The sequence below is a fragment of the Rhodobacter capsulatus genome, assembly GCF_052363185.1.
In the GTDB taxonomy this organism is placed as follows: Bacteria; Pseudomonadota; Alphaproteobacteria; order Rhodobacterales; family Rhodobacteraceae; genus Rhodobacter; species Rhodobacter capsulatus_E.
The window spans coordinates 2,536,910-2,592,629 of sequence record NZ_CP198955.1; the positions used below are offsets into that span (position 1 = coordinate 2,536,910).

Annotated in this window: 43 protein-coding genes, 2 tRNA genes, 14 pseudogenes and 1 riboswitch (1 of these 60 only partly in view); of the genes and pseudogenes, 30 read left to right on the forward strand and 29 right to left on the reverse strand. The window is 67.0% G+C overall.

The annotated features are described in order from the left end of the window. The 5 genes and pseudogenes from ACTTAG_RS12485 to hisH form a co-directional block, all read left to right on the forward strand. A pseudogene (locus tag ACTTAG_RS12485) lies at positions 1 to 3,351 on the forward strand (pyruvate carboxylase) (it extends 82 nt beyond the left edge of the window). A 230-nt stretch (positions 3,352 to 3,581) separates the two neighbouring features. Beyond that, positions 3,582 to 3,656: transfer RNA gene (locus tag ACTTAG_RS12490), tRNA-Gly, on the forward strand. 54 nt (positions 3,657 to 3,710) lie between these two features. Then, positions 3,711 to 3,785 (forward strand) — tRNA-Gly (locus ACTTAG_RS12495). Positions 3,786 to 3,901: 116 nt separating this feature from the next. After that, positions 3,902 to 4,489: an imidazoleglycerol-phosphate dehydratase HisB gene (gene hisB / locus ACTTAG_RS12500; RefSeq protein ID WP_444462630.1), complete on the forward strand. Its 588-nt coding sequence runs from the start codon at positions 3,902 to 3,904 to the stop codon at positions 4,487 to 4,489. Then, a complete protein-coding gene (hisH, locus tag ACTTAG_RS12505) occupies positions 4,489 to 5,130 on the forward strand; it encodes an imidazole glycerol phosphate synthase subunit HisH (RefSeq protein ID WP_444462631.1) in 642 nt (213 codons plus the stop codon). The genes hisB and hisH overlap by 1 nt, the downstream gene beginning before the upstream one ends. Before the next feature lie 99 nt (positions 5,131 to 5,229). Here hisH and ACTTAG_RS12510 read toward each other — a convergent pair whose 3' ends face one another. Continuing rightward, positions 5,230 to 5,439, reverse strand: coding sequence for a YgaP family membrane protein (locus ACTTAG_RS12510; protein ID WP_444462632.1), 210 nt, complete (start codon positions 5,437 to 5,439; stop codon positions 5,230 to 5,232). 129 nt (positions 5,440 to 5,568) lie between these two features. On the opposite strand from ACTTAG_RS12510, the gene ACTTAG_RS12515 reads away from it, so the two are divergent. The 3 genes from ACTTAG_RS12515 to ACTTAG_RS12525 all read left to right on the forward strand — a co-directional run bounded on the left by ACTTAG_RS12515 (position 5,569) and on the right by ACTTAG_RS12525 (position 8,562). Then, complete coding sequence (locus ACTTAG_RS12515) at positions 5,569 to 7,089, forward strand: heavy metal translocating P-type ATPase (RefSeq protein WP_444462633.1); 1,521 nt, start codon at positions 5,569 to 5,571, stop codon at positions 7,087 to 7,089. Positions 7,090 to 7,129: 40 nt separating this feature from the next. Beyond that, positions 7,130 to 7,981, forward strand: coding sequence for an HAD-IC family P-type ATPase (locus ACTTAG_RS12520; RefSeq protein WP_444462634.1), 852 nt, complete (start codon positions 7,130 to 7,132; stop codon positions 7,979 to 7,981). Positions 7,982 to 8,091: 110 nt separating this feature from the next. After that, a complete protein-coding gene (locus ACTTAG_RS12525) occupies positions 8,092 to 8,562 on the forward strand; it encodes a transglycosylase SLT domain-containing protein (RefSeq protein ID WP_444462635.1) in 471 nt (156 codons plus the stop codon). A 48-nt stretch (positions 8,563 to 8,610) separates the two neighbouring features. Here the strand turns inward: ACTTAG_RS12525 and ACTTAG_RS12530 are convergent, their stop codons facing one another. Both ACTTAG_RS12530 and ACTTAG_RS12535 read right to left on the reverse strand, forming a co-directional pair. Then, positions 8,611 to 11,118 carry an ABC transporter permease gene (locus ACTTAG_RS12530; RefSeq protein ID WP_444462636.1) on the reverse strand — a complete coding sequence of 836 codons (2,508 nt, stop codon included), beginning with the start codon at positions 11,116 to 11,118 and terminating at the stop codon, positions 8,611 to 8,613. After that, positions 11,115 to 11,783, reverse strand: coding sequence for an ABC transporter ATP-binding protein (locus tag ACTTAG_RS12535; protein ID WP_444462637.1), 669 nt, complete (start codon positions 11,781 to 11,783; stop codon positions 11,115 to 11,117). Before ACTTAG_RS12535 ends, ACTTAG_RS12530 begins: the two co-directional genes overlap by 4 nt. Between ACTTAG_RS12535 and ACTTAG_RS12540 the strand changes: the two genes are divergently transcribed. Continuing rightward, entirely contained in the window at positions 11,782 to 12,480 is a 699-nt protein-coding gene (locus ACTTAG_RS12540; protein ID WP_444465249.1) for an arylesterase, read from the forward strand. The genes ACTTAG_RS12535 and ACTTAG_RS12540 overlap by 2 nt on opposite strands. Before the next feature lie 40 nt (positions 12,481 to 12,520). On the opposite strand, the gene ACTTAG_RS12545 is transcribed toward ACTTAG_RS12540, so the two are convergent. From ACTTAG_RS12545 to hemC, 4 genes are all read right to left on the reverse strand, one after another. Further along, positions 12,521 to 13,108, reverse strand: coding sequence for a hypothetical protein (locus tag ACTTAG_RS12545; RefSeq protein ID WP_444462638.1), 588 nt, complete (start codon positions 13,106 to 13,108; stop codon positions 12,521 to 12,523). Then, the gene (locus ACTTAG_RS12550; RefSeq protein WP_444462639.1) at positions 13,075 to 13,725 is read right to left on the reverse strand and encodes a hypothetical protein; all 651 of its coding nucleotides are present in this window, start codon (positions 13,723 to 13,725) and stop codon (positions 13,075 to 13,077) included. The genes ACTTAG_RS12545 and ACTTAG_RS12550 overlap by 34 nt, the downstream gene beginning before the upstream one ends. A 39-nt stretch (positions 13,726 to 13,764) precedes the next feature. Then, complete coding sequence (locus tag ACTTAG_RS12555; protein ID WP_444462640.1) at positions 13,765 to 15,141, reverse strand: FAD-binding oxidoreductase; 1,377 nt, start codon at positions 15,139 to 15,141, stop codon at positions 13,765 to 13,767. Positions 15,142 to 15,244: 103 nt separating this feature from the next. Continuing rightward, positions 15,245 to 16,189, reverse strand: coding sequence for a hydroxymethylbilane synthase (gene hemC / locus ACTTAG_RS12560; RefSeq protein ID WP_037091270.1), 945 nt, complete (start codon positions 16,187 to 16,189; stop codon positions 15,245 to 15,247). A gap of 118 nt (positions 16,190 to 16,307) precedes the next feature. Here hemC and hemE point away from each other — a divergent pair, with 118 nt between their 5' ends. Further along, the gene (gene hemE / locus ACTTAG_RS12565) at positions 16,308 to 17,342 is read left to right on the forward strand and encodes a uroporphyrinogen decarboxylase (protein WP_444462641.1); all 1,035 of its coding nucleotides are present in this window, start codon (positions 16,308 to 16,310) and stop codon (positions 17,340 to 17,342) included. A 71-nt stretch (positions 17,343 to 17,413) separates the two neighbouring features. Here the strand turns inward: hemE and ACTTAG_RS12570 are convergent, their stop codons facing one another. Continuing rightward, positions 17,414 to 19,381 (reverse strand): DEAD/DEAH box helicase, encoded by a 1,968-nt coding sequence (locus ACTTAG_RS12570; RefSeq protein ID WP_444462642.1) that lies wholly within the window; start codon positions 19,379 to 19,381, stop codon positions 17,414 to 17,416. Positions 19,382 to 19,573: 192 nt separating this feature from the next. Between ACTTAG_RS12570 and ACTTAG_RS12575 the strand changes: the two genes are divergently transcribed. Further along, entirely contained in the window at positions 19,574 to 19,969 is a 396-nt protein-coding gene (locus tag ACTTAG_RS12575; RefSeq protein WP_444462643.1) for a hypothetical protein, read from the forward strand. Between the two features lie 21 nt (positions 19,970 to 19,990). On the opposite strand, the gene ACTTAG_RS12580 is transcribed toward ACTTAG_RS12575, so the two are convergent. Next, entirely contained in the window at positions 19,991 to 21,055 is a 1,065-nt protein-coding gene (locus tag ACTTAG_RS12580; RefSeq protein ID WP_444462644.1) for a class I SAM-dependent methyltransferase, read from the reverse strand. A gap of 21 nt (positions 21,056 to 21,076) precedes the next feature. Further along, positions 21,077 to 21,430, reverse strand: a complete 354-nt coding sequence (clpS, locus tag ACTTAG_RS12585; RefSeq protein ID WP_444462645.1) for an ATP-dependent Clp protease adapter ClpS — start codon at positions 21,428 to 21,430, stop codon at positions 21,077 to 21,079. Between the two features lie 164 nt (positions 21,431 to 21,594). Here clpS and ACTTAG_RS12590 point away from each other — a divergent pair, with 164 nt between their 5' ends. Next, positions 21,595 to 22,305 (forward strand): HAD family hydrolase, encoded by a 711-nt coding sequence (locus tag ACTTAG_RS12590; protein ID WP_444462646.1) that lies wholly within the window; start codon positions 21,595 to 21,597, stop codon positions 22,303 to 22,305. A gap of 256 nt (positions 22,306 to 22,561) precedes the next feature. After that, positions 22,562 to 24,160, forward strand: coding sequence for a serine hydrolase (locus ACTTAG_RS12595; protein WP_444465250.1), 1,599 nt, complete (start codon positions 22,562 to 22,564; stop codon positions 24,158 to 24,160). Between the two features lie 97 nt (positions 24,161 to 24,257). Here ACTTAG_RS12595 and ccoS read toward each other — a convergent pair whose 3' ends face one another. From ccoS to ccoN, 8 genes and pseudogenes are all read right to left on the reverse strand, one after another. After that, a complete protein-coding gene (gene ccoS, locus ACTTAG_RS12600) occupies positions 24,258 to 24,416 on the reverse strand; it encodes a cbb3-type cytochrome oxidase assembly protein CcoS (protein ID WP_444462647.1) in 159 nt (52 codons plus the stop codon). Positions 24,417 to 24,434: 18 nt separating this feature from the next. Further along, positions 24,435 to 26,663 (reverse strand): cation-translocating P-type ATPase, encoded by a 2,229-nt coding sequence (locus ACTTAG_RS12605; RefSeq protein WP_444462648.1) that lies wholly within the window; start codon positions 26,661 to 26,663, stop codon positions 24,435 to 24,437. A 6-nt stretch (positions 26,664 to 26,669) separates the two neighbouring features. Continuing rightward, positions 26,670 to 27,125 carry a FixH family protein gene (locus tag ACTTAG_RS12610; protein ID WP_444462649.1) on the reverse strand — a complete coding sequence of 152 codons (456 nt, stop codon included), beginning with the start codon at positions 27,123 to 27,125 and terminating at the stop codon, positions 26,670 to 26,672. Position 27,126: 1 nt separating this feature from the next. Next, positions 27,127 to 28,585, reverse strand: a pseudogene (ccoG, locus tag ACTTAG_RS12615) (cytochrome c oxidase accessory protein CcoG). Between the two features lie 278 nt (positions 28,586 to 28,863). Then, positions 28,864 to 29,754, reverse strand: coding sequence for a cytochrome-c oxidase, cbb3-type subunit III (gene ccoP / locus ACTTAG_RS12620; RefSeq protein ID WP_444462650.1), 891 nt, complete (start codon positions 29,752 to 29,754; stop codon positions 28,864 to 28,866). Positions 29,755 to 29,799: 45 nt separating this feature from the next. Continuing rightward, positions 29,800 to 29,976, reverse strand: coding sequence for a cbb3-type cytochrome oxidase subunit 3 (locus tag ACTTAG_RS12625; protein WP_444462651.1), 177 nt, complete (start codon positions 29,974 to 29,976; stop codon positions 29,800 to 29,802). Positions 29,977 to 29,987: 11 nt separating this feature from the next. Beyond that, on the reverse strand, positions 29,988 to 30,716 hold the full coding sequence (gene ccoO, locus ACTTAG_RS12630) for a cytochrome-c oxidase, cbb3-type subunit II (RefSeq protein WP_444462652.1): 729 nt from the start codon (positions 30,714 to 30,716) through the stop codon (positions 29,988 to 29,990). Between the two features lie 12 nt (positions 30,717 to 30,728). Continuing rightward, positions 30,729 to 32,326, reverse strand: a pseudogene (gene ccoN / locus ACTTAG_RS12635) (cytochrome-c oxidase, cbb3-type subunit I). Between the two features lie 243 nt (positions 32,327 to 32,569). On the opposite strand from ccoN, the gene ACTTAG_RS12640 reads away from it, so the two are divergent. Beyond that, complete coding sequence (locus ACTTAG_RS12640; RefSeq protein WP_444462653.1) at positions 32,570 to 33,409, forward strand: universal stress protein; 840 nt, start codon at positions 32,570 to 32,572, stop codon at positions 33,407 to 33,409. An 80-nt stretch (positions 33,410 to 33,489) separates the two neighbouring features. On the opposite strand, the gene ACTTAG_RS12645 is transcribed toward ACTTAG_RS12640, so the two are convergent. Then, positions 33,490 to 33,873, reverse strand: a complete 384-nt coding sequence (locus tag ACTTAG_RS12645) for a DUF2147 domain-containing protein (RefSeq protein WP_444462654.1) — start codon at positions 33,871 to 33,873, stop codon at positions 33,490 to 33,492. A 126-nt stretch (positions 33,874 to 33,999) separates the two neighbouring features. Here ACTTAG_RS12645 and hisA point away from each other — a divergent pair, with 126 nt between their 5' ends. The 5 genes and pseudogenes from hisA (at position 34,000) to ACTTAG_RS12670 (ending at position 36,859) form a co-directional block, all read left to right on the forward strand. Further along, positions 34,000 to 34,719: a 1-(5-phosphoribosyl)-5-[(5-phosphoribosylamino)methylideneamino]imidazole-4-carboxamide isomerase gene (hisA, locus tag ACTTAG_RS12650; RefSeq protein WP_444462655.1), complete on the forward strand. Its 720-nt coding sequence runs from the start codon at positions 34,000 to 34,002 to the stop codon at positions 34,717 to 34,719. A gap of 169 nt (positions 34,720 to 34,888) precedes the next feature. Beyond that, a pseudogene (gene hisF, locus ACTTAG_RS12655) lies at positions 34,889 to 35,649 on the forward strand (imidazole glycerol phosphate synthase subunit HisF). After that, positions 35,646 to 36,179 carry a YcxB family protein gene (locus tag ACTTAG_RS12660; protein WP_444462656.1) on the forward strand — a complete coding sequence of 178 codons (534 nt, stop codon included), beginning with the start codon at positions 35,646 to 35,648 and terminating at the stop codon, positions 36,177 to 36,179. Before hisF ends, ACTTAG_RS12660 begins: the two are co-directional and overlap by 4 nt. Then, a pseudogene (locus ACTTAG_RS12665) lies at positions 36,176 to 36,486 on the forward strand (phosphoribosyl-ATP diphosphatase). Before ACTTAG_RS12660 ends, ACTTAG_RS12665 begins: the two are co-directional and overlap by 4 nt. A gap of 70 nt (positions 36,487 to 36,556) precedes the next feature. Then, positions 36,557 to 36,859 carry a DUF1330 domain-containing protein gene (locus ACTTAG_RS12670; RefSeq protein WP_444462657.1) on the forward strand — a complete coding sequence of 101 codons (303 nt, stop codon included), beginning with the start codon at positions 36,557 to 36,559 and terminating at the stop codon, positions 36,857 to 36,859. 3 nt (positions 36,860 to 36,862) lie between these two features. On the opposite strand, the pseudogene aroC reads toward ACTTAG_RS12670, so the two are convergent. Continuing rightward, positions 36,863 to 37,962, reverse strand: a pseudogene (gene aroC / locus ACTTAG_RS12675) (chorismate synthase). A gap of 260 nt (positions 37,963 to 38,222) precedes the next feature. Here aroC and ACTTAG_RS12680 point away from each other — a divergent pair. From ACTTAG_RS12680 to ACTTAG_RS12700, 5 genes and pseudogenes are all read left to right on the forward strand, one after another. Continuing rightward, positions 38,223 to 38,726, forward strand: coding sequence for a YbjN domain-containing protein (locus tag ACTTAG_RS12680; RefSeq protein ID WP_444462658.1), 504 nt, complete (start codon positions 38,223 to 38,225; stop codon positions 38,724 to 38,726). A 25-nt stretch (positions 38,727 to 38,751) separates the two neighbouring features. Continuing rightward, entirely contained in the window at positions 38,752 to 39,564 is an 813-nt protein-coding gene (gene proC, locus ACTTAG_RS12685) for a pyrroline-5-carboxylate reductase (protein WP_444462659.1), read from the forward strand. Further along, complete coding sequence (locus tag ACTTAG_RS12690) at positions 39,561 to 39,899, forward strand: tRNA-binding protein (RefSeq protein ID WP_444462660.1); 339 nt, start codon at positions 39,561 to 39,563, stop codon at positions 39,897 to 39,899. The genes proC and ACTTAG_RS12690 overlap by 4 nt, the downstream gene beginning before the upstream one ends. Further along, positions 39,899 to 40,839 (forward strand): annotated as a pseudogene (locus tag ACTTAG_RS12695) (2-hydroxyacid dehydrogenase). The gene ACTTAG_RS12690 and the pseudogene ACTTAG_RS12695 overlap by 1 nt, the downstream one beginning before the upstream one ends. 57 nt (positions 40,840 to 40,896) lie before the next feature. Further along, positions 40,897 to 42,015, forward strand: a complete 1,119-nt coding sequence (locus ACTTAG_RS12700) for a beta-ketoacyl-ACP synthase III (protein WP_444462661.1) — start codon at positions 40,897 to 40,899, stop codon at positions 42,013 to 42,015. A gap of 228 nt (positions 42,016 to 42,243) precedes the next feature. Here ACTTAG_RS12700 and gcvP read toward each other — a convergent pair. The 4 genes and pseudogenes from gcvP to gltX form a co-directional block, all read right to left on the reverse strand. Continuing rightward, positions 42,244 to 45,073, reverse strand: a pseudogene (gcvP, locus tag ACTTAG_RS12705) (aminomethyl-transferring glycine dehydrogenase). A gap of 13 nt (positions 45,074 to 45,086) precedes the next feature. After that, positions 45,087 to 45,416, reverse strand: a complete 330-nt coding sequence (gcvH, locus tag ACTTAG_RS12710; protein WP_444465251.1) for a glycine cleavage system protein GcvH — start codon at positions 45,414 to 45,416, stop codon at positions 45,087 to 45,089. A 43-nt stretch (positions 45,417 to 45,459) separates the two neighbouring features. Continuing rightward, positions 45,460 to 46,571: pseudogene (gcvT, locus tag ACTTAG_RS12715) on the reverse strand (glycine cleavage system aminomethyltransferase GcvT). A 150-nt stretch (positions 46,572 to 46,721) separates the two neighbouring features. Then, a riboswitch (glycine riboswitch) is annotated at positions 46,722 to 46,812 on the reverse strand. Positions 46,813 to 46,986: 174 nt separating this feature from the next. Beyond that, complete coding sequence (gene gltX / locus ACTTAG_RS12720) at positions 46,987 to 48,315, reverse strand: glutamate--tRNA ligase (RefSeq protein ID WP_444462662.1); 1,329 nt, start codon at positions 48,313 to 48,315, stop codon at positions 46,987 to 46,989. A 100-nt stretch (positions 48,316 to 48,415) separates the two neighbouring features. Between gltX and ACTTAG_RS12725 the strand changes: the two genes are divergently transcribed. Then, entirely contained in the window at positions 48,416 to 48,820 is a 405-nt protein-coding gene (locus ACTTAG_RS12725; RefSeq protein WP_444462663.1) for a metallopeptidase family protein, read from the forward strand. 41 nt (positions 48,821 to 48,861) lie between these two features. On the opposite strand, the gene ACTTAG_RS12730 is transcribed toward ACTTAG_RS12725, so the two are convergent. Next, complete coding sequence (locus ACTTAG_RS12730) at positions 48,862 to 49,848, reverse strand: DUF6976 family protein (protein WP_444462664.1); 987 nt, start codon at positions 49,846 to 49,848, stop codon at positions 48,862 to 48,864. A gap of 13 nt (positions 49,849 to 49,861) precedes the next feature. Then, positions 49,862 to 50,071 carry a hypothetical protein gene (locus tag ACTTAG_RS12735; protein WP_444462665.1) on the reverse strand — a complete coding sequence of 70 codons (210 nt, stop codon included), beginning with the start codon at positions 50,069 to 50,071 and terminating at the stop codon, positions 49,862 to 49,864. A gap of 143 nt (positions 50,072 to 50,214) precedes the next feature. On the opposite strand from ACTTAG_RS12735, the pseudogene ACTTAG_RS12740 reads away from it, so the two are divergent. Beyond that, positions 50,215 to 51,160: pseudogene (locus ACTTAG_RS12740) on the forward strand (1-phosphofructokinase family hexose kinase). 169 nt (positions 51,161 to 51,329) lie between these two features. Here the strand turns inward: ACTTAG_RS12740 and ACTTAG_RS12745 are convergent. The 3 pseudogenes from ACTTAG_RS12745 to ACTTAG_RS12755 all read right to left on the reverse strand — a co-directional run bounded on the left by ACTTAG_RS12745 (position 51,330) and on the right by ACTTAG_RS12755 (position 53,412). Beyond that, a pseudogene (locus tag ACTTAG_RS12745) lies at positions 51,330 to 52,112 on the reverse strand (metal ABC transporter permease). Continuing rightward, positions 52,105 to 52,916, reverse strand: a pseudogene (locus ACTTAG_RS12750) (ATP-binding cassette domain-containing protein). Before ACTTAG_RS12750 ends, ACTTAG_RS12745 begins: the two co-directional pseudogenes overlap by 8 nt. After that, positions 52,913 to 53,412 (reverse strand): annotated as a pseudogene (locus tag ACTTAG_RS12755) (Fur family transcriptional regulator). The pseudogenes ACTTAG_RS12750 and ACTTAG_RS12755 overlap by 4 nt, the downstream one beginning before the upstream one ends. An 84-nt stretch (positions 53,413 to 53,496) precedes the next feature. Between ACTTAG_RS12755 and ACTTAG_RS12760 the strand changes: the two are divergent. The 4 genes and pseudogenes from ACTTAG_RS12760 to ACTTAG_RS12775 all read left to right on the forward strand — a co-directional run. Next, complete coding sequence (locus ACTTAG_RS12760; RefSeq protein WP_444462666.1) at positions 53,497 to 54,363, forward strand: zinc ABC transporter substrate-binding protein; 867 nt, start codon at positions 53,497 to 53,499, stop codon at positions 54,361 to 54,363. Further along, positions 54,320 to 54,457 (forward strand): hypothetical protein, encoded by a 138-nt coding sequence (locus ACTTAG_RS12765; RefSeq protein WP_444462667.1) that lies wholly within the window; start codon positions 54,320 to 54,322, stop codon positions 54,455 to 54,457. The genes ACTTAG_RS12760 and ACTTAG_RS12765 overlap by 44 nt, the downstream gene beginning before the upstream one ends. 54 nt (positions 54,458 to 54,511) lie before the next feature. Beyond that, complete coding sequence (locus ACTTAG_RS12770) at positions 54,512 to 55,510, forward strand: aldose epimerase family protein (protein WP_444462668.1); 999 nt, start codon at positions 54,512 to 54,514, stop codon at positions 55,508 to 55,510. 31 nt (positions 55,511 to 55,541) lie between these two features. Next, positions 55,542 to 55,718: pseudogene (locus ACTTAG_RS12775) on the forward strand (hypothetical protein); the annotation flags it as partial. Between the last annotated feature and the right edge of the window lie 2 nt (positions 55,719 to 55,720).

Sequence of the window (55,720 nt, forward strand, 5' to 3'; positions counted from 1 at the left end):
CGGTCGCCGTCTATGCCGAGGAAGACAAGCTCAGCCTGCACCGGTTCAAATCCGACGAGGCTTACCGCATCGGCGCGGGGCTTTCGCCCGTGGGCGCCTATCTGAGCATCGACGAGATCATCCGCGTGGCGAAAGACTCGGGCGCCGACGCGATCCACCCGGGCTATGGCCTTCTGTCGGAAAACCCTGAATTCGTCGAGGCTTGCGACCGCGAGGATCACCTTCATCGGCCCGAAAGCCGCCACGATGCGGGCTTTGGGCGACAAGGCCTCGGCGCGCAAGGTGGCGATGGCGGCGGGCGTGCCGGTCATTCCGGCCACCGAAGTTCTGGGCGATGACTTCGACGCGATCAAGCGCGAGGCGGCCGAGATCGGCTATCCCTTGATGCTGAAGGCCAGCTGGGGCGGCGGCGGGCGCGGCATGCGGCCGATCCTTGGCCCCGACGAGCTGATTGAAAAGGTCCGCGAGGGCCGCCGCGAGGCCGAAGCCGCCTTTGGCAATGGCGAGGGTTATCTGGAAAAGATGATCCTGCGCGCCCGCCATGTGGAAGTGCAATTGCTCGGCGACAGCCACGGCGGGCTTTATCATCTGTTTGAGCGCGACTGCACCGTGCAGCGGCGCAACCAGAAGGTCGTCGAACGCGCCCCGGCCCCCTATCTGACCGAGGCCCAACGCGCCGAGGTCTGCGCGCTGGCGCTGAAAATCGGCAATGCGGTCGGCTATCAGAACGCGGGCACGGTCGAATTCCTGATGGATATGGACACGAGCAAGTTCTACTTCATCGAGGTGAACCCGCGCGTGCAGGTCGAACATACGGTCACCGAACAGGTCACCGGCATCGACATCGTGCAAAGCCAGATCCGCATCGCCGAGGGCGCGACGCTCGCCGAAGCGACCGGGGTTGCCTCGCAGGCCGATGTGAAGCTGAACGGCCATGCGCTGCAATGCCGGGTGACGACCGAAGACCCGCAGAACAACTTCATCCCCGATTATGGCCGCCTGACCGCCTATCGCTCGGCCACCGGCATGGGCATTCGTCTGGATGGCGGCACGGCCTATGCGGGCGGGGTGATCACCCGTTATTACGACAGCCTTCTGGTGAAGGTCACCGCCTGGGCCCAGACCCCGGAACAGGCGATCAAGCGGATGGACCGGGCGTTGCGCGAATTCCGCATCCGCGGCGTGTCCACCAACATCGACTTCGTCATCAACCTGCTCAAGCATCCGACCTTCGAGAACATGAGCTACACGACGAAGTTCATCGACACGACGCCGGATCTCTTTGCCTTCAAGAAGCGCCGCGACCGGGCGACAAAGATCCTCACCTATATCGCCGACATTTCGGTGAACGGCCACCCCGAGACCGCGGGCCGCCCGAAACCCGCAGCCGAGGCGAAACCGCCCCGCCTGCCCGCCCTGCGCGGCCCGGTCGTGCCCGGCACCCGCGACAGGCTCGACCGCGACGGCCCGAAGGCGGTGGCGGACTGGATGCGCGACCAGAAGAAGTTGCTCATCACCGACACGACGATGCGCGACGGCCATCAGTCGCTTCTGGCCACCCGGATGCGCTCGATCGACATGATCAAGGCGGCGCCGGTCTATGCGGCAAACCTGCCCGGGCTCTTCTCGGTCGAATGCTGGGGCGGGGCGACCTTTGACGTGGCCTATCGCTTCTTGCAGGAATGCCCGTGGCAGCGGCTGCGCGACATCCGCACCCGCATGCCCAACATCCTGACGCAGATGCTGTTGCGCGCCTCGAACGGGGTCGGCTACACCAATTACCCCGACAATGTGGTGCAATTCTTCGTGGCCCAGGCGGCGAAATCGGGCGTTGATGTCTTCCGCGTCTTCGACAGCCTGAACTGGGTCGAGAACATGCGCGTGGCGATGGATGCGGTGGTGGAGGCGAACAAGATCTGCGAAGGCACGATCTGCTACACCGGCGACATCCTGAACCCCGAGCGGGCGAAATACGACCTGAAATACTATGTCGGCATGGCCAAGGAACTGGAGGCCGCGGGCGCCCATGTTCTGGGCCTGAAAGACATGGCCGGGCTGTTGAAACCCGCCGCCGCCCGCGCGCTGGTCAAGGCGCTGAAGGAAGAAGTCGGCCTGCCGATCCACTTCCACACCCATGACACCAGCGGCATCGCGGGCGCCACGGTTCTGGCCGCGGCCGATGCGGGCGTGGATGCCATCGATGCGGCGATGGATGCCTTCAGTGGTGGCACCTCGCAGCCCTGCCTTGGCTCGATCGTGGAAGCCATGGCCCATACCGAGCGCGACACCGGCCTTGATATCGCCGCGATCCGCGAACTTTCGAACTACTGGGAGGGCGTGCGCCATCAATATGCCGCCTTTGAAAGCGGTCTCGAAGCCCCGGCCTCGGAAGTCTATCTGCATGAAATGCCGGGCGGCCAGTTCACCAACCTGAAGGCGCAGGCGCGCAGCCTTGGCCTTGAGGAACGCTGGCACGAGGTGGCCCAGGCCTACGCCGATGCGAACCAGATCTTCGGCGATATCGTCAAGGTCACGCCGTCGTCGAAAGTCGTGGGCGACATGGCGCTGATGATGGTGGCGCAGAACCTGACCCGCGAAGACGTGCTGAACCCGGCCAAGGACATGGCCTTCCCCGACTCGGTGGTGGACATGCTGCGCGGCAACTTGGGCCAACCGCCCGGCGGCTGGCCCGAGGCGATCGTGGCCAAGGTGCTCAAGGGCGAGGCCCCCAGCACGGAACGCCCCGGCAAGCATCTGCCCCCGGTCGATCTGGAAGCGGTGCGCGCGAAGCTCTCGGCCGACATGGAGGGCCGCGCCGTCGATGACGAGGATCTCGCGGGCTATCTGATGTATCCCAAGGTCTTCCTTGATTACATGGGGCGGCATCGGGTCTATGGCCCGGTGCGGACCCTGCCGACGCCGGTCTTCTTCTACGGCATGGCCCCGGGCTCGGAAATCTCGGCCGAGATCGACCCGGGCAAGACGCTGGAAATCCGGCTGCAGACGGTGGGCGAGACCGACGAGACGGGCGACGCCAAGGTGTTCTTCGAACTCAACGGCCAGCCCCGCGCGGTGCGGGTGCCGAACCGTCAGGTCAAGGCCGCGACCAAGGCCAAGCCCAAGGCCGATCCGGCCAATCCGGGCCATGTCGGCGCGCCGATGCCGGGCTCGATCGCCGCGGTGGCGGTGACGGTGGGGCAGAAGCTGCGTCCGGGCGATCTGATGCTGACGATCGAGGCGATGAAGATGGAAACCGGCCTGCATGCCGACCGCGAGGCCACGGTGAAGGCCCTGCATGTCAGCGCGGGCGCGCAGATCGACGCGAAAGACCTGCTGATCGAGTTGGAGTGAAGGAGGGGGGCGCTGCCCCCCTCTTTTCCTTCGGAAAATTCACCCCCCGGGATATTTCGGCCAAGGTGAAACGCAGCCCGGTGCTGTTTTCACCTTGGGGCAAATATCCCGGGGGGCGTCCCGCAGGGACGGGGGGCAGAGCCCCCCTTTCTTTTTTCCGCGCGCGCCGTGCATTTTCCTCTTGCAGGCCCCGGCGCGATTTCATAAATCCCCCCTCACCGAAAGGCAGCGCGGGCGTAGCTCAGGGGTAGAGCATAACCTTGCCAAGGTTAGGGTCGTGAGTTCGAATCTCATCGCCCGCTCCAATCGGAACCCGGTCGCAAGACCACACCTCAGGCCGCAAGGCCATCGCCAAGGATGCGGGCGTAGCTCAGGGGTAGAGCATAACCTTGCCAAGGTTAGGGTCGTGAGTTCGAATCTCATCGCCCGCTCCAGACGAAAAACCCTCCCCTCGGGGAGGGTTTCGTCTTTTCCGGCCATGGCGCAGTCGGGCCGCTTAACATCCGCCCCTGCCCGCCCTATAAGGCGCTGAAACCAGCAGGAGCAGCCGATGCGGACAGCCACGATCCATCGCAAGACCGCCGAGACCGAGATCTCGGTGACGGTGAACCTTGACGGCACCGGGGTTTACACCAACCAAACCGGCGTCGGCTTTTTCGATCACATGCTGGATCAGCTCTCGCGGCATTCGCTGATCGACCTGGAAGTGACGGCCAAGGGCGATCTGCATATCGACGATCACCACACGGTCGAGGATACCGGCATTGCGCTGGGCCAGGCCCTGACCGCGGCCTTGGGCGACAAGCGCGGCATTCGGCGCTACGGGCATTTCGTGCTCGCCATGGACGATGCGCAGGTGGCCTCGGCGCTCGATCTGTCGGCGCGGCCGTTTCTGGTCTGGAACGTCGATTTTCCGACGCAGAAGATCGGCACTTTTGACACGGAGCTGGTGCGGGAATTCTTTCAGGCGCTCTCGACCCATGGCGGGATCACGCTGCATGTCGACCGCGTGCATGGGGTGAACAGCCACCACATCGCCGAGGCGGCCTTCAAGGCGGTCGCGCGCGCGCTGCGCAGCGCGGTCGAGCCCGATGCGCGGATGGCGGGGATCCTGCCCTCGACGAAAGGGGCGCTCTGATGAGCCTGACGGTTCTGGTCGATTACGACTCTGGCAACCTGCATTCGGCGCAAAAGGCCTTCGAGCGGATGGCGCGCGAGGCCGGGCATGGCACGGTCGTCGTGACCTCGGAGCCCGATGTGGTGGCCCGCGCCGACCGGATCGTGCTACCGGGCGACGGGGCCTTTCCGTCCTGTCGCGCGGCGCTCATTCGCCACACCGGGCTGTTCGAGGCGGTGGACGAGGCCGTCACCCGCCGCGCCGTGCCCTTCATGGGGATCTGCATCGGCATGCAGATGCTGGCGACGCGTGGGCTGGAGTTCGAGCCCACCCCCGGCTTTGGCTGGATCGGCGGCGAGGTGGTGCGGATCGCGCCTGCGGATGCGTCTCTCAAGGTGCCGCATATGGGCTGGAACGATCTGGTTCTGGATCACGCCCATCCGGTGCTCGACGGTATCGCGACCGGCGATCACGCCTATTTCGTGCATTCCTATCATTTCGTCGTGGAAAACTCCGCGCACCGGCTGGCGCATGCAGATTATGCGGGGGCGATCACCGCGATTGTCGGGCGCGACAATATCGTCGGCACGCAGTTCCACCCGGAGAAATCGCAGCGCACCGGGCTGCGGATCATCTCGAATTTCCTGAGCTGGAAGCCGTGAGGGATTTCGCCTCGGGCTTTCGCCTGAGGCGACCCGGGCGGGGGCGCTGCCCCCGCACCCCCGGGATATTTGTAGCAAGATAAAAGAAGGGCCCGAGGCTTACTTCGCCTCGAAGGCGCAGCCGGTCTGGAAGCCGAGTTTGCCCAGAACGATGGCGGCGGGGCAGAAGCCGGTGAAGGCCGACTGGATCAGGTTCACGCCGATGAAGACGGTGAACCACAGGAAATAAGCCGACACGGTCCAGGTCAGCACGACGCTGAGCAGGACCATGATCCCGGCAAAGACAAGAACGGCGCGGTCAAGGGTCATCGGGAAACTCCGGTTGGGGATTTCATTCTCCCCCAGATAGCATCGCCGCGCATCAAATTCAAGTTCTCGAATATTTCAGCGCTTGACCTTGCCGCCGCGCGGCGCAACTGAAGGGCAAAGGAGAGCGCCATGGCCAGCACCAGCTTCATCGTCGAGGGGATGCATTGCGGCGCCTGCACCGGGCGGGTGGAACGCGCCTTGCAGGCCGAAGCGGGGGTGACGCTGGCCGCGGCCAATCTGATGGCGCGGTCGGTCCGGGTCGAGTTCGAGGCGCCCGCACGGGCGGAGGCTTTGGCCGAGGCGCTGGCACGGGCGGGCTATCCGATTGCGCAGGCCGAGACCTGTCTGGCGTTCGGGACCGCCGATCCCGGGCAGGTTGCGGCCGCGCTGCAGGCGGCGCCCGGGGTGCTCTCGGTCGCGGTGGCGCCGGAAGGCACCGCCCGCGTCACCTATGCGCAGGGCATGGTGGCGCCTTCGGAACTGCTGCGGCGGCTGGTGGGCATCGACGTGCAGGCCCGGGTGATCAGCGCCACACCCGCCCCCGCCCCGGTGGCCGAGCGGCAGGCGGCAGAGGCCGCGCGGCTGAAACGTCAGGTCCTGCTCTCAGCGCTGCTCACCGCGCCGGTCTTCTTTCTGGCGATGGGGCCGCATCTTTACCCGCCGCTGCATCACAGCCTGGCCCGTCTGATCGGCGAGGACGGGATGCAGACTGTGCAATTCCTCTTCACCACCCTGGTTCTGGCCTTTCCGGGCCGGGTCTTCCTGCGCCTGGGCCTGCCCGCGCTCGCGCGTCTCGCGCCCGAGATGAATTCGCTTGTCGCGCTTGGCGCCTTGGCCGCCTGGGGCTATTCGGCGCTGGTCGTGCTGGTGCCGCAGATCCTGCCGCCCGGCACCTTTGACGTCTATTTCGAGGCGGCGGCGGTGATCGTGACGCTGATCCTGCTCGGCCGCTGGCTGGAGGCCCGGGCCAAGGGGCAGGCGGGCGAAGCGATCTCGCGGCTTGTGGCGCTGCGACCGGCCACGGCGCGGGTGCTCCGACCGGGCGGCACGGTCGAGCTGCCGGTGGAGGAACTCGCCCCCGGCGATCTGGTGGACCTGGCCCCGGGCGGGCGTGTGGCGGTGGACGGGATCGTCACCGAAGGCCATGGATTCATTGACGAAAGCATGCTGACGGGCGAGCCCGTCCCGGTCGAGAAAACCCCGGGCCAGCCCGTGACCGGCGGCACGGTGAACGGCACATCGGCGCTGGTGTTCCGCGTCACCGCGACCGGGGCCGATACGGTTCTGTCGCGCATCATCGCGCTGGTCGAAGCCGCGCAGGGCCAGAAACTGCCGGTGCAGGCGCTGGTGGACCGCGTCACCCGGGTCTTCGTGCCGGTGGTGATGGCGCTCTCCACCCTGACCGTTGCGGTCTGGTTCGCGCTGGGACAGGGGCTGGCGCCATCCCTTGTCGCGGCGATTTCGGTGATGATCATCGCCTGCCCCTGCGCGATGGGGCTGGCCACGCCGGTCTCGATCCTCGTCGGCACCGGGCGGGGGGCGGAGCTGGGCCTTTTGTTCCGCCGCGGCGATGCGCTGCAACGGCTGGCCGCGGTGAAAACGCTCGCCTTCGACAAGACCGGCACGCTGACCGAGGGCGCCCGGCGCTGACCGATCTTTCCTTGTCCCGGGCCAGACCGAAGCGGATCTTTTGCGCCTTGCCGCCGGGGCCGAGGCGCGGTCGGAACACCCTCTTGCCCGTGCCGTCGTGCAGGCGGCCGAGGCCCGCGGGATCATGCCAGCCCGCGCCCGCAAGGTGGTGGCAACGCCCGGCCGCGGTCTTTCGGCCGAGGTCGAGGGGCGGCAGATCCTGCTTGGCAATGGGGCCGCGCTGAGCGAGGCGGGCATCGACCCCGCCCCGCTGCTGGCCGCGGCCGAAGCCTTTGCCCGCGATGGCAAAACCCCGGTTCTTGTGGCGCTCGACGGCACCCCCGCCGCGGTGCTGGCACTCTCTGACCCGCCGAAACCCCATGCCACTGACGCCGTCGCGGCACTGGCGCGCGAAGGCGTCGCCGTCGCGATGATCTCGGGCGATGTGGCGGCCACCGCCGCGGCGGTCGGGCGGCAGTTGGGCATTTCGCGGATCATCGCGGGCGTGCTGCCCGCGGGCAAGGTCGCGGCGCTGGAGGAGATGAAACGCGAGGGCGCCGTGGCCTTCGTCGGCGATGGCATCAACGACGCCCCTGCCCTTGCGGCGGCCGATGTGGGGCTGGCGCTGGGGTCCGGCACCGATGTCGCAATCGAGGCGGCCGAGGTGGTGATCGTCGGCGCCGATCCGCGCGGGGCGGCCCGTGCGGTCACGCTGTCGCGCGCGGTGATGCGCAACATCCGGCAAAACCTGTTCTGGGCCTTTGCCTATAACACCGCGCTGATCCCGGTCGCGATGGGGGTGCTGGTGCCCTTTGGCGGCCCTGGCCTCTCGCCGATGCTGGCCGCGGCGGCGATGTCGCTGTCCTCGGTTTTCGTCGTCACCAACGCGCTGCGCCTGCGCCGCGCGGGCTGAGCATCGGCAAGGCTCCGCCCATTGTCGCCGGGACGTGGAAAATTCCTTTGCCCGATCCCTCACGCGCCAGTATCACCGCTGAAACGAACCCGTGAGCGACTGGAGGCCACATGCTGTCCCGCCGATCCCTGCTTCTGAGTTTTGGTGCCACGCTGGCGCTTTCGGCCTGTGGTGCGGGCCGTCAATCCTCGAAGACCCCGCCCGAGGGGCTGCTGAAACCCGGCGAAAGCCCCGAGATGCGCGCCAAGATCAACCGCTGGGCCGATCATTACGACGTGCCGCGCAGCCTGGTGCACCGCATCGTTCAGCGCGAAAGCGGCTACAATCCGGGCGCGCGCAACGGCCCCTATTACGGGCTGATGCAGATCCATCCGCGGACCGCGGGCACGATGGGCTTTGACGGATCGCCGTCGGACCTGCTCGATGCGGATACGAACCTGAAATATGCGGTGAAATACCTGCGCGGCGCCTGGATGTGCGCCGATGGCAGCGAGGCCCGGGCGGTGTCGTGGTACTCCAAGGGCTATTACTACGAAGCCAAGCGCCGCGGCATTCTGGAAGAAACCGGCCTGCGCGCCTGATCCTGTCCCGACCGAAATGCCCCCGCCGGACCGTTCCGGCGGGGTTTTCTATTCGGCCGCCCGCAGCACCCGGGCGGGCCGCACCGCCAGCGGACGCACCGCAAACAGCGTGCCCGCCGCCAGAACCGCCGCCATCCCCCCCGCGACGATGAGCCCGGCCGAAACCGGATCGAAGCGGAAACCGGTCTCCATCACCAGCGTCAGCACCGCCCAACCGGCCAGCGCCCCCACCGCCACCGCAATCGCCCCCGCCGCCGCGCCCAGGATCAGCGCCCGCAGCGCAAAGGACCGCAGGATCAGCCCGCGCGTCGCGCCCAGCACCTTGAGCAGCGCGGCTTCGCGGGCCCGGGCCTCCTCGCCCGCTGCCGCCGCGCCCAGAAGCACGGTGAAGCCGGTCAGAAGCGTGACCGAGGCCGCCAGCGCCACCGCCTGCGCGATCGAGGCGAGCGCGTCGCTGACCCGCCCCATCGCCTCGCGCACCGGAATGGCGGTGACGGTGGGAAAATCCCTGGACAGCTCGCGCAGAATCCCCGCCTCGTCCGCCGGGGGCGCGTAGATCGTCGCCAGCTCGGTATGGGGCGCCCCGGCCAGCGCATTGGGCGAAAAGGTCAGCACGAAGCCGATCCCCATGGTGGAAAAATCGACCGCGCGGAACGAGGCGATCTCGGCCTCGATATCGCGGCCCAGAATGTTCACCGTCAGCCGGTCGCCCAGTTTCAGCCCCAGCTCCTCGGCCTCCTCGGCCGAGACGCTGACCAGCGGCGGACCGGCGTAATCCTTGGGCCACCATTGCCCCGCGGTCAGCGCCTCGCGCGGGGTTTCGGCAAAGGTCACGCCGCGGTCGCCGCGCAGCACCCAATGTTCGCCCGCGACCTTGCGCGCGTCTTGCCCGTTGATCTTCGTCAGGATGCCGCGCAGCATCGGCACGGTATCGACCCGCGACACGCCCGCGAAATCCTGCATCCGCGCCACCAGCGCCGGGCGCTCAGGCGGGGGAATATCCATCAGGAAAAAGGCCGGTGCCAGTTTCGGCAGGTCTTTCGCGATGGCGCCGCGCAGCCCGCTTTCGACCTGCCCGACCGCCGCCAGAACCGAAAGCCCAAGCCCCAGCGCCAGAATGACCGCCGTGGCCTCGGACCGCGCCGCGCCGATCGCCGCCAGCGCCGCATGCAGCGCCGGAAACCGCGCGCTGCGCGGGCCAAGGCGGCGGGCCAGACGGCGGATACCCGCCGCGGCGAGCGCCAGAAGCGCCAGCGCCGCCGCCACGCCGCCCAAAGTGCCCAGCGTCAGCGCGGGCAGGCCCGAAAAGGCCACCGCCGTCCCGACCAGCGCCGCCGTCAGCGCGCCGATCACCGCCAGCATCCCGCGGCCCGGCAGACCGCTGCGGGGCGATTGCGCCTCGCGGTAAAGCGTGGCGGCGCGCAGCTCGGAGAGCCGCGACAGCGGCCAAAGCGCAAAGATCGCCGCCGTCAGCGCGCCATAGATCGCGGCTTCCAGCAGCGGCCGGGGGGCAAGGGCGACCTCGACCGGCACCGGCATGGCGGCGGCAATCGGCCCGCTTGCCCCCAGCACCAGCGCCGCAGCCAGCGCCAGCCCGGCCAGAACGCCGAAAACCGTCAGCGCGGCGAGCTGGATCAGGAACGCGCCGCGGATCGTCGCGCCCGAAGCCCCGAGCGCCCGAAGCGTGGCGATGGTGCCGGCCTTGCGCGCGATCCAGGCCTGCACCGTGGCAAAGATGCCCACCCCGCCCACGGCCAGCCCCGCCAGCCCCACCAGCACCAGAAAGGAGCCCAGCCGGTCGGTGAACCGCTCGACCGAGGGGGCGGCGCGGCGTTCATCGCTCCAGCGCATCCCGGCGCCCTCGAACCGGGCGAGCGCGGCGGATTTGAGCTGCGGCAGGCTTTGCCCCTCGGGCAGGGTCAGGCGGTATTTCGTTTCGTAAAGCGAGCCGGGGTCCAGAAGCGGCGTGCGCTCCAGCGCCGAAAGCGCCACGACCGAGCGCGCGCCAAAGGCCAGCCCCGCGCTGCCCGCGTCGGGCTCGGTCACAAGCCGCGCCATCAGAACGAAATCCTGCCCGCCCAGCTTGAACCGGTCTCCCGGCTGCAGCCCCAGCCGGTCGGCCAGAACCGGGTCAAGGAAGGCGCCCGGCAGACCGCCCTGCCCCGCCAGCGCCTGCACCCCCACCGGCGGGTCCAGCACCACCTGCCCGACAAGGGGCCAGTTGGCGTCAACCCCCTTGAGCTGGGTCAGCGCGGTTTCGGCGCCGTCGCCCGTGCTCGCCATCGAGCGCAGCTCGACCACCTCCGACACTTTGGCCGCCTGCGCGACGATCCAGTCGCGCTCGGACGGCGTCGCACGGCGATAGGTGAAATCAAGCTGCGCCTGCCCGCCCAGAAGCACCGCACCCTGATCCGACAGCCCCTGCCGGATCGCCTCGCGCACAAGGCCCACCGCAGCAATCGCCGCGACGCCCAGCATCAGGCACAGAAGAAAGATCCGAAACCCCTTGATCCCGCTGCGCAATTCGGCGCGGGCGATGGAAAGCGCAAGCCTCATGCCAGCCGCCCGTCGGCCAGACGCACCAGACGGCTGCAGCGCGCCGCCAGATCGGCAGCATGGGTCACGAACACCAGCGTCGCCCCGGTTTCCGCCTGCAAGGTGAACAGAAGCTCGATGATCGCGGCGCCATTCGCCGCATCCAGATTGCCGGTGGGCTCGTCGGCCAGCAAGATCGCCGGACGCGGGGCGACGGCGCGGGCCAGCGCCACGCGCTGCTGCTCGCCCCCCGACATTTCCGACGGGTAATGGCCGCGCCGATGGCCAAGCCCCACCCGGGCCAGCTCGGCCTCGGCCCGGGCCAGCGCATCCCCCACCCCGGCGATCTGAAGTGGCAGGGCGACGTTTTCCAGCGCCGTCATCGTGGGGACAAGGTGGAAAGACTGGAACACGATCCCCATGTTGCCACGGCGGAAACGGGCCAGATCATCCTCGCCCATCGCGGTCAGATCGCGGCCCAGCGCCATGACCTGCCCTCCGGTGGCGCGTTCCAGCCCGCCCATCAGCATCAGGAGCGACGACTTGCCCGACCCCGATGGCCCCACGAGCCCCACGCTTTCGCCGCGCGCGATCTCTAGCGTGATGCCGCGCAGGATCTCGACGGGGCCTGCGTTTCCGGCCAAAGTCAGTCGCGCGTCGGAAAGGGAGAGAACGATGTCGGTCATGCGGGCCTGTCTGCGTATGTGTTCAAGCGGATATGGGGTGCGGGCGCGTCTGGGCAAGGCGGGGCTTGCGGGGATTTTCGCGCTTGGCATCGGCGGCGCGGCCGCGGCCGAGCCGGTGACGCTTCTGGCGGTGGGCGACAGCCTGACCCAGGGCTACGGGCTGGACCAAGGTCAGGGGCTGGTGCCGCAGCTGGAAAGCTGGTTGCGCGCCAAGGGGGCCGAGGTGACGGTGATCAATGCGGGCGTGTCGGGGGACACCACCTCGGGCGGGCGGGCGCGGCTGGGCTGGTCTTTGACGCCCGAGGTCGATGCGGTGATGATCGCGCTGTCGGGCAATGACATGCTGCGCGGTCAGCCGCCCGCACAGGCCCGGGATAATCTGGACGCGATGCTCGCCGAGGTCACGGCGCGGGGGCTGCCGGTGGCGCTGATCGGGCTGAAGGCGCCCGGCAATTACGGCCCGGATTGGCAGGCCGGTTACGATGCGATCTGGCCCGAGCTGGGGGCGAAATACGGGGCGGTTGTCGTTCCCGATCTGATGGCGCCGATCGCCGCACAGACACCCGAGGCGCGCGCGTCCGAGGGGCTGATGCAGGACGACAACATCCACCCCTCGGCCAGGGGGGTTGGGCTGATTGTCGAAGCGCTCGGACCGAAGGTGCTGGAGGTGCTTGACCTTGTGAGACCTGCGCCCTGAAACTGCGGTCAGCAAAGGGCGTATTTGGACCAAGAAAAAGTCAGCGGTTTCGGTCAAGCGCGATCAGCAGCGCGGCACCGATGAGGGACAGGGCCGCGCCGAGGAAAGCTGCAAGACCATAGCCGCCAAGGCTGGTGCCAAGGGCGAAGCAGGCGGCGGAAAAGGCGTCTCCGGCCAGTTTCTGCAGCGCCATCAGCGAGGCGCCCGCGCCGGGGCGCTCGGCCATCAGCTCCTGCAGATAGGCCATCGGCTGCGTCAGCACGATGGCGCCGCCGATCGCACCGGAAAGGGTCAGCGCCCAGACGGCCGGGGTCTCGGCCAGAAGCGGGATGCCCGCCAGATGGACGGCGTAGAGAAACGTGCCCAGCGCGATCAGCCAGGTCTGGCGGACCCGACCGACAAGGAAGGGCAGCGCCAGCATGAAGGGCACTTCGAGCCCGGCCATGATCCCCGCATAAAGCGCGGTGTCGGCGGCGCCGCGAAAGGGAATGGCGGCGAAAACCAGCCCGACGACGACCATGTAAAGCATCACCGCGCCGTTGATCGTGCCCAGCGCCAAAACCCGGATCAGCACCTGCGGATGGCCGATTTCGGTCAGCGCCTCGCGGAACGAGAGGCCGGAGGGCACGTCTTCCCAATGGGTTGCGCCGTCGCGCGGCCCAAAGCTTCGCGGTCAGCGCCAGCATGGCAAGCGCCAGCACAAGGCAGACCGGATAGACCGCGGTGAGCGGCGTCGCGCCCTGAAACACCACCGACCAGATCGGCAGCACGACGACCCAGGGCAGCGCGAAAAAGCGCGCGCAAGGTGGAAAGCACGGCGGGCCGGTCGGCCTCGGGCTGGGTGGTGGCGGCCAGACGGGCCAGCGCGAAGATCTGCCCGAAGATCGCGCTGGAGATCGGCAGCAAAAGCGCATGGGCCAGCACGAAGGCGGGGGTGGCGGGGGCAAGCGCCATCAGCGCCGTGCCCAGCGTCAGCGCCGTGACCGTCATCAGCGCGATGGCGCGGCGGTTGGCGCGTTGATCGGCCAGAATGCCGAAGCCGACCGAGGTGGCGACGGCGACGAGCGAGGCCGCGATCAGCAGCGCCGAAAAGGCATGATCCGAGAGGCCGAAGACCTTGACCGCAAGCGAGGACACATAGGGCGCGATCGTCGCGGCATGGGCGCCGAAGAGGACCAAGAGACAGGCGGCCAGCATCAGCGTGCGGTCGCGCAGGATCGGGCGAAAGGGGGCGGCAAGGGACATGGCGGCCTGATGCGCCCGGGCGCCGCGATTCTCAACCCCCTACGGCAGCACCTTGCCGGGGTTGAGGATGCCCTTGGGGTCCAGCGCCGCCTTGATCGCGGCCATCATCGCCAGCGCCACCGGGTCCTTGTGCGCCGCCATCGTCGCGCGTTTCGATATCCCCACCCCATGTTCGGCGGAAAAACTGCCGCCCAGAGTGACCGCCTCGGCGCTGACCCGGGCACGGATCGCCTGCGCCAGCGCGGGATCGGGGCGCGCGGGGTAAGCGGTGTAATGGATGTTGCCGTCGCCCAGATGCGCGATCACCAACTCCTCGGCGCCGGGATCGAGATCGGCCAGCGCAGGCGTCATCCGGGCGAGGAATGTCTCCAGCCGGTCCAGCGGCAGGGCGATGTCGCAATCGACAATGTCCGGCGTGGTGAAGGTGATCTCGGCCGCCGATTCGCGCATTTCCCACAGCTTGCGACGCTGCGCGGCGGATTGCGCGATCACCGCTTCGGTCACCTGCCCCGCCTCCAGCGCCGCGCCCAGCAGGGTCTCCAGCGCGGCACCGGGATCGGCGCCGGGCACGGTCGTCGCGGTCTCGATCAGCACATTGACCGGGCGAGGGGCATAGGGACAGGCGAGCGCCGGTTTCAGCCGGGCAAGCCGTGCCATGTAGCGATCCGGCATGAATTCGAACGCCTCGACCGCGCCGCCGGTGCCGGATTGCACGGTGTTGAGCAGCGCAAGCGCCTCGGACAGGCTGTCAAGCCCGACCAGCGCCGTTGCGTAAGCCGTGGGCGCGGGGACCAGTTTCAGCACCGCGGCGGTGATGATCCCCAAAGTCCCCTCGGCCCCGATCAGCAGATCGCGCAGATCGTAGCCGGTGTTGTCCTTGTGCAGGCCCGTCAGCCCATGCCAGATCCGGCCATCGGCCAGAACCACTTCAAGCCCCAGACACAGGGTCCGGGCCGAGCCGTAGCGCAGCACATTCGAGCCGCCCGCATTGGTCGACAGGAACCCGCCCACCATCGCCGAGCCCTTGGCGCCAAAGCTCAGCGGAAAGGCCAGCCCCTGCGCGGCGGCAAGATCCTGCAGGGTTTCGAGCACCACCCCGGCCTCGGCCACCACCGTCCGCGCGGCGGGGTTCAGATCGCGGATGCGGCTCATGCGGGCGAGCGACAGCATCAGCGCGCCGGGCGCATAGGTGCCGCCGTTCAGCCCGGTATTGCCGCCGACGGGCACGACAGGCGTTCCGGTCTGATGCGCCAGACGCAGGACCGCGGCCACCTCTTCGGTCGTGCCGGGGCGCAGGACGGCCAAAGGTTCCCAGGCATAATGCCCGGTCCATTCGCGGCCATAAGCCAAGGCTTCGGCCCCGCGCAGAACCTGCGCAGGGCCGAGAATTTCGCTCAGTTGCTCAAGAAGATCCATCGGATCGCCCGGGGCTCTGGCCGCGCCGTTGCGTATTTGCACCAAGAAAAAACATGCCGCTTTTTCTTGGCCTAAATACGCCCTTTGCGCGGCTGCGGCAGGCTCAGCGCCAGCAGAAGAAATCCGCGGGCGCCTTGGCGAGCAGCTGTTTCGCCAGTTCCGCCCCCAGCGCCACGCCATCGGCGGCCGGACCGCGGATCTCGCCGGTGATGGTTTCCGAGCCATCGGGACGCAGGATCTCGCCGCGCAGCCAGATCTGGTCGCCTTCCAGCACCGAAAGACCGCCGATCGGGGTTTCACACGAGCCGTCCAGCGTCAGCAGGAAGCTGCGCTCGCAGGCCAGACGCAGCCCCGAGGGCGCGTGATGGATCGCATCGAGCAGCATCTTGGCGCGGGTGTCGGCCTCGCGGCGTTCGATCCCGATGCAGCCCTGCGCCACGGCGGGCAGCATGTCTTCGGGCTCGATCGCGGATTTCGCGACCTCGGACATGCCCAGACGGTTCAGGCCGGCGAGCGCAAGGAAGGTGGCATCGGCCACGCCTTCGCCCAGTTTCTTCATCCGCGTCTGCACGTTGCCGCGGAATTCGACCATTTTCAGGTCGGGGCGGCGCGCGGCCAGCTGGGCCCGACGACGCAGCGAGGAGGTGCCCACCACCGCGCCCTCGGGCAGCTCGGCGAGCGAGTTGTATTTCATCGAGACAAAGGCGTCGCGGGTGTCTTCGCGCGGCAGGTAGCAGTCGAGGATCAGCCCCTCGGGCTGAAGCGTCGGCATGTCCTTCATCGAATGCACGGCGATGTCGATCGAACCCGCCAGCATCGCCTCTTCGATTTCCTTGGTGAAAAGGCCCTTGCCCCCCACCTCTTTCAAAGGCTTGTCGGCGGCGATCAGCGCCGCATTGTCGCCCGAGGTCTTGATCACGACGATCTCGAAGGCCTCTTCGGGCAGATCGAAGGCGGCCATGAGCCGCGAACGGGTCTCAAAGGCTTGCGCGAGCGCCAGAGGGCTGCCGCGGGTGCCGATCTTCAGCGGGGCGTTGGGCGAGGGCATCTGTTCCATGCGCTTGGCATAACCGCGTCAGATTGCCCGCGCAAGCTTTACAAGTGTCAACAACGCTTGACATTCAGCCGCAGGGGACGCTGAAAGGAAGCAAGTAAGGAGGCCCCCAATGACCGACAAGACGATCCTGCGCGCCCTGAAGGGCGAAGTTCTTCCCACGCCGCCGGTGTGGCTGATGCGGCAGGCGGGCCGTTATCTGCCCGAATACCGTGCCACCCGCGCGCAGGCGGGCGATTTCCTCTCGCTGTGCTACACGCCCGATCTGGCGGCGGAAGTGACGCTGCAGCCGATCCGCCGCTATGGTTTTGACGCCGCGATCCTGTTTGCCGACATCCTGCTGCTGCCGCAGGCGCTGGGGCTGGATCTGTGGTTTGAAACCGGGGAAGGCCCGCGGATGTCGACCGTGACGTCCATGGAGGGCGTCAAGGCCCTGAAGGGCAAGGACGACATCCACGAGAAGCTTGCCCCGGTCTATGAGACCTGCAAGATCCTCGCGCGTGAGCTGCCGAAGGAAACCACCTTCATCGGCTTTGCGGGCATGCCCTGGACCGTCGCCACCTACATGATCGCGGGCCGCGGCTCGAAGGATCAGGCGGCGGCGCACAAGTTCAAGGACACCGACCGGGCGGCCTTCTCGGCGCTGATCGATGCGGTGACCGTGGCGACGATCGAATACCTGTCGAAACAGGTCGAGGCGGGCTGCGAAGTGGTCAAGCTCTTCGACAGCTGGGCCGGCTCGCTCAAGGGTCAGGATTTCGAGGATTTCGCGGTCGAGCCCGCCCGCGTCATCACCGCCGAGATGAAGCGCCGCTTCCCCGGCCTGCCGGTCATCGCCTTCCCGCGCGAGGCGGGCCAGGGCTACATCGGCTTTGCCGAAAAGACCGGGGCGGATTGCGTCGCCATCGACAATTCGGTCTCGCCGGACTGGGCGGCCGAAAACGTGCAGAAGGGCAAGACCTGCGTGCAGGGCAACCTTGACCCGTCCTACATGGTGACCGGCGGGCAAGAGCTTGTCGACGCGACGAAAAAGGTCGTCGCCGCGTTCAAGAACGGGCCGCATATCTTCAACCTCGGCCATGGCATCACGCCGGAGGCGAACCCGGACAATGTCACCCTGCTGATGGAAACCATCCGCAAGGGCTGAGCGCGCAAGGGCGTATTTGGACCAGGAAAAAGGGGGCCGCGAGGCCCCCTTTGCATCTGTGGCGCGGCGGTTCAGAAGCTGCGCGGTTTTTTCGGACCGGGCTTGCCCGCGGGTTTCGCGCCGGGCTTGCCAAAGCTTTTCGCGCCATATTTCGGCGCCGGTTTGCCCTCTTTCGCGGCGGCGCCATGGCCGCCTTCGCGCGCCAAGGGGGCGGCTTTGCGGGGTTTCGGCGCGGCGGCGTCGCCCACGGGCTTGCGGGCGGGACGCTCGGCTTTCTCGAACCGCTCGGCGCCTTCTTCGCGCGGCGGGCCCTTGCGATGCGGCTTCGGCGCGGGCTTGTCGCCATAGCTGCCACGCGGCGCATAGGGTTTCTTCTCATAGGGTTTGCGGTCGCCGGTCTTCGTCCAGCGGTCGGGCTTCGGCGCCGGACGATCAAGCCCCTCGGGCATGCCCGGCAGATTTTCGACCGTGCATTTGCCCTCCATCACCCGGTCGGCGCCCAGACCCGCCTCGAACCGATCCGCCATCGATTCATGGATCTGCACGAAGGTCTCTTGCTGCATCACCCGGATCATCCCGATGTCGCGCCGGGTCAGATCGCCCGCGCGGCAGAGCATCGGCAAAAGCCATTTCGGGTCCACCCATTGGTCGTGGCCCATCGAGAGCCGATACCAGCGCGCGGCCCCGAATTCCTCGCGCGCGCGGGGTTTCGGCCCCTCGCCCACGCTGACCGGGATCACATCCTCGGGCGCGGTGCGGGCGGCGCGGAAATGGCGCAGCACGGCGGCGGCCAGCTGCTTCGGCTCATGCGTTTCCAAAAGCCGGGCGATGGCGTCGAATTCCTCGGCCGTCGCGGGCTCGACCAGCGCCGGTTCCGTCAAAAGACGTTCCTGATCGCGGGCCAGAATATCTTCGGGCGTCGGCGCCCCTTCCCAGGTCACCGAGACCTGCGCCTCGCGCAAAAGCCGTTCCGCCTTGGCGCGCACGTTCAGCGGCACGACAATGGCCGAGAGCCCCTTGCGCCCGGCCCGGCCGGTGCGGCCCGAGCGGTGCAACAGCCCCTCGCGGTTCATCGGCAGATCGGCGTGAATCACCAGCTCCAGCCCCGGCAGGTCGATGCCGCGCGCGGCCACATCGGTCGCGATGCAGACCCGCGCCCGGCCGTCGCGCATCATCTGCAGCGCGCGCGAGCGTTCGTCCTGCGTCAGCTCCCCCGACAGCGCCACGACCGAAAAGCCCCGGTTCAGAAGCTTGCCGGTCAGATGCGTCACCGCCGCCCGGGTCGAGCAGAAGACGATGGCGCGTTCGGCCTCGTGCAGGCGCAGCAGGTTGACGATGGCATTTTCACGGTCGGAGCGGTCCACCAGCACGCCGCGATAGTCGATATCGGCATGGCTCTCGCGCGACGACACCGTCGAAATCCGCTCCGCGTCACGCTGGAAGGTCTGCGCCAGCCGCTCGATCTCGCGCGGCACGGTCGCCGAAAACATCAGCGTCCGGCGCCCCTCGGGCGCGGATTCCAGAATGAATTCCAGATCTTCGCGAAAGCCCATGTCGAGCATCTCGTCGGCCTCGTCCAAGACGACCGCCGAGAGCGCCGACAGATCCAGCGCACCGCGGCGGATGTGATCGCAAATCCGCCCGGGCGTGCCCACAACGATATGCGCGCCGCGTTCCAGCGCCCGGCGCTCGGCCCGGGCATCCATGCCGCCGACGGCGCCGGTGATCACCGCCCCCGCCTTTTCGTAAAGCCAGCTCAGCTCGCGGCTGACCTGCACGGCCAGCTCGCGCGTCGGCGCGACAACCAGCGCGCGGGGCAGATCCGGATAGGGCGAAATCCCGGTCTCGCCCAGAAGTTCCGCCGAGATCGCCAGCCCGAAGGCCACCGTCTTGCCCGACCCCGTCTGCGCCGAGACCAGCAGGTCCCGTCCGGCCAGCTCGGGGCGCGTCACCGCGTCCTGAACGGGCGTCAGGGCATCATAGCCCCGCGCGGACAGAGCCTCGGCCAGCGCCGTGGGAAGATGGGGGAAGTCGGTCATATGGGGGGGCTTTCGCTACGATCAAAGCGCAGCCCATACGCCCAATCCCCAAAGGAAAGCCCCGTTCTGGCGTCACGGCAAATATCCCCTTTCACCTTGGGTCAAATATCCCGGGGCGGCGCAGCCGGGGCAGCGCCCTCCCGGTTGCCTTTCCGCGCGCCGGGCGCAAGTATGGCCCAAACGGAGGGTTCCATGCGCAAGCTGATCGTGTTCGGTGTTCTGTCTCTGGCCGCCTGCGGCACGCCGCAGGAGCAATGCATCAACCGCGAAACCCGCGAGATCCGTCATCTGCAGGGCATGCTGGAAGAGATCGAAGGCAATCTGGCGCGCGGCTATGCCTATGAGGATTATCAGGTGCCGATGACGCGCTGGGAACACTGCGGCACCGATGTGATCACCCGGCCGAACGGAACCGTGATCGAAAAGCAGCGCATGTGCCTTGAGGATTACACCGTCACCCGCGAAGTGGCGATCGACCCGGTCTCGGAACGGCGCAAGCGCGACGGGCTGCGGGCGAAGATCAAATCCCTGACCCCGGCCGCCAATGCCGCCATCCGCGCCTGCAAGGCAGCCTATCCCGAGGAATAGGCCCCCTTCCCTGCCCCGTTCTCAGCGCCGCCGCCGCACCACGCGGCGCGCGGCAGGCTCGGCCGCGGGCTTGGCCGGTTTCGTCGCATGCGCGATCGGACGCTCGGCCCGGATCACCCGAAAGGCGCCGTCGCGACCACCCGGCGGGGTGATTTCCTCGACCTCGTGGAAACAGTCGCGCAGCACGGCGTCATAGGGCAGATGCCGGTTCGCCACCATCCAAAGCGTCCCCGAGAGCGACAACAGCCCCGCCGCGGCGCGGATGAAGGCCACACCCAAAGCGGGATCGGCGGCGCGGCTGGTGTGAAAGGGTGGGTTCATCACCACGGCCAGCGGCCGGCTGTCCAGTTTCACCCGGGTCGCATCGGCCCAGTGAAACCGCGCCCGCGGATCGGCCAGGTTGCGTTGCGCGCAGTCCAGCGCGGCATGATCCGCCTCGATCAGATCGACGGCTTCCACCCCCTTGCGCGCCAGCACCTGCGCCGCAAGCCAGCCCCAGCCCGCGCCCAGATCGACAACGCGGGCGGGCAGCGTCTCGGGCAGGCAGGCGGCCAGCAGCGCCGAGCCGCGGTCGATGCCATCGGCCGAAAACACCCCGGGCAGCGTGGTGAAGCCGGGGGCGGGCTGCAGCGGCCGCGCCTCCCAGCCCGCCAGCGCGCCCGGCGTGGCGGCAAAGGAAAAGATCTTGCCATGCGCCTTGGCGATCGGGTCCGAGATCGGCACAAGGGCGCGCAGATCCTTGACGAGGGAATCGATGCCGTCGGTCTTCAGCCCGTCGACCCAGATCGGCCCGCCCGGCACGACGCGGGCGCAAGCCTCGGCCAGAAGCGCCCGCGCCTCGGCCTTGGCGCGCGGCACGAAGACGACGGCGGCGGCGAAACCGCCCTCCTCGGTCGCGGCGGCAACGGCGAAGCCGCGCCCGGCCAGCGCGTCATGATCGGGCCGGAAGCCCTGCACCAACTGCAGCCGGTCCTTTGGCAGATCGGAGAGATCCGTCTCGGCGGTCGGGCGATAGACGACGATCCGCCCCTCGGGCGGCAGGGCTTGCGGCGCCTCAAGCGCCAGCATCAGACGGGGATGGGACATCAGATCGGAGGGGTGCCCCCCTCACTCCTTTTCCATGGTGCATTGCAGCGGGTGCTGATGACGGCGGGAAAAATCCATCACCTGCGCCACCTTGGTCTCGGCCACCTCGAAGGAATAGACGCCGACGACGGCCAGCCCCTTCTTGTGCACGGTCAGCATGATTTCAAAGGCCTGCGCATGGTTCATGCCGAAGAACCGCTCAAGGATATGCACGACGAATTCCATCGGCGTGTAATCGTCGTTCAGCAGCATGACCTTGTACATCGGCGGCCGGGCGGTCTTGGGCGCGGTCTTGACGGCGATGCCGGCTTCGCCCTCGCCATCACCCTCGCCGTCTCCGGCGCGGGGGGCGCTGAGGTATAGGGGGTGAAGCACGGGCAATCCTCCGCAGTCTCGAATCGGTGTCAAACGTCCATGATCACAGGGAATCGTGAACATGAGGAGCAATATAGGAACATTGTGCGGCAAGAAAAGCCAGTGCGGCAGATCTTGCCAACCGCACGCCCCCGCGTCAGGTTGGCGCCGCAAGGAGAGCCGCGATGACGCTGACCACGATCGGCTTTGATGCCGATGACACGCTTTGGCACAACGAGCGGTTCTTCCGCCTGACCCAGGCGCGGTTTCACGACCTTCTGGCCGATCACGCCGAACCCGCGCAGCTGGAAGACCGGCTGCTGGCCGCCGAACGTCGCAACGTCGGCGCCTATGGCTTTGGCGTCAAGGGCTTCACGCTCTCGATGATCGAAACCGCGATCGAAGTGTCCGAGGGCCGCGTGCCCGCCGCGGTGATCGGCGAGATTCTGGCCGCCGGGCGCGAGATGCTGGCCCATCCGATCGAGATCCTGCCCCATGCCCGCGAGGCGGTCGAGGCGCTCTCGGGCCGCTACCGGCTGGTGCTGGTGACCAAGGGCGATCTGCTCGATCAGGAACGCAAGCTCGCGCAATCGGGGCTGGGCGATCTGTTCGATGCGGTCGAGATCGTTTCGGACAAGCGCGCCACCACCTATCGCGCGGTCTTCGCCCGCCATGGCAGCGGCGCGGATCAGGCGCTGATGGTGGGCAATTCGCTGAAATCCGACGTGCTGCCGATGCTCGAAGCGGGCGGCTGGGGGGTGCATGTGCCGCACGAAATGACCTGGGCGCTGGAACATGCAAGCCCACCCGGCGCCCATCCGCGCTTTGCCGAACTGCCCGATCTGGGCGGGCTGGCGGGGCTGATCGAGCGGATCGAGGGCGCAACCCGCAGCTGATCTGCGGCAAGTTGCCACAATCCTTTGCAGATCAACCGCAGCCAGCCACAACATCTTGACGCAACTCAGCCTCCCGTTGCACGAAGGACGCAGTCAAAGCCTTTGAATCTTGGCGGTTTTCACCGCCGGGAAGCCGTGCTAACTTGCGCCCAAGCCCCTGACGACAACGGGGCAAAAAGAGGCAGTAAGGGCAGTTATCGTGACCAGGCTGACGCACTGGGGCCGTTCGGGTCTTTTGGCACTACTCCTGACGCTCATGCCGGTGGCGCTTTGGGCGGCACCGTTTGCGGCCTATGTGATGGATGCGCGCACCGGCGAGGTTCTTTATGAAAAGAACGCCGATACGCGGCTGCACCCGGCTTCGCTGACCAAGATGATGACGCTTTACATCGCCTTTCAGGCGATCGAGTCGGGCGAGGCGAGCCTTGACACGATGGTGACGGTCACCGCCCATGCCGCCGGTCAGGCGCCCTCGCGTCTGGGTCTGCGCAAGGGGCAGAAGATCGCCCTGCGCTATCTGATCCGCGCCGCCGCGATCAAATCGGCCAATGACGCCGCCGCGGCGATCGGCGACCATCTGAGCGGCGACGAGGCGAAATTCGCCGCCCGGATGAACCGCACCGCCAAGGCGCTTGGCATGAAGAACACCACCTTCAAGAACGCCAACGGCCTGACGCGTGAGGGGCATCTGTCCACCGCCCATGACATGTCGCTGCTCGGCCGCCATCTGCTTTACGATTTCCCCCAATATTACAACCTGTTCTCGCGCCGGACCGCGGATGCCGGCATGGCGCATGTGGCCAATACCAACCGCCGTTTTCTGGACGCCTATGACGGCGCCGACGGCATCAAGACCGGCTATACCGTGCCCGCGGGCTTCAACCTGACCGCCTCGGCGCAGCGCGGCAACAAGCGCATCATCGCCACGATCTTCGGCGGCACCTCGCCCGCGGCGCGCAACTCGAAAATGGCCGAACTGCTGGATCTGGGCTTTGAACGCGCGCCCAACCGGGTCAATACGCAAAAACCCGAGCCGCCGATGCTGATGGCCAGTGCCGAAAGCGAGATTGCCGGGCCGCAGGTCGAGGCCGCGCAGGAGGCCGAAGAGGGCGACGATGAGGCGGTGAAACTGGCCGCCGCCGCCGCAGGTGCCGCCACCGTCGCCGCCCGGGCCGGGGCGCCCGACCAGCTGGCCGAGGCCGCGGGCCTCAAGCGCAGCCCGCGCCCGACGGCCCGCCCCGCGGCCGCCGCGGCGCCCGAGCCCGAACCGGTGCAGCTCGCCGCCGCCGACCCTGCCACACGCCCTGCCGAAAAACCCGCCGCAGAACCAGCCTCTGAGCCGGTGGCCGAGGCCGTCGCCGAGCTGGTGCAGGTCACCGCACCGCAACCGGAGACGCTGGCGATGATCGCCCCCGCCGACGAAACCGTCGAGTCGCAGGGCGACACCGATCCCTCGGGCCCGGTCTTCATCCAGACCGCCACCGCCCAGCCCGAGACGCTGGCGATGGGATCGGCGGCGCAGGTGCCGCGCAATGACACGGTGATTCTGGCCGCGCTGACGCCCCCCGCGCCGATGCCCGAGGGCAAGCGCGAGGTCGTCGCGCGGGCCTCTTCCTCGGGCGGGCGGAACTGGGGGATCAGCCTTGGCAAATATCCCTCGCAATACGCGGCGGAACAGGTGCTGCTGAAGACGGCGCTGATGGAAAGCACCGCGCTGGCGCAGGGGCTGCGCAAGGTCGCGACGCGAAAATCGGGCTATGACGCGCTCTTTGTGGGCCTCAGCCGCGGCGATGCCGATCTGGCCTGCGCCCGCCTTGCCGCCCGCGCGGTCGATTGTTCGGTGATCGGGCCGTAACCGCCCGCGACAAGAGCGTATTTGGACCAAGAAAAAGCCCGGATCCCTGCAAAGAGGTCCGGGCTTTTCTGGCGCAAATACGCCCCTTTCCGCGGTATCAGCTTTTCGGCCGGTCGTCGTATTTGCCCGAGAGGATGCGTTCGGCATCGCCCTTCGGGTCGTCATACTGCCGGTTGCGCAGCGACCACAGGAAGGCCACAAGGCCGAAACCGCCCAGAAACAGCGAGATCGGGATCAGATAGGTCAGGACCGACATCTTGGGCTCCGCTTCGGGCTATTTCAGCCGCATCGAGTTCAGCGACACAGTAATCGACGAGGTGGACATCGCCAAGGCCGCCGCAAGGGGCGTGGCAAGGCCCACCAGCGCGAGCGGCACGGCAACGATGTTATAGGCGGCGGAGATCACGAAATTCTCCTTGATCCGCCGCCGCGCCTGTCCGGCGATGCGCAGCGCATCGCCCACCGGCGCCAGATCGGCGCCCAGAAGCACGATATCCGAAGCCGTGCGCGCCGCATCCAGCGCCGAGGCGGGCGAGATCGAGACATGCGCCGCCGCCAGCGCCGCGGTGTCGTTCAGCCCGTCGCCCACCATCAGCACCCGCGCGCCCTGCCCCATCAGATCGGCGACCAGCGCGGCCTTTTGGGCGGGCAGCGCGCCCGAATGCCATTCGGTGATGCCAAGCTTGCCCGCCAGCGCCGCCACCGCGGTTTCGACATCGCCCGAGACCATCAGCACCCGCTTGCCCTGCGCGGTCAAAAGCGCCACCGCCTCCGCCGCGCCCGCGCGCAGCTGATCGGTGAAGCGGAAGGTGACCGGCGCGGCCTCGCCCAGCCGCAGATGGGTGGCGGTGCTGTCGCAGGGCGCGGCCCCCACCCAATCGGCCCGGCCCAGCCGCAGGGACAGGCGGCCCAGCCGCCCCTCGATGCCGAAGCCGGGCACTTCGCGAAGATCATCAAGCGCGACGGGGCGGATGTCGCGCGCCTCGGCCGCGGCCACCAGCGCCTTGGCCAAGGGATGCGAGGAAGCCGCCGCCAGCGCCGCGGCGACGGCCAGGGTTTCTTCCTCGATCGTCTCGAGCCCCTCCAGAACCGGCGTGCCCATGGTCAGCGTGCCGGTCTTGTCGAAGACCACCGTATCCACCTCGGCCAGACGTTCGAGCGCGGTGCCGTCCTTGATCAAAAGCCCCTTGCGGAAAAGCTTGCCCGACGCCGCGGTGATCACGGCAGGCACGGCCAGCCCCAAGGCGCAGGGGCAGGTGATGATCAGCACGGCGGCCGAGATATTGACGGCAAAGCGCAAATCGCCCCCCGTCGCCCACATCCAGTAGCCGAAAGCGGAAAACGACAGCGCATGGACGAGCGGCGAATAGGCCCGCGCGGCGCGTTCGGCCAAGGTCGTGTAGCGGGTCTTGGCGCTTTCGGCCATCGCCACCAGATCCGCCATCCGGTGCAGCGAGCTGTCCTTGCCCGCGGCGGTGACGCGCAGCGTCAAAGGCCCGGTCAGGTTCACCTCGCCCGCCGAGAGCATCGTGCCAGGGCCCACATAGACCGGCAGGGTTTCCCCGGTCAGCAGCGAGCGGTCGGTTTCCGAGGTCCCCGCCGTCACCGCGCCATCGGCGGGGATGCGGCCGCCCGGACGCACCCGGATCAGATCGCCCGGCTTCAGATCGGCCACCGGCACGACGGTTTCGACACCGTCGCGCAGAAGCGTCGCCCGGGGCACTTCAAGCGCCGCCAGTTCCTCGGCCGCGGAGCGCGCCACGGCGCGGGTGCGGTAATCCAGATAGCGCCCGACGAGCAGGAAAAAGGACAGCATCACCGCCGCGTCGAAATAGGCGTGATGGCCGTGGTTCATCGTCTCGAAGATCGAGATCCCCGAGGCGAGGATCAGCGCCAGCGAGATCGGCACATCCATGTTGACGCGGCCGTGTTTCAGCCCGCCCCAGGCGGAGGCGAAGAAGGGCTGGCCGACGAAGACCACGGTGGGCAGCGCGATGGCGGCGGAAATCCAGTGGAACATGTCGCGCGTCGCGGCCTCGGCCCCCGACCAGACCGCGATCGACAGAAGCATGATGTTCATCATCGCGAAACCGGCGACGCCGATGCGCATCAGAAGATCGCGTCCGCGCTTGTCGGTTTCGGTGGCCGAGAGCATGCCGGGGTCCAGCTCATAGGCCTCGTAGCCGATCTTGCCCAAAGCCTCGATCAGGCTGTCGGCGGTCACGCCCGCCTCGGCGTCGACCGAGACGCGCTTGAGCGTCAGGTTGACCCGGGCCGAGCGCACGCCCGGCTGCGCCTCCATCTCGCGTTCGACATCGGTGATACAGACCGCGCAATGGGCGGTGGGCAGCGACAGCATGATCCGCGCCCCCCTTATGTCGCCCGATTTTGCCAGGTCTTCCGCCGAAGGGGCGGCAAGGCAGGCCGGGCAGGCCGAGGCGGACAGGTGATCTTCGGGGGCCTGGGCGGCGGCGGCCACCGAGGCAAGAGGGGCAGCGGTCATCGGCACTCAGCCTTCGATGAAGAAATCGAGGCGCTGGCGGAACAGCGCCCCGTCCTGGGAGCGGGCTTCAAGATGGATCAGCCAGGCCCCCGGGGCAAGGCTGACCGGCGCCGAATAAAGGCCATTGGCAAAGATCAGCTCCGGGCGCTGATCCTGGGCCGCCATGGTGGTGCGGCCCAGAAGCACCGCCAATTCCGCGACCGGGGCGGGCTGGCCCTGCCGGTCGCGGATATCCAGCGTCAGCACGCCATTGGCGAAGGCGGGCTTCACCGTCCAGCCCAGCCTTTCCTGCTCGGCGCGGTCGGCATCGAAGGTCTGCGAGGCGACATAGGAATTGGCCACCTCGAGCCCCGGGAAGGTCTTCACCGCCTGCACCGCCATCGTCACGTTCACCGCGATGATCACGCCAAAGAAGGCCACGAACATCAGCAGCACCTTGCGTCCGGTCAGCGGTTTTGCCATCTCACTTGCCCTTTCCGTTGAAGACCGTATCGACCTTGTCCGATACCGGCTCGTCCTCGCCCACCTGTTCGACCCAGATCTGGATCTCGGTGCGCTTGCCCGTGGCCAGTTTCGAGCCCGGCGCCGCATCGAGATACAGACGCTGGTTGTAAAGCTGGTCAGCCGGAACGGTGATCGCATCGGCCTCGACCCCCTCCAGCGTCAGTTTCAGCGCCTGGGTTTCCTCGTAATCCTCGGTCGTGGCCGAGATGCGGAAGATTTCGTCAGAGCCGTGCTTGTTGCGGATTCGCAGCGTGTAGATGTTGCGGATCGTGCCATCCGATTGCGTCACGAACAGCGGATCACGGTTCGGCGTGACGTTGAAATCCAGCGGCGAGCGCAGGAACAGCCCCACCACAAGCGCGACGCCGAAGCCCGACCAGAGCGTGAAGTAAAGCAGCGTGCGCGGGCGCAGCGCGTGTTTCCAGATGCTGGTGACCTTGTTGCCGGCGCGTTCGTTCGCCTCGTCCTTCAGCGCCATGTAGCCCACCAGGCCGCGCGGCTTGCCGATCTTGTCCATCATCTCGTTGCAGGCGTCGATGCACAGCCCGCAGGTGATGCATTCAAGCTGCTGGCCGTTGCGAATGTCGATCCCCATCGGGCAGACGTTGAAGCAGGCCATGCAGTCGATGCAATCGCCCTGCCCCCTCGGCCAGTTTCTCGCCCTTGAGCAGCTTGCCCCGGGGCTCGCCGCGCCATTCGCGATAGGCGATGGTGATCGTGTCCTCGTCCATCATCGCGGCCTGAATGCGCGGCCAGGGGGCAGGCATAGATGCACATCTGTTCGCGCGCAAAGCCGCCAAAGGCAAAGGTCGTGGCGGTGGCGATGGCGATGGTGGTGTAAGCGATCGGCGAGGCGTCGCCGGTGAGAAGATCGGAAAGCAGCGTCGGCGCATCGGTGAAATAGAACACCCACGCCCCCCCGGTGGCCAGACCGATGAACAGCCAAAGCCCCCATTTGATCAGCCGCTTGCGGATCTTCTCGGCATTCCAGGCCTGACGGTGCAGGCGGATGCGGTTGTTGCGGTCGCCCTCGACCCAGCGTTCGACCAGAATGTAAAGGTCGGTCCAGACCGTCTGCGGGCAGGCATAGCCGCACCAGACCCGGCCCAGCGCCGAGGTGAAGAGAAAGAGGCCAAGACCCGCCATGATCAGAAGGCCCGCAACGAAATAGAATTCATGCGGCCAGATTTCGAGCCCGAAGAAGAAGAAGCGCCGGTTGGCAAGGTCGAGCAGCACCGCCTGATCGGGCAGCGCCGCGCCGCGGTCCCAGCGGATCCAGGGCGTGATGTAATAGATGCCCAGCATCAGCGCCATCAGCACCCATTTCAGGTTGCGGAACGTGCCGTTGATGCGCTTGGGAAAACAGGTTCGCGCGCAGCGTAAAGCGGCGCGTCGGCATTCGGTTCGGTTGAGCTCACGGGTGACTCCGTTGGCTGGGCTCGGTCCTGAACCGGTTGAGCAGGATCGGGCGCGGTTTGCAACTGCATCCAAAAGATATTTCGCGAATGCAGCTTTTTAGGCAGGCCTTCCCCCGAAACGGGGCCCGAAACGGGGGTGTCAGACACTATGTCCCCTTGAACGGCAAAGCCCGGGGGCAGATATGTGGAAACACACCGACGCCCCAGGAAACGCGCGAACAGGACGGGGCGTCGGTGCTACCCGGGGGGCAGGCTCCCCCCGGGATCAGGTTTCGCGCTTACTGACCACCGCCCAGGCTGTGGACATAAGACGCCACGGCGCGGATCTGGGCTTCGCTCAGACGCGCGGTGCCGGTGGAGGCATAGCTCCACGAAGGCATCACGCCGCCGCGACCGTATTGGATGGTCTGGGTGAGCGTGGCGACATCGCTGCCATAAAGCCAGATGTCGTCGGTCAGGTTCGGCGCGCCGGTCTCCACCATGCCCTTGGCGTCTTCGCCGTGGCAGACGGTGCAGTTGTCGACGAACACCTGCTGACCTGCGGCCGCCTTGGTCGCATCCGCGGGTTGCCCCGACAGGGTCAGCACATATTGCACCACCTCTTCGATCTGCGCCGGTTCGAGGATCTCATCGGTCAGATGCGCCGGCATGTTCGCCACCGGCAAGGTGTCCGGATCCTGCGGATCGCGGATGCCGTGCTTGATGTTGGTGTAGATCGTCTCGATAGACCCGCCATGCAGCCAGTCGGTGTCCAGAAGGCTGGGGAAGCCGGTGTTGCCGCCCGCCCCCGCACCGTGACACTGCGCGCACCAGGTGCGGAAGACCGCGGCGCCCGCATTGCGGGTATAGGTCACCAGCTCCGGATCGGCCGCGATCGCGGTCAGATCCGTCGCCACCAGCTTTTCTTCCACCGCCTTGTTCATCTCGGCGAATTTGGTGATGTCCTTTTCGACATCGGCCCGCGTCGATGCGCCCAGCAGCCCAGGCGTCGCCCCCGAAGCGAAGATCGGCCAGGCCGGCATCGCGATCGAATAGGCCACACCCCAGACGATGGTGGCGTAGAAGGTCCACAGCCACCAGCGCGGCAGCGGGGTATTCAGTTCCTCGATGCCGTCCCACTGGTGACCCGTGGTCTGCACCTCTTTCTTGGTCGTCGGTTTTTTGCTCATGTCCACGCCTCCTTACCGCGTGGCGCCGTCGTCGTGGCCAAGGTCTCAGCCCTGGCCGCGATCGGCGGGTTTGTCTTCATGCCGGAAAGGGATGTTGGCGATATCGTCGTGAACCCTGGACGAGCCGGGCCGGAACGACCAGACCACTGCCCCGATGAAGATGAGCAAAAGCGCAAGCGCTGCCCAGCTGTCGGCGAATTCACGCAAGATATGATAGTCCATCCCCAGCTCCTTTAGCGACTTGCCACGGGTTGGAAGGTCGAGAAGTCGACCATCGTGCCGAGCACCTGCAGATAGGCCACCAGCGCATCCATCTCGGTCAGCCCGGGCTGGCCGTCGAAGTTGCGGATGTTGACCTTTTCCCCATAGCCCGCCAGCAGCGTGGTGCTGTCGGCGTTCGGATCCGCCTGGGCCACGAAGTCGGCCTTGGCGGAGGCGATCATCTCCGAACTGTAGGGCACGCCCACGAAGGCCTCGGTGCCGACGCGATCCTCGATCCAGGTGCTGTCAAGCGGCACCTTGGCCAGATAGCTGTAGCTCGGCATCACCGATTCCGGCACGACCGACTGCGGGTTGATCAGGTGTTCGACATGCCACGCGTCCGAATAGCGGCCGCCGACGCGGGCAAGGTCGGGCCCCGTCCGCTTCGAGCCCCACTGGAACGGGCGGTCATACATCGATTCCGCCGCCAGCGAGTAGTGGCCGTAACGTTCGACCTCGTCGCGCATCGGACGGATCATCTGCGAGTGGCAGACATAGCAGCCCTCGCGGATGTAGATGTCGCGGCCGGTCAGTTCCAGCGGCGTGTAGGGACGCATGCCCTCCACCTTTTCGATCGTGTTCTCAAGGTAGAAGAGCGGTGCGATTTCCACGATGCCGCCGATGGTGACGACAAGGAACGAGAAGATCAGCAGCAGCGTCGCGTTCTTTTCCAGAACGTGGTGTTTGTCCAGAATTGCCATCTGCGTCTCTCCTTATTCCGCCGGAACCGCGACACTGCTCGGCGCCGTTTTCGGCTGCTTCGCAACGGTGGCCCAGAGGTTGTAGGCCATGATCAGACCGCCGGTCAGATACAGAACGCCCCCGGTCCCACGCACCACATACATCGGGAATTTCGCGGCCACGGTGTCGGCGAAAGCGTTCACAAGGAAGCCCTGCGCATCGACTTCACGCCACATCAGGCCTTCCATGATCCCCGTGACCCACATCGCCGAGGCATAGAGCACGATGCCGATCGTGGCGAGCCAGAAGTGCCAGGACACCAGCTTGAGCGAGTAAAGCCCCGAACGGCCCCAGAGTTTCGGCGTCAGGAAGTAGAGCATGCCGAAGGTGATCATGCCGTTCCAGCCCAGCGCGCCGGAATGGACGTGACCGATGGTCCAGTCGGTGTAGTGCGAGAGCGAGTTGACCGCCTTGATCGACATCATCGGCCCTTCAAAGGTCGACATGCCGTAAAGCCGATCGAGACCACCATCATCCGGATCACCGGATCGGTGCGCAGCTTGTCCCAGGCGCCCGAAAGCGTCATCAGGCCGTTGATCATGCCACCCCAGGACGGCATCCACAGGATCACCGACATCACCATGCCCAGCGTCGAAGCCCAGTCAGGCAGCGCGGTATAGTGCAGGTGGTGCGGACCGGCCCAGATGTAGAGGAAGATCAGCGCCCAGAAGTGCACGATCGAGAGCTTGTAGGAATAGACGGGACGCTCGGCCTGTTTCGGCACGAAGTAATACATCATGCCCAGGAAGCCCGCGGTCAGGAAGAAGCCCACGGCATTGTGGCCATACCACCATTGCGTCATCGCATCCTGCACGCCCGCGGTCAGCTGCACCGATTTCGTGCCGAAGATCGAGACCGGAAGCGCCAGGTTGTTGATCAGGTGCAGCATGGCGATGGTGACGATGAAGGACAGGTAGAACCAGTTCGCCACGTAGATATGGGGTTCCTTGCGCTTGAAGATCGTGCCGAGGAAGGCGATCAGATAGGCCACCCAGACGATCGTCACGAGGATGTCGAGATGCCAGTTCAGCTCGGCATATTCCTTGCCCTGCGAGCCGCCCAGAACATAGGAGGTCGCGGCGGTGACGATGATCAGCTGCCAGCCCCAGAACACGAACCAGCCCAGAGCGGTGCCGCCGAAGAGACGCGCGGCCGAGGTGCGCTGCACGACATAGAAGGCCGAGGCGATCAGGGCGTTGCCGCCGAAGGCGAAGATCACGGCCGAGGTGTGCAGCGGACGCAGGCGCCCGAAGTTGAACATGCCGTTGCCGAATTCGACGTTCAGTTGCGGAAAGGCGAGCTGGAAGGCGATGATGACGGCGACGAGAAAGCCGACAATGCCCCAGAACGTGGTTGCGATCACGCCGGCGCGGATCACGCCGTCGAAATACTCGTCTTTGGAGGGTTTCGGGTCCCCCATGGTGCGCAGCACCCAGATGAACGCGATCACGGCCGCCAGCGCGACCTCGACCATGTTCACCATATACGGCAAATCTCGCGCCTGACTGGCGGCGTAAGCGGCAATAGCCACCACGACGCCAAGCGCGATCAGCTTGACGTAATCCCACATGTTTTTGCGTCCCTTCGCGTTTTCAATCCCGTCCCGGTCGATCTGACCGGAGCAGGAAGTCTCTCTTGTTCTTTGTGACTGCAGGGTATGACACCCGCCTTGACCTTGATCAAACTCTTGACAAGAGGGTGCGGCGGTTCGTCGCACCGTGTCACGGTGTCCACTTGAAAGCTTGATCCGCGTCAAGGCGTAACTGTGTTGAATCCGTTAATTTAAGGACAGAATCGGCACGTGGAGGGTCTCATGGCCTATAAAACAGTTTTGACGATTGTGACGGATGTCTCACAGGCCCGGCTGCAGATCGAGTCGGCGGTTGCCGTCGCTCGTGCCGAGGATGCCCATCTGGAAGTGCTTTGCATGGGCGTCGATCGGACCCAGACCGGCTATTACTACGCGGGGGCCACGGCCTTCGTGCAGCAGGAGGTTCTGGACCGCGCCCAGGATGAGGCGCGCGAGCTGGAACGGGCGATGCGCGAGCGTCTGGCGGGCGAGGAAATCCGCTGGAGCACCGAGGCCGTGGTGGCGCAGATCGGCGCGATCGCGACCGTGGTGGGGCTGCGCGCCCGCTTTGCCGACCTGGTCGTGATGGGGCATCCCTATGGCAAGGGCCGCGGCCAGGAACTGGAAGCCGCGGTCGAGGCCGCGCTCTTCGAGGGGCAATCGCCGGTGATGATCATGCCCGATGCGCCGGTGCCCGCGCTTGCGCCCGGCCGCGTGGTGGTGGCCTGGAACCAGTCGAACGAGGCGATGAACGCGATCCGCAAGGCGCTGCCGCTGCTGAAGGCGGCGACGCTGGTGGATATCACGGTGATCGACCCGCCCGCGCATGGACCGGAACGGTCCGATCCGGGCGGACAGCTGAGCCAATGGTTGGCGCGGCATGGCGTGAAGGTCGAAGTGTCGGTTCTGGCCAAGACGCTGCCGCGGATCTCGGATGTGATCAACCGCCATGTCCGCGACACCTCGTCCGAGATGGTGGTGATGGGCGCCTATGGTCACTCGCGCTTCCGCGAGGCGATCCTGGGCGGCGCCACCCGCAACATGCTGGAAATGGCCGAGGTGCCGGTGCTTATGGCGCATTGAACGACAGAAACGACGAACGACCACTCATGTAACAGGAAGCGGCGCCCCTCGGGGCGCCGTTTCACCTTTGCAAGGCCGGATCAGTCGAGCTTGGTCCAGGATTGCGCCTTGCAGATCAGCCCGCCCGCGACGCAGCCCGAGAGCTTCATCGACGCGCCCGAAACCGCGGCCTTGCCGACATAGATCTTGTCATTGGCCGGCCGCCAGACCTTGCCCGCATAGGCGCCCGCGCCGGCGGGGACCATGTCGATCACGATCTTCTTGCCGACATTGGGCGAGGCATATTCGGCCCCCTCCTTGAAGGATTTCACGATCGTGCCGCAAAAGGCCGGACCGCAAGGCGCGATCTTCACATGCGCATAGGCGCCGTCGTCGGGCTGGGTCTGCCACAGCCCCTCGATCGGATCGGCCAGCGCGGCACCGGCCACAAGGCTCAGCACCGCCGCCATCAGGGTCGTCTTCATCTTTGTCTCCTCCCGGTTTCCCTGCGCGTCATTGCGACACAGCGCCCGATTCCCGGCAAGCCTGACGTGGCGTTGACCCGGCCTTGGCAAGCTGGCAAGAGGCGGGCAGCGACAAGGAGCCAGCCCATGATCCTCTATCCGGCAATCGACCTCAAGGACGGCAACTGCGTGCGGCTTTTGCACGGCGAAATGGACAAGGCCACGGTCTTCGGCACCGACCCGGCGGCGCAGGCGGCCAAGTTCGAGGCCGCGGGCTGCGCATGGGTTCACCTCGTGGACCTCAACGGCGCCTTCGCGGGCGAGCCGGTGAATGGCGCCGCGGTCGAGGCGATCCTGGCCCGCATCAAGGTTCCCGCGCAACTCGGCGGCGGCATCCGCGACATGGCCACGATCGAGCGCTGGCTCGAAAAGGGCCTTGCGCGGGTGATCCTCGGCACGGTGGCGGTGGAAAACCCGGCCCTCGTGCGCGAAGCAGCCAAGGCCTTCCCGGGGCAGGTCGCGGTGGGGATCGACGCCCGCAATGGCAAGGTCGCGACCAAGGGCTGGGCCACGGAAACAGACGTGCTGGTGACCGATCTGGCCAAAAGCTTCGAGGATGCGGGCGTGGCCGCGATCATCTACACCGACATCCTGCGCGACGGCGCGATGACCGGCCCGAATATCGAGGCGACCGAGGCCCTGGCCCGCGCCGTCACCATCCCGGTGATCGCCAGCGGAGGCGTCTCCTCGCTGCCCGATCTGCTCGCGCTGCGCGATACCGGCGTCATTGCCGGGGCGATCTCGGGCCGGGCGATCTATGACGGCGCGCTTGATCTGCAAGCGGCGCTTGCGGCGCTGAAGGCGTAAGGGGGGCGCTGCCCCCCGTCCCTGCGGGACTCCCCCCGGGATATTTGTGGCAAGATGAAAGGGCTTGGGTTTCATCTTGCCACAAATATCCCGGGGTGCGGGGCAGAGCCCCGCTCGACGCTTTCCAAGCCGCAAGACGCCCGCTAGAAAGGCGCCAAAGGAGTGCCCCATGCTCAAGACGCGCATCATTCCCTGCCTCGACGTGGCCGATGGCCGCGTGGTGAAAGGCGTGAACTTCGTCAATCTGATCGACGCGGGCGACCCGGTCGAGGCCGCCAAGGCCTATGACGCGGCAGGCGCCGACGAGCTGTGTTTCCTCGACATCCACGCCACGCATGAAAACCGCGGCACGATGTTCGATCTGGTGACCCGCACCGCCGAACAATGCTTCATGCCGCTGACCGTCGGCGGCGGCGTGCGCACGCATGAGGACGTCCGCGCGCTGCTTCTGGCGGGGCCGACAAGGTCAGCTTCAACTCCGCCGCCGTCGCCAATCCCGATGTGGTGGCCGAAGCCGCCGATCGCTTCGGCAGCCAGTGCATCGTTGTCGCCATCGATGCCAAGACCGTGGAACCGGGCCGCTGGGAGATCTTTACCCATGGCGGGCGCAAATCCACCGGCATCGACGCGGTCGCGTTCGCCCGGCACGTCGAGGCGAAGGGCGCAGGCGAGATCCTGCTCACCTCGATGGACCGTGACGGCACGAAAGCCGGGTTCAACCTGCCGCTCACCCGCGCCATCGCCGATGCGGTGAAAATCCCGGTGATCGCCAGCGGCGGCGTCGGCACGCTTGATCACCTTGTCGAAGGCGTGACCGAGGGCCACGCTTCCGCGGTGCTTGCCGCCTCGATCTTCCATTTCGGCACCTACACGATCGGCGAGGCCAAGGCCCATATGGCCGCCGCCGGCATCCCGATGAGGCTTGCATGACCGCACCCGCCACGGTCAGCTTTGATCTGGGCGGCTACGACATGCTGGCCGCCAGCAAGGCGATCACCCGGGCGCGGCTGCCGTTCTGGGTGCGGCAGTTTACACTGATCTTTTTGATCTACAGCCTGAGCGGTGTCGCCCTGCTCGCGGTCCTGCCATGGGGATCGCTTGCGCCGAGCCTTGCCGTCAGCGGGGTCTGGGGGGCGGGCTTCGTGCCCCTGATGATCGCGGGGCGACGCGCGCAGGCGATGATCCGCGCCGGGCGCGCCCATCGCAGCCTGAGGCAGGGACGCACCTCCGTCGAGATCACCGAGGCCGGGCTGAAAATCAGCACACTGCAGTCGGAGCAGCTCTTCTACTGGAGCGGCCTGCACGACATCGTCTCGCTCGACGACGGCCTTGCGATCTGCACCACGCCGCTCATGTTCTTTCCGGTGCCCGGCAGCGCCTTTGCCAGCCCCGCCGCCCAAACCGACTTCATCGACGCGCTGCGCGCCCGCATCGCCGCCGCCCAAGGAGCCACCTCATGACCGCGCTTGCCCGTCTGGCCGCCACCGTCGAAGCCCGCAAGGGCGCCGATCCCGACAGTTCCTGGACCGCGAAGCTTTTCGCCAAAGGCCGGAGAAATGCGCCGAGAAATTCGGCGAGGAAGCGGTCGAGGCAATCATCGCCGCCGTCAAGAACGACCGCGAAAATCTGGTCTATGAGGCCGCCGACGTGCTCTACCACCTTGTCGTGATGCTGGCCGCGCGCGACGTGACGGTGGAGGAGGTTCTGGCCGAGCTTGACCGCCGCGCGGGAGTCTCGGGCCTTGCGGAAAAGGCCGCGCGCGGCTGAAAGGTCGCGGGCGAAGGCGCTTGCAAAATCCCCCCCTGCCCCGCAGGCTGACCGAAAGCGGGAGGGGAAGATGAGCGAGACACCCAAGGGTTACTGGGTCGGGCACGTCAGCGTGGACGATCCGCAGGCCTATCAGGCCTACCGCACCGCCAATGCCGCCGCCTTTGCGAAATACGGGGCGCGCTTCCTTGTCCGCGGTGGCGCGATGGAGGTGGTGGAGGGCGATCTGCGCCCGCGCACCATCGTCATCGAATTCCCCAGCCTTGCCGCCGCCCGCGCCTGTTACCTGAGCCCGGAATACCAGCACGCGCTGGCGCTGCGCACGCCGGTGTCCGAAGCCGATCTCTGTATCGTCGAGGGCTGGATCGGCTGAACCTCAGCCGATCTTGCCCCGAACGCCGCCGGTCTGGGCGCGGTCCAGAAGCAGGTGATCGAGGATCACGCAGGCCATCATCGCTTCGGCCACCGGCACGGCGCGGATACCCACACAAGGATCGTGACGGCCCTTCGTCACCACCTCGACCGCTTCGCCCGCGGTGGTGATCGAGCGGCGCGGCGTCAGGATCGAGGAGGTCGGCTTGACCGACATCCGCACCACGATCGGCTGGCCGGTGGTGATGCCGCCCAGAATGCCCCCCGCGTGATTGCTCAGATATTCCGGCCCATTCGGCCCCATCACGATCTCGTCGGCATTGTCGGTGCCCAGAAGCGCCGCCGCCGCCATCCCCTCGCCGATCTCGACGCCCTTCACGGCGTTGATCGTCATCATCGCCGCCGCCAGATCGCTGTCCATCTTGGCATAGATCGGCGCGCCAAGGCCGGGGGGGCAGCCCGTCGCCACCACCTCGATCGCGGCACCGACCGAGTTCTGATCCTTGCGGATCGCGGCCAGATAGTCGGTCCACTCGGCCACCGCCGCAGCATCGGGCAGAAAGAACGGGTTGCGCAGGATTTCCGCCGCGTCGAACCGCGCCCGGTCCAGATGCTTTTCGCCCATCTGCACCATGTAACCGGTGATCGTCAGCCCGGGCACCAGCGCCTGCAGCACCGCCTGCGCGACACCGCCCGCCGCCACCCGCGCCGCGGTTTCCCGCGCCGAAGACCGCCCGCCGCCGCGCGGATCGCGCAGCCCGTATTTCTGGTGATAGGTGATGTCGGCATGGCCCGGGCGGAACTGCCGCGCGATCTCGCCGTAATCCTTGCTGCGCTGGTCGGTGTTCTCGATCATCAGCTGAATCGGCGTGCCGGTCGTGCGCCCTCATAGGTGCCGGAAAGGATCCGCACCCGGTCCGGTTCCTGCCGCTGCGTCGTCATCGCCGACTGGCCCGGGCGGCGGCGGTCCAGAAACACCTGGATGAATTCTTCGGAAATCGCGATGCCGGGCGGGCAGCCGTCGACCGTGGCGCCGAGCGCAGGCCCGTGGCTTTCGCCCCAGGTGGTGACGCGGAAGATGTGACCGAAGCTGTTGAACGACATGGGGCCCTCCGTTTGCATCCGCCATAAGCCAAGGCCGCGCGCCGATAAAGCGCGAATTGCCCCGCCGCCCCCCCGCAAGCATCGGAATTATCCCCGTAAATCCGCGCCGTTCACGACTTATCCACGATAATCTGCTTTACAGGGAGAGCTGCAGGCCCCACGATATCTTGTAGGGACGGCAGAAGAAACTGCCGCTCGTAGTGGCCCCCGCGAATCCTTGGGGGGCTGTTCACCAGGCACACAGGCAAGCAGGGACGCGCATGGCACTGAGCGAAGATTTCCTGGACGGCTCCGACCTGCATCCGATCGATGTGGTCGAAAGCGTCGCGCTTGCCTATGACTGGGACTTCGACCGCGTCGCCCATGACCAGATCGCGATGACGGTCGAGGGGCAGTGGCGGTCCTATGCGATCACGCTGGCCTGGTCGGACAGCGAAGAGACGCTGCGGCTGATCTCCACCTTCGAGATCGACCCGCCGAAGGACCGCGAAGCCGCGCTTTACGAGCTTCTCAATGCGATCAACGATCAATGCTGGACCGGGGCCTTCACCTATTGGGCGGCGCAAAAGCTGATGGTCTGGCGCTATGGCCTGGTTCTGGCGGGCGGGCAGATCGCCGCGCATGAGCAGATCGACCGCATGATCCGCTCGGCGCTCACGGTGTCGGAACGCTTCTACCCGGCGATGCAGCTGACCACCTGGGGCAATGACACGCCCGAGGCGGCGATGAAAGTCGCCATTGCCGAGGCTTACGGTCGCGCCTAATCTCCCGCCCAAAAGGGGGATTGCGATGGATTTTTCCGATATCGAGGCCCGCGGGCTGGTGCTTCTGGGCTGCGGCAAGATGGGCTCGGCGCTGCTGTCGGGCTGGCTGCGGCAGGGGCTTTCGCCCGCATCCGTGCATGTGGTCGAACCGTTTCCAAGCGATTGGCTGAAGGCTTCGGGCGTGGCGCTGAACGGGGATCTTCCCGCGGCGCCCGCCGTGGTTCTGGTGGCGGTGAAGCCGCAGATGATGGCCGAGGCGCTGCCGGGCCTGCAGGCGATGGGCGGCGGCGAGACGCTGTTCGTCACCGTCGCCGCGGGCACGACTTTGGCAAAATATGCAGCGATTCTGCGCGCTTCGACGCCGGTCGTGCGGGCGATGCCGAACACGCCCGCCGCGATTGGCCGCGGCATCACCGCAATCTGCGGCAATGCGACGGCCAGCCCCGCGCATCTGGATCTGGCCGAGGGGCTTCTTGCTGCCGTCGGTCAGGTGGTGCGGCTTGAGGGCGAGCATCAGATGGATGCGGTCACGGCGGTTTCGGGCTCGGGCCCCGCTTACGTCTTTCATCTGATCGAGGCGCTGGCCGCGGCCGCCGAGGCCGAGGGGCTGCCCGCGGATCTGGCGATGAAACTGGCAAAGGCCACCGTGGGCGGTGCCGGGCAACTGGCGGAAGACGCTGCGGAAAGCCCGGCGCAGCTGCGGGTGAACGTCACCTCGCCGGGCGGCACGACGGCGGCGGCGCTCGCCCATCTGATGGACCCCGAAACCGGCTTTCCGGGGCTGTTGCAGCGCGCCGTCAAGGCCGCGGCCGACCGCGGGCGGGAGCTGGGCCAATGACCGAAATCAGCTACGACGACTTCGCCAAGGTCGATATCCGGGTGGGCCGCATCATCGACGTGCAGCCCTTCCCCGAAGCGCGCAAACCCGCCTTCAAGCTCTGGGTCGATTACGGCCCCGAGGTGGGCGTGAAGAAATCCTCGGCGCAGGTGACGGTGCATTACACGCCGGAAACGCTGATGGGGCGGCAGGTTCTGGGCGTCGTCAACTTCCCGCCGCGCCAGATCGGGCCGTTCCGCTCCGAGGCGCTGGTGCTGGGCCTGCCCGACGAAACCGGCGCCGTGGTGCTGATCGGCCCGGGTCAGGACGTGCCCTTGGGCGGGAAGATGTTCTGATGCGGGTTCTGGTCACGCGGGCGCTGACGCCCCGGGTCGCGGCGATCTTGCGCGCGGAATTCGATGCCGAATTTCGCACCATTGACGCGCCGATGCCCCTGCCCGAGGCGCGGGACGCGCTGGCCGCCTATGACGCGCTCTTGCCGACTTTGGGCGATGCCTTGCGGGCCGAGGCCTTCACCGGCCCGATCCGCGCGAAACTCTTGGCAAATTTCGGCGTCGGCGTGAACCATATCGACGTGGCGGCGGCGAAGGCCGCGGGCCTTTTGGTGACGAACACCCCCGGCGCCGTCACCGATGCCACGGCCGATATCGCGATGACGCTGTTGCTGATGTCGGCACGCCGCGCGTCCGAAGGCGAGCGGATGCTGCGGGCGGGCACTGGACCGGCTGGGCGCCCACGCAGATGCTGGGCGCGCATGTGACGGGCAAGCGGCTGGGCGTGATCGGCATGGGGCGGATCGGTCAGGCGGTCGCGAAACGCGCCCATTTCGGCTTTGGCATGCCGGTCAGCTATGCGTCGCGCAGCCCGAAGGCGCTTGATTTCCCGGCCAGCCCCCTGCCCCTGCCCGATCTGCTGGCGCAATCGGATTTCGTCGTTCTGGCCGTGCCCGCAACGCCCGAAACGCGGCACCTGATCGGCGCGGCGGAACTGGCGCTGATGCCCCCGCACGCGCATCTGATCAATGTCGCCCGCGGCGATGTGGTCGATGAAGCCGCGCTGATCGCGGCCCTGACCGCGGGCCGGATCGGCGGCGCCGGTCTTGATGTCTATGAACGCGAGCCGCTCGTCCCCCCGGCCCTGATCGGGCTTGAAAACGTCACGCTGCTGCCGCATCTGGGCACCGCGACCGAGGAGGTCCGCGATGCGATGGGGCTGATGGCCGTCGAAAATCTGCGCGCCTTCCGTGACGGCACGCCGCTGCCAAACCCCGTTTGAAGGCTTGACGACAGCCGCGGCCCGGCAGAATTTGACCCCGACCCTGGGGGAGCCTTCATGTATCAGCCAGCCATCACCGCAACCGGCGTCTTCGTGCCGCCCGATGCGATTTCGAACGATGACCTTGTCGCCGCCTTCAACGCCTATGCCGACCGGTTCAACGCCGCGCATTCGGACCAGATCGCCGAAGGCGAGATGAGCCCGATCGAACATTCCTCGTCCGAGTTCATCCTGAAAGCCTCGGGGATCGAGAACCGCTATGTGATGGATCGCACGGGCGTTCTGGACCCGGACCGGATGTATCCGGCGCTGCGCCAACGCAGTGACGACGAACCGGGGATCATGGCGGAAATGGCCGTGGATGCCTGTCAAAAGGCGCTGGCGAAAGCCGGGCGGACGGGCGCCGAGGTCGATCTGGTGATCTGCGCCGCCTCGAACATGGAACGCGCCTATCCGGCCATTGCGATTGAAATTCAACAGCTTCTGGGCGCGACCGGCTTTGCCTTCGACATGAACGTCGCCTGTTCCTCGGCCACGTTCGGGATTCAGGCGGCGGCTGACATGATCCGCGCGGGCTCGGTGCGGCGTGCGCTGGTGGTGAACCCGGAAATCACCTCGGGGCATCTGGAATGGCGCGACCGCGATTGCCATTTCATCTTCGGCGATGTGGCGACGGCGGTGCTGATCGAGCGGCAGGAGGACGCGGCGCAGGGCTTCGCCATCCGTTCCGTGAAATGCGCGACCGAGTTTTCGAACAACATCCGCAACAACAACGGATTTCTGCGCCGCACCCGGCCCGATGGGCTGGCCGACCGGCGCGACATGCAATTCATGCAGGAGGGCCGCAAGGTCTTCAAGGAAGTGCTGCCGCTGGTTTCGGCGCATATCCTGCATCACCTTGAGGCCGAGGGTGTGGCGGCGAGCGATCTGACGCGGCTCTGGCTGCATCAGGCGAACAAGACGATGAACGATTTCATCGGCCGCAAGGTGCTGGGGCGGGATCCGGCGCCCGGGGAACAGCCCAACATCTTGCAGGAATTCGCCAATACCTCGTCGGCAGGGTCGATCATCGCCTTTGACCGGTTCTCGGACGACCTGAAACCGGGCGAGACCGGGCTGATCTGCTCCTTCGGGGCGGGCTATTCGGTCGGCTCGGTGATCGTCGAAAGGTTCTGAAACAAGATTGGCGAAGGCCATCGCCTTCGCCACGGAACGCCATATCCCCGTGTCAGGCCGCGGCCCAAAGGCCGCCGGCCAGCGCCCGCCCCGCCCATGGCGGGCGCTTCTCGCCCGCCGGGACGGTCGCCGGCCTCTGTTGCGCTTGGGGCAAGCGGTCTTGTTAAAGCCGTTTCGCTACGGGCGGGGAAAGGCAGTGCCTTTCCTTTTCCGCCCGAACCGCTCGTTTTACTCCGCCGCCCAAGCCTCCACCGGCGGGCAGGTGCAGACCAGATTGCGGTCGCCATAGACGTTGTCGACCCGCCCCACCGGCGGCCAATACTTGTCCACCCGGAAGGCGCCCGGCGGGAAACAGCCCTGCTCGCGGCTGTATTTCCGGTCCCACCCGGCCACCAGATCCTCGACCGTATGGGGCGCGTGATGGAGCGGGCTGTCCTCGGCGGCGATCCGGCCCTCGGCCACGTCGCGGACCTCTTCGCGGATCGCCAGCATCGCGGTGATGAAGCGGTCGATCTCGGCCTTGGTCTCGCTTTCCGTCGGCTCGACCATCAGCGTCCCGGCCACCGGCCAAGACATCGTCGGCGCATGGAAACCGTTGTCGATTAGACGCTTGGCGATGTCATCCACGGTCACACCCACTTCGGCAAAGGGGCGGGTGTCAAGGATGCATTCATGCGCCACCCGGCCGCGGTTGCCCATGAAGAGGATCGGATAGTCGGCCTTCAGCCGCGCCGCGATGTAGTTGGCATTGAGGATCGCCACCCGCGTCGCCTGCGCCAGCCCCTCGCCCCCATCATCAGACAATAGGCCCATGAAATCAAAGGATCGACGCCGATCCATAGGGCGCAGCCGAGACCGCCCCCTCGCGCCCGTCGGTCTCCACATGGCCGGGCAGATAGGGCGCCAGATGCGCCTTGACGCCGATCGGCCCCATGCCCGGCCCGCCGCCGCCATGCGGAATCGCAAAGGTCTTGTGCAGGTTGAGGTGGCTCACGTCCGAGCCGCATTCGCCCGGCTTCACCAGCCCCACGAGCGCATTCATGTTCGCGCCGTCCATATAGACCTGCCCGCCAAAGCGATGGGTGATCGCGCAGATCTCCTTCACCGTTTCCTCGAACACCCCATGGGTCGAGGGGTAAGTGATCATGCAGGCCGCGAGCCGATCCCCCGCCTGCGCCGCCTTGTCGGCGAAATCTTCCAGATCGACGTCACCATTCGGCGCCGATTTCACCACCACGACCTTCATCCCCGCCATCGCCGCCGAGGCCGGGTTGGTGCCATGCGCCGAGACCGGGATCAGGCAGATATCGCGTTGCCCCTCTCCCCGCGCCCGGTGATAGGCGGCAATCGTCATCAGCCCGGCATATTCGCCCTGCGCGCCGGAATTGGGCTGCATCGAAAACGCGTCATAGCCGGTGATCTCGCACAGCTTCGCCGTCAGATCCGCGATCATCTCGGCATAGCCGCCCGCCTGATCGGCCGGAACGAACGGGTGCAGCGAGTTGTAGCGATGCCAGGTCAGCGGCGCCATTTCCGCCGCGGCATTCAGCTTCATCGTGCAGGAGCCGAGCGGGATCATCGCCCGGTCGAGCGCCAGATCGCGGTCCGACAGCCGCCGCATATAGCGCATCATTTCCGACTCGGCGCGGTTCATCTGAAAGACCGGATGCGTAAGATAGTCGGTTTCCGCAGCATTTCCGCCGGGAAGCCAAGGGCTTGCCCCATCGGCGGCACGGTCTTGATGCCGAAACTGTCCAGAAGCCGCACCAGCACGTCTTCATCGGTCAGCTCGTCAATCGAGATGCCGACGCGCCCCTCGCCCACCTTGCGCAGGTTGATCCCGTGCTGACGCGCGGCGGCCATGATGCCCTGCTGCCCCACGCCCACCCGCACGGTGATCGTGTCGAAAAACGCCTGCGGCGCCACATCCGCCCCGGCGGCGACCAGCGCATCGCGCACGCGGACCGCGTTCAGATGCACCCGTTCGGCAATCGCGCGCAGCCCCTTCGGCCCGTGGAAAACCGCATAGAAACTGGCGATCACGGCCAAAAGCGCCTGCGCCGTGCAGACGTTCGAAGTCGCCTTTTCGCGCCGGATATGCTGCTCGCGCGTTTGCAGCGACAGCCGATAGGCCTTGTTGCCCCGCGCGTCGATCGACACGCCGACGATCCGCCCCGGCATCGTGCGTTTCAGACTGTCGCGGCAGGACATGAAGGCCGCATGCGGGCCGCCAAAGCCCATCGGCACGCCAAAGCGCTGCGCGGACCCCACCGCAATATCGGCGCCCATGGCCCCGGTTCCTTGAGCAGGCAAAGCGCCAGAAGATCCGTCGCCACCACCGCAATCGCCCCCGCTTCATGCAGCATCGCGATGTAATCGGTGAAGTCGCGGACATGGCCATAGGTGCCCGGATATTGGAAAATCGCCCCAAAGACCGCATCGGGCACCAGCTCGTCGGGCTGGCCCTTGACGATCTCGATGCCGAACGGCGCGGCCCGGGTTTCCAGCACCGCCACCGTCTGCGGATGCAGGTTGAGATCGACAAAGAACGCCCGCGCCTTCGACTTGGCCGCGCGTTCGGCCATCATCATCGCCCGGCCGCGGCGGTCGATTCATCAAGCAGGCTGGCATTCGCCACCGGCAGCCCGGTCAGATCGGCGACCATGGTCTGATAGTTCAGCAAAGCCTCCAGCCGGCCCTGCGCGATTTCCGGCTGATAGGGCGTGTAGGCGGTATACCAGGCCGGGTTTTCCAGCACGTTGCGCTGGATCGCGGGCGGCGTCGCGGTGCCGTAATAGCCCTGCCCAATGAGCGAGGTCATCACGGCATTCTTCTTTTGCACCTCGCGCAGCTTGTCGTGCAGCTCGTGCTCGGTCATCGGCGGCCAGGACAGCGGCTTGGCCTGCCGGATCGCCTGCGGCACCGTCTCGTCGATCAGCGCGTCGAGGGTCGGCACCCCCACCACCTTGAGCATCTCCGCCATCTCGGACGGGCTCGGCCCGATGTGGCGGCGGTTGGCGAAATCGTAAGGGTCGTAATCGGTGGGGGTGAAGCTCATGATCTTGCTCGATTTATCCGATGAAATCCTCATAGGCGCCCGCGGACATGTAGTCCTCGACCGCGGCCAGATCGGCGACCTTCATCTTGAAGAACCAGGCCTCCATCGGCTTTTCATTGACCAGCGCCGGAGTGTCGGGCAGGGCTTCGTTCACTTCGACAATCTCGCCCGCAAGCGGCGCCAGAATGTCGGAGGCGGCCTTGACCGATTCAATCACCGAGACCTCGTCGCCCTTTTCGACCTTGCGGCCGACCTCGGGCAGTTCGACAAAGACGACATCGCCCAGCTGTTCGCTGGCATGTTCGGTGATGCCGACGACGACAAGGTCGCCCTCGACGCGCAGCCATTCGTGTTCGGGGGGTGTAACGGATCGCCATCGGGTGCTCCTATCGCTTGTAGCTGGTGGGGTGGAAAGGCAGGTCGGTAACGCGGGCGGGCAGGCGCTTGCCGCGGACCTCGCCGTAAACGGTGGCGCCGGGGGCCAGATCCGCGGGCAGATAGGCCATCGCGACGGGCGCATCGACCGAGGGGCCAAAACCGCCCGAGGTGACCCGGCCAATGGCTTCGCCACCCTCGGCTTCGGCATAGATGTCAACGCCTTCGCGCATCGGCGCCCGACCCTCGGGGCGCAGGCCCATGCGTTTGCGGGGGGCGCCTTCGGTCAATTCACGCAGAATGCGCGCGGCACCCCGGGAACCCGCCTTCGCGCGCGCCGCCCGTGCGACGGGCCTTCTGGATCGCCCAGGTCAGACCCGCCTCGACCGGCGTGGTTTCGGTGTCGATGTCATGGCCGTAAAGCGGCATCCCGGCTTCAAGCCGCAGGCTATCGCGCGCGCCAAGGCCAATGGGCGCCACCTCGGGCATCGCCAGAAGCGCGCGGGCAAAGCCCTCGATCACGCTTTCGGGCACGGAAATTTCAAAGCCATCCTCGCCGGTGTAGCCAGAGCGGGACACCCACAGATCGGCCCCCTCCCACAGGAACGTCGCGGTCTCCATGAAGCGCATCGCGGCAACGCCGGGGACCAGCCGCGCCAAAGCGGTTTCCGCCAGCGGGCCTTGCAGCGCCAGCAGGCCGCGGCCCTCGACCACGGTCACACCGGGCACATGGGCGCGCAGATGGGCGATGTCGGCCTCGGCCATCGCGGCATTGACGACCAGAAACAGGTGATCGCCGCGGTTCGCCACCATCAGATCGTCCAGAATCCCGCCCGCGGCATTGGTGAACACCGCATAGCGCTGCCGATTGAGCCCCAGCCCCGCAATATCGACCGGCACCAACGCCTCGAGCGCCGCAACGGCGCCCGCGGGCAGGATCACCTGCCCCATGTGGCTCACGTCGAACAGCCCGGCGGCGGCGCGGGGTGTGCAGATGCTCTTTCAGCACCCCCATCGGATATTGCACGGGCATGTCCCAGCCCGCAAAGGGGACCATCTTCGCCCCCAATTCCCCATGCAGATTGAAAAGCGCCGTGCGCTTCAAGCCCGTATCCCCGGCCATCGCATCCCCCAAGCCGGAAACCCGGCACCGAATCCCTGGGCTTTCGCCCGCTCGATGCCCCCCCCCTGTCCCTGCCTGTCGGCGCCTGAGATCGTTATCCCTTCGGCGGACCTTCCCGAACGTCCCGGGCGGGGTCACTCTCCAGAGTTCTTCGTCAGAACGGTCCTTTTGCCTGAGAGTTTACCGGGGCGGTTGCTCCTTCGGCCCTGACCTTGCGGCCAGTGTCTCCCGATCCTGACGCCCCTGATCTAGCCCGTCCTGCGACACTCTGGCAAGAGGGAAAAACAAATCCGACGCTTTCGAGAGAAAATCCGACACCCTCTCGCCCGGACAGCAAAAAAGGGCCGGAAAACCGGCCCCCGTTTTCATCTTGCCACAAATATCCCGGGGTGCGGGGCAGAGCCCCGCTCCGCCCTCAGACCTTGGCGCGCACCTTCTGCATCAGCGGCATGAGGTCCGCCATCTCCGGCCCATGCGCCTGCCCCGTCAGCGCCTTCCTGAGCGGCATGAAGAGCCCCTTGCCCTTGCGCCCGGTGGCCTCTTTCACCGCCGCGGTCCAGCTCGCCCAGCTGTCCTTGGCAAAGGGCATGTCGGGCAAAAGCGCCAGCGCCACCGCGACGAATTCGGCATCTTCCGGGTCAATCACCGCCTCGGCGCCTTCGATCACCAGCTCGGCCCAATGGGCAAGGTCCGAGAGCTTGTCGATGTTCTTCGAGGCCACCGCCCAGAAATCCCGCGCCAGATGCGGCGGAATGCCCAGCTTGCGGATCTCGTCCTCGACCTTTTCAAAGGGCAGATGCTGGTTGCGCGCGCGCGTCAGCGGGATCAGATCCTCGGGGTCGAATTTCGTCGGCGCCGCCCCGAACTGGCTCAGATCGAAGCCCTCGGCGATCTCGTCCAGGCTCATCCGCAGCTCGACCGGCTGGCTGGACCCAAGCCGCGCCATCAGCGACAGCAGCGCCTCGGGGGCGATGCCATTCGCCCGCAGATCGCGGATCGACAGCGTGCCAAGCCGCTTCGACAACTCCTCGCCCTTGGCGCCGGTCAGGAGCGAATGGTGCGCGAAGCTCGGCGGCGTGCCGCCCAGCGCCTCCATGATCTGGATCTGCGTCGCGGTGTTCGTCACATGGTCGGCGCCGCGCACGATATGGGTCACGCCCATCTGGATATCGTCGACGGACGACGCAAAGGTATACAGCACCTGCCCGTCGGCCTTGATCAGGACCGGGTCCGAGACCGAGGCCGCGTCGATCGAAATGTCGCCGATGATGCCATCGTGCCATTCGATCCGGGTCTGGTTCAGCAGGAAGCGCCAGTAGCCGTCGCGGCCCTCCTCGCGCAGCCGGGCCTTGTCCTCGGCCGACAGCTTCAGCGCCGCGCGGTCATAGACCGGGGGCTTGTGCATGTTCAGCAATTTCTTGCGCTTCAGGTCAAGCTCGGTCGGGCTTTCGAAGCATTCGTAAAACCGCCCCACCCCGCGCAGGCTTTCCGCCGCCGCCTCGTAGCGGTCAAAGCGCAGCGACTGGCGTTCCTCGCGGTCCCAGGTCAGGCCGAGCCATTCCAGATCCGCCTTCAGCGCATCCACATATTCCTGCTTCGAGCGTTCCTGGTCGGTATCGTCGATGCGCAGGATGAAGGTGCCGCCGGCCTTGCGGGCGACAAGGTAGTTCATCAGCGCGGTGCGCAGGTTGCCGACATGGATATAGCCGGTCGGCGAGGGGGCGAAGCGGGTAACGACGGTCATCGGGCTCTCCTGTTGACGGTCTGCTCTTTCACAGGCTGGAGCTTTTGTCCATATCTGGCAAGGGAAAGCCTGCCCCCGCAGGGATGAAGGAGCCGTGACCATGACCCTCTGGAAAGGCCGCGAGGCGCCGAGCCTTGCCGAAATCGAAGCGATGGCCGAAGCCGCCCGCGCCACCCTGCCCGAGGCGTTCCGCGCCCCCGCCGCCGCCGTCGTGCTGCGGGTGGAGGATTTCGCCGCCGAGGCGGTGCTTGACGAGATGGGGATCGAGGACCCGTTCGAGCTGACCGGGCTTTACGAGGGCGTGCCGCTGACCGAAAAATCGGTCTTCGACCCCAGCGGGCCGGATGTGATTTGGCTCTTCCGCCGTCCGATCCTCGATGAATGGGTCGGGCGGGGCGATGTCGCGCTGGATAGACTTGTCGCGCATGTCTTCGTGCACGAGCTGGCGCATCATTTCGGCTGGTCGGATGACGATATCGCCCGCATCGACCGCTGGTGGGAGTGACCGGGGCAGCCCTGCCGGACCGCCCCGCCCTGTCCGCATTCTCAGGCGGCGTCGGTGATCTCCATCCGCACCAGCGTCTGGTTGAGCAGGATATAGGCGATTTCGCCGAAGGTGACCGGGCCGGTGAAGCCGCCGGTGCGCTGGCCTTCCAGCTCGCCGTAAAGGTAGTTCAGGATGCAGTTGCACGAATACTGCCCAGAGCCCGCCGCGCCCGCGCCCTGCGCAAAGGCCTGGGCATAGGAGCCCAGCGCATTCGCCATGCGATATTCCACCCCGGCCACGACCGGCGCATAGAATTTCACCTCGCCCGCCGCGACATCGACCGACTGGATCGAGACATTGACCAGCGCGCCCGCGTAATTCGCCACCAGCGGCAGCCGGGTATCAAGGCCGTTGTCGGTGATGTAGCGGGCCAGATCGACCTCGGCCCCGTTCACCGTCGCGGTCTTCGCCGCAAATCCGCCCTCGGCGAAGGTGAAGGTCAGTTTCGCATCATTGCCCTGCGCGAAGATGTTGAGAATGTCGAGATCGACCGACACCCTCGGGCAGGGCGACATGCAAAGCACCGCGCCTTCGTCATGGCCCTTGCCGGTGGCACCGTCAAAGACCTTGGGCGCCTTCTTGCCGATGTCATCCAGATGCACGCCGGTGATCCAGCCCGCCAGCGGCTGATCGAACAGGCCCGGCCAGGTCTGCCCGTCCACCGCGAATTGCGAATGCGCGACGGAAAAGGCCGGGATCATGATCATGGTCACGCCACCGGGCTTGTAGCCCTCGGCGATGCGGGGCAGCTCGTCCACCCACAGATGGCGCGGCGTGGCGCCACTGGCCTTGGGGAAGGTGGTGCAGAAAAGCTTGTCGCGCACCACCGCGCCGCCGTCTTCGGTGACGAAATAGACGGTGGTGCCACCGATCCAGGCCCCGCGCGGCAGCTGCGCCAGAAGCGATTCGTCGCCCGCGATCGCCATCACGTCGCCCGCTTCGATCCGTTTGGCCGCTTCCGCGACCGTGAGCATTTCGTTCTTCATCGGTCGTCTCCGTTCAGAATTTCGCCGCATCGGCCAGGGCAAAGGGGTTCTTCGCCACAAAGTCCCGCAATTCCCCGACTTTTCCGGCCAGGGCCGCCGGCGCGTCTGCCACTTCGCGACGCAGCCGCGAGATCAGGATGCGCGTGGCCAGCGAGGCCGACGAGAGATCGGAATTGCTGGTAAGGACCCGCTTCCAGCGCGGGTCGGACAGATCCGGAATCATGTTTCTCCTCCTCAGGATGTGACGCGGATCACACCACCAATGCGTTAAAGACCGGTTTCCGCCCTTCCCCCCCGCGCGCGAACCTGCAATGTTAGCGCCAAAGACCCGAAACCGGCCCGCGCGGGCCGCAAGAAAGGCCCGGCATGACTGCCATTCTGACCGTCACCCTGAATCCCACCGTCGATCTTTCGATCCACGCCGATCAGGTCGCCCCCGAACGCAAGCTGCGCTGCACCCGCCCCGAGACCGATCCGGGCGGCGGCGGGCTGAATGTCAGCCGGGCGATCTCGGCCTTGGGCGGGCATTCCACCGCTTTCGTGGCGCTGGGCGGGCCCATGGGCGACAAGGTCATGCATCTGCTGGCCGAGCAGGGATCGGCCTCGCCCCTTCCCCGCGCCCGGCGAAACGCGCCAAAGCCTGACCGTCACCGATGCGACGACGGGCGAACAATACCGCTTCGTCATGCCCGGCCCGACCTGGTCCGCAAGCGACGTGACGAAGGTGCTCGACCGGATCGCGAAAGCGGCGCCGGAAAACGGCATCGTCGTGCTCTCGGGCAGCCAGCCGCCGGGCGTGCCCGACGATTTTCCGGCGCGGCTGGCCACGAAGATCGCCCGCACCCGGGCGCGGTTCTTTCTGGACACCTCGGGCAAGGCGCTGCACCAGCTGCTCACCGCCGGGGCAAAACCCGTCGACGTGCTGCGGATGGATGATCTTGAAGCCGAGGAACTGGCGGGCCGCGCCCTGCCCGACCGCGCCGACAGCGCCGATTTCGCGCAGGACCTGGTCCGGCGCGGCATCGCCCGCGCGGTCGTCGTGGCCCGCGGAGCCGATGGCAATGTGCTCGCGACCGAGTCCGAGCGCTGGGTGGCGCAGGCCGTGCCCGACAGGGTGGTGTCGAAGGTCGGCGCGGGCGACAGTTTCGTGGCCGCCTTCACCCTCAGCCTTGGCCGCGGCCTGAGCCTGCCCGAGGCGCTGCGCTGGGGCGCGGCGGCGGCGGCAGCGGCGGTGATGACGCCCGCCACCGATCTGTGCACGCGCGCCGATGTGAAACGGCTCTTGCGCGCCTCGTCGCTCGAAACGATCTGAGCCCCCCAAAACCAGGGGAGAGGGGGGCTCTGCCCCCCGGCTGCGCCCCCCCCGGGATATTTTCCCCAAGGTGAAAGCAGAGCCGTTTGCCCTTTCACCTTGGCGCAAATATCCCGGGGGGTGAATTTTGGCGCAGCCAAAAGAGGGGGGCAGCGCCCCCCTGCCCCGGTCAGCCCCTGCGCCGCACCATCAGCGTCAGCGCAAAGATCCCCGCCGCCACCGCGACGATCGAGGGACCGGCGGGCGTGTCGAAGGCCAGCGAGGCCTGCAACCCGCCCAGAACCGCCAGAGCGCCGATCGCGGTGGCGCCGAGCGCCATCGCCTCGGGGCCGCGCGCCAGTTGCCGGGCCGCGGCCGCGGGCACGATCAGCAGCGCCGCGATCAGCAGCGCGCCGACGATCTTGATCGCCACCGCCACCGTCAGCGCCAGCGCCAGCACCAGCACCAGCCGTTCGCGCCGCGGATCAAGCCCCGAGGCCTGCGCCAGTTCCTCGTTCACCGTCGCCGTCAGCAGTCCCTGCCAGCGCCAGGCCAGCACCGCCGCCACCAGCGCCGAACCGCCCCAGATCACCGCCAGATCGGTGCGGCTGACGGCCAGGATGTCGCCGAAAAGAAAGGCCGACAGATCGACCCGCAGCCCGGACAGGAACGAGGCCGCGACCAGCCCGAAAGCCAGCGCCGAATGGGCGAGCACCCCCAGAACAGTGTCCATCGCATGGCCGCGCCCGGACAGGCTGGCCACCGTCAGCGCCATTGCCAGCGCCACGGCGAGCGTGCCCGCATAGACCGACACGCCAAAGCCATAGGCCAGCGCCACCCCGGATGGCGGCATGGGCCGTGGCATCGCCGAAATAGGCCATGCGGCGCCAGATCACGAACGCGCCCAAGGGCCCCGTCGCCAGCGTCAGCCCGACGCCCCCAAAGCCGCGCGGGTCAGGAAATCGTCAAGCATCGTGACGGCACTCCGGTCCATGCACATGCGTCCCGTGCGCGTGCGGATGCGCCCGGTGCGGCGCGGCGGGGTCGTGGCCGTGGCCCTCGTCATGTTCATGATCATGGTCATGCACATGGCGATAAAGCGCGAAGGCCCGCCGGTGCCCAAACCGAAGAGCGCGCGATATTCCGGCGCGGCCGAGACCACCTTGGGCGTGCCCGCGCAGCAGACATGGCCGTTGAGGCAGACGACCCGGTCCGAGGCCGCCATGACCACATGCAGATCGTGGCTGACCATCAGCACCGCGGCGCCGGTCTCGGCCCGGACCTCGGCGATCAGCCGGTAAAAGGCCGCCGTGCCGGGCTGATCGAGCCCCTGCGTCGGCTCGTCAAGGATCAGCACCTGCGGATCGCCCAAGAGCGCGCGGGCCAGCAGCACGCGCTGGAACTGCCCGCCCGAGAGCCGCGCCAGCGGCCGCGCCCCCAGCCCCGGCACGCCAACCCGGGCCAGCACCGCCGCGGCCGCAGCATCGCTGACGCGTTTGGGCAAAGACAGGAAGCGGCGCACCGTCATCGGCAAGCCCGCGTCGATATGCAGCTTTTGCGGCACATAGCCGATGCGCAGCCCGGGCGCGCGCATGACCCGCCCCGTCGCCGCCGGTTCCAGCCCGATCAGCGCCCGGATCAGCGTCGATTTCCCCGAGCCGTTCGGCCCCACGACGGTGACGATCTCGCCCGGGGCCAGGGTGAAATCGACCCCCGTCAGCACCACCGCCTCGCCATGCCGCACCGAAAGATTTTCCGCCGTAATCAAGGGGATCATTTCGCCACCCCGGCCCGGGCGCGGCAGGCGGGGCACAGGCCCACCGCCTCGAAACTGGCGCGCTCGATGGCAAAGCCAAGCCCGCCCGCGACCTGATCCAAAGCCGCCCGCACCGGCGCCGCCTGCGCCCGGCCACCGCATCGCAGTCGCGGCAGATCAGGAACACCGGCGCATGAACCTCGCCCGGATGCATGCAGGCGGCAAAGGCATTGAGCCCCTGCACCCGATGCGCCAGACCCGCCTCGACCAAGAATTCCAGCGCCCGATAGGCCACCGGCGGCTGGTTGCCGAACCCTCGGCCGAGAGCCGGTCGAGCACCTCATAGGCGCCCATCGCCCGATGGGCTTCGAGCAGGATCTGCAGCACCCGCTTGCGCACCGGGGTGAAGCGCAGCCCCGCCGTGCGGCTTCCGCCCGGCCCGCGCCAAGGTGTCGTCCGCGCAATGGGCGTGGTCATGATGCGCAAAGGCGCAGCCGGGATCGGTCTTGCCGCTCATGTTACTCTATCACATTTTGCTTGACTTGTTATCTCATAACATAGAGAACCGCTTCCCGACCCGCAAGCCTTGCCGAGGACCCCCATGAAACGCCCCGCCCTGACCGCCCTGCTTTTGTCCGCCCTTGCCAGCCCTTCACTCGCCGAGGTGCCCAAGGTGGTGACCGACATCCCGCCGGTGCAATCGCTTGTCGCGCAGGTGATGGGCGATCTGGGCAGCCCTTCGGTGCTGCTCGAACAGGGGAATGCGCATTCCTATCAGCTGAAACCCAGCCAGGCCGCGGCGCTGCAAGAGGCCGATCTGGTGCTCTGGATCGGCCCCGAGATGACGCCCTGGCTGGATCGGGCGATCGACGGGCTGCAGGGTCCGGGCAAGGCTTTGGCGCTGCTCGATGCGCCCGGAACGCTGCTGCAGGATTTCGGCGGCAAGCCGCATGTCGGCGGCCATGACCATGACCACGCCCATGAAGACCACGATCACGACGCGCACGACCACGCGGAAGAGGGCGAAGACCACCACCACGAAGGGCTTGACCCGCATGCCTGGCTGTCGCCGGTGAATGCCGGGACATGGCTGACGCTGATCGGCTCGGAACTGGCGCGGCGCGACCCCGAACATGGCGCGACCTATATTGCGAATGCGGCGCAGGCGCGGCTGCGGCTCGCAACGCTGGATGCGCAGCTGATGGCGGATCTGGCGCCGCTGAAGGGCCGCCCCTTCGTCACCTTCCACGATGCCTATGGCTATTTCACCGCCCATTACGGGCTGACCTCGGCGGGCTCGGTCTCGATGGGCGATGCGGCCGATCCGGGCGCCGCGCATCTGCGCGATCTGCGCGACAGCCTGAGTGCCAAGGGCGTCGTCTGCGCCTTCCCCCGAGGCGAACCACGACCCGAAACAGGTCGCGATGCTGCTGGAGGGAACGCCGGTGAAACGCGGCGCGGCGCTTGACCCCGAGGGCTCGACCCTGCCCTATGGGCCCGGGCTTTACGACGCGGTGCTGAAGGGCCTTGGCCAGGCGATGCGCGACTGTCTCGCGCCGTAATCCCTTGTTCTTCCGGGCCTTCCGTGCTGGAGTATCGCGAAAGCGGGAGGCCCCATGACATCCGACATCCGCCGTTTCGGCACCACCGCCGCCGGCCAGACGGTCGAGGCGATCACGCTGCGCGCGGGCGAGCTGACCGCGCGCGTCCTGACCTTCGGGGCGACGCTGCAGGATCTGCGGCTGGCGGGCACGCCCTGGCCGCTGGTGCTGGGCTCGGACCTGCTCTCGGCTTACGAACAGCGCCTGCATTGGTGCGGCGCGGTGGTCGGGCCGGTGGCAAACCGGCTGTGGCGGGCGCAGGTGACGCTCGACGGGCGCCTTTGGCAAGCCCAGCCCAATGACGGCGCGAACCTGCTGCATTCGGGCGCCGAGGGGATTTCGCAGCGGGTCTGGCAGATCGAAGCGGTCCGCGCCGAAGCCGTGACGCTGCGCCTTGATCTGGCGCATGGCGCGGCGGGGCTGCCCGGCAACCGGGGGATCCGCGCCACCTATCGGCTGGCGCCCCCGGCGACGCTGGAGATCACGCTGACGGCCGAAACCGATGCACTGACGCTGATGAACCTGGCCCATCACCCCTATTGGAACCTCGACGGCACGGCGACGACGGCGGGGCACAGCCTCTCGGTCGCGGCGGATCAGATCCTGCCCACCGATGCCGAAAACCTGCCGCTGGCCCCGGTGCCGGTCGAGACGCTGAACCTGGATCTGCGGCACCCCCGCCCGCTGCCCGACCTGCCCCCGGTCGATCACAATTTCTGCCTCTCGGGCAAGGGCGTGCGCCCGGTCGCGCGGCTGACGGGCGCAAAGGGCGTGAGCCTTGATCTGCACAGCGACGCGCCCGGGCTGCAGGTCTATGACGGCCGCGCGCTCACTTCCGCGCCCTTCCCCGGGCTGATGGGCGCACCCTATGCCGCCCATGCCGGGGTGGCGCTGGAGCCGCAGCTCTGGCCCGATGCGCCCCGCCATGCCGATTTCCCGCCGATCACGCTTGCGCCCGGCACGGCTTGGCGGCAACGTAGCGCCGTGCACCTGACCCGCCGCCCCGGCGACTGACCCCGCCGTTCCGGCGACCGAACGAGGCCCCATGACCGCGCCTGCCCCCTCGGATCTGACGCAGCTTTTCGCCGATCTGGCCAGCGCCTTCGGGCTCAGCCGCGCCGCCGGGCAATGCCTGGCCGTGATCTGGCGGGCCACCGACACCCCCTCGGCCGAGGATCTGGCGACGGGGCTTGGGCTGTCGCGCTCGAATGTCTCGGTCGCGCT

Bases quoted from the DNA above. Each gene is read 5' to 3' on its own strand.
- hisB (WP_444462630.1), top strand. From the start codon at position 3,902: ATGCGGACAGCCACGATCCATCGCAAGACCGCCGAGACCGAGATCTCG.
- hisH (WP_444462631.1), top strand. From the start codon at position 4,489: ATGAGCCTGACGGTTCTGGTCGATTACGACTCTGGCAACCTGCATTCG.
- ACTTAG_RS12510 (WP_444462632.1), bottom strand. From the start codon at position 5,439: ATGACCCTTGACCGCGCCGTTCTTGTCTTTGCCGGGATCATGGTCCTG.
- ACTTAG_RS12515 (WP_444462633.1), top strand. From the start codon at position 5,569: ATGGCCAGCACCAGCTTCATCGTCGAGGGGATGCATTGCGGCGCCTGC.
- ACTTAG_RS12525 (WP_444462635.1), top strand. From the start codon at position 8,092: ATGCTGTCCCGCCGATCCCTGCTTCTGAGTTTTGGTGCCACGCTGGCG.
- ACTTAG_RS12530 (WP_444462636.1), bottom strand. From the start codon at position 11,118: ATGAGGCTTGCGCTTTCCATCGCCCGCGCCGAATTGCGCAGCGGGATC.
- ACTTAG_RS12540 (WP_444465249.1), top strand. From the start codon at position 11,782: ATGCGGGCCTGTCTGCGTATGTGTTCAAGCGGATATGGGGTGCGGGCG.
- ACTTAG_RS12535 (WP_444462637.1), bottom strand. From the start codon at position 11,783: ATGACCGACATCGTTCTCTCCCTTTCCGACGCGCGACTGACTTTGGCC.
- ACTTAG_RS12550 (WP_444462639.1), bottom strand. From the start codon at position 13,725: ATGTCCCTTGCCGCCCCCTTTCGCCCGATCCTGCGCGACCGCACGCTG.
- ACTTAG_RS12555 (WP_444462640.1), bottom strand. From the start codon at position 15,141: ATGGATCTTCTTGAGCAACTGAGCGAAATTCTCGGCCCTGCGCAGGTT.
- hemC (WP_037091270.1), bottom strand. From the start codon at position 16,189: ATGCCCTCGCCCAACGCCCCGCTGAAGATCGGCACCCGCGGCAGCCCT.
- hemE (WP_444462641.1), top strand. From the start codon at position 16,308: ATGACCGACAAGACGATCCTGCGCGCCCTGAAGGGCGAAGTTCTTCCC.
- ACTTAG_RS12570 (WP_444462642.1), bottom strand. From the start codon at position 19,381: ATGACCGACTTCCCCCATCTTCCCACGGCGCTGGCCGAGGCTCTGTCC.
- ACTTAG_RS12575 (WP_444462643.1), top strand. From the start codon at position 19,574: ATGCGCAAGCTGATCGTGTTCGGTGTTCTGTCTCTGGCCGCCTGCGGC.
- ACTTAG_RS12580 (WP_444462644.1), bottom strand. From the start codon at position 21,055: ATGTCCCATCCCCGTCTGATGCTGGCGCTTGAGGCGCCGCAAGCCCTG.
- ACTTAG_RS12590 (WP_444462646.1), top strand. From the start codon at position 21,595: ATGACGCTGACCACGATCGGCTTTGATGCCGATGACACGCTTTGGCAC.
- ACTTAG_RS12595 (WP_444465250.1), top strand. From the start codon at position 22,562: ATGCCGGTGGCGCTTTGGGCGGCACCGTTTGCGGCCTATGTGATGGAT.
- ccoS (WP_444462647.1), bottom strand. From the start codon at position 24,416: ATGTCGGTCCTGACCTATCTGATCCCGATCTCGCTGTTTCTGGGCGGT.
- ACTTAG_RS12605 (WP_444462648.1), bottom strand. From the start codon at position 26,663: ATGACCGCTGCCCCTCTTGCCTCGGTGGCCGCCGCCGCCCAGGCCCCC.
- ACTTAG_RS12610 (WP_444462649.1), bottom strand. From the start codon at position 27,125: ATGGCAAAACCGCTGACCGGACGCAAGGTGCTGCTGATGTTCGTGGCC.
- ccoP (WP_444462650.1), bottom strand. From the start codon at position 29,754: ATGAGCAAAAAACCGACGACCAAGAAAGAGGTGCAGACCACGGGTCAC.
- ACTTAG_RS12625 (WP_444462651.1), bottom strand. From the start codon at position 29,976: ATGGACTATCATATCTTGCGTGAATTCGCCGACAGCTGGGCAGCGCTT.
- ccoO (WP_444462652.1), bottom strand. From the start codon at position 30,716: ATGGCAATTCTGGACAAACACCACGTTCTGGAAAAGAACGCGACGCTG.
- ACTTAG_RS12640 (WP_444462653.1), top strand. From the start codon at position 32,570: ATGGCCTATAAAACAGTTTTGACGATTGTGACGGATGTCTCACAGGCC.
- ACTTAG_RS12645 (WP_444462654.1), bottom strand. From the start codon at position 33,873: ATGAAGACGACCCTGATGGCGGCGGTGCTGAGCCTTGTGGCCGGTGCC.
- hisA (WP_444462655.1), top strand. From the start codon at position 34,000: ATGATCCTCTATCCGGCAATCGACCTCAAGGACGGCAACTGCGTGCGG.
- ACTTAG_RS12660 (WP_444462656.1), top strand. From the start codon at position 35,646: ATGACCGCACCCGCCACGGTCAGCTTTGATCTGGGCGGCTACGACATG.
- ACTTAG_RS12670 (WP_444462657.1), top strand. From the start codon at position 36,557: ATGAGCGAGACACCCAAGGGTTACTGGGTCGGGCACGTCAGCGTGGAC.
- ACTTAG_RS12680 (WP_444462658.1), top strand. From the start codon at position 38,223: ATGGCACTGAGCGAAGATTTCCTGGACGGCTCCGACCTGCATCCGATC.
- proC (WP_444462659.1), top strand. From the start codon at position 38,752: ATGGATTTTTCCGATATCGAGGCCCGCGGGCTGGTGCTTCTGGGCTGC.
- ACTTAG_RS12690 (WP_444462660.1), top strand. From the start codon at position 39,561: ATGACCGAAATCAGCTACGACGACTTCGCCAAGGTCGATATCCGGGTG.
- ACTTAG_RS12700 (WP_444462661.1), top strand. From the start codon at position 40,897: ATGTATCAGCCAGCCATCACCGCAACCGGCGTCTTCGTGCCGCCCGAT.
- gltX (WP_444462662.1), bottom strand. From the start codon at position 48,315: ATGACCGTCGTTACCCGCTTCGCCCCCTCGCCGACCGGCTATATCCAT.
- ACTTAG_RS12725 (WP_444462663.1), top strand. From the start codon at position 48,416: ATGACCCTCTGGAAAGGCCGCGAGGCGCCGAGCCTTGCCGAAATCGAA.
- ACTTAG_RS12730 (WP_444462664.1), bottom strand. From the start codon at position 49,848: ATGAAGAACGAAATGCTCACGGTCGCGGAAGCGGCCAAACGGATCGAA.
- ACTTAG_RS12735 (WP_444462665.1), bottom strand. From the start codon at position 50,071: ATGATTCCGGATCTGTCCGACCCGCGCTGGAAGCGGGTCCTTACCAGC.
- ACTTAG_RS12760 (WP_444462666.1), top strand. From the start codon at position 53,497: ATGAAACGCCCCGCCCTGACCGCCCTGCTTTTGTCCGCCCTTGCCAGC.
- ACTTAG_RS12765 (WP_444462667.1), top strand. From the start codon at position 54,320: ATGCTGCTGGAGGGAACGCCGGTGAAACGCGGCGCGGCGCTTGACCCC.
- ACTTAG_RS12770 (WP_444462668.1), top strand. From the start codon at position 54,512: ATGACATCCGACATCCGCCGTTTCGGCACCACCGCCGCCGGCCAGACG.